General features: G+C 37.8%; 43 protein-coding genes. 35 read left to right on the top strand and 8 right to left on the bottom strand.

Annotation, left to right across the window (positions count from 1 at the left end):
- The 3 genes from CUB63_RS06535 to CUB63_RS17500 form a co-directional block, all read left to right on the top strand.
- A partial coding sequence (locus CUB63_RS06535; RefSeq protein ID WP_157955977.1) for a VENN motif pre-toxin domain-containing protein occupies positions 1-1,461 on the top strand: 1,461 nt, incomplete at its 5' end.
- Positions 1,461-1,664 (top strand): hypothetical protein, encoded by a 204-nt coding sequence (locus tag CUB63_RS06530; RefSeq protein WP_109847711.1) that lies wholly within the window; start codon positions 1,461-1,463, stop codon positions 1,662-1,664. The genes CUB63_RS06535 and CUB63_RS06530, both read left to right, overlap by 1 nt.
- A gap of 595 nt (positions 1,665-2,259) precedes the next feature.
- The gene (locus CUB63_RS17500; RefSeq protein WP_157955976.1) at positions 2,260-2,397 is read left to right on the top strand and encodes a hypothetical protein; all 138 of its coding nucleotides are present in this window, start codon (positions 2,260-2,262) and stop codon (positions 2,395-2,397) included.
- Between the two features lie 12 nt (positions 2,398-2,409).
- Here CUB63_RS17500 and CUB63_RS06520 read toward each other — a convergent pair whose 3' ends face one another.
- Entirely contained in the window at positions 2,410-5,331 is a 2,922-nt protein-coding gene (locus tag CUB63_RS06520) for an autotransporter domain-containing protein (protein WP_232240052.1), read from the bottom strand.
- Positions 5,332-5,579: 248 nt separating this feature from the next.
- Complete coding sequence (locus CUB63_RS06515) at positions 5,580-7,229, bottom strand: alpha-keto acid decarboxylase family protein (protein ID WP_109847709.1); 1,650 nt, start codon at positions 7,227-7,229, stop codon at positions 5,580-5,582.
- A gap of 148 nt (positions 7,230-7,377) precedes the next feature.
- Here CUB63_RS06515 and CUB63_RS06510 point away from each other — a divergent pair, with 148 nt between their 5' ends.
- Both CUB63_RS06510 and dld read left to right on the top strand, forming a co-directional pair.
- Positions 7,378-8,265 carry a LysR family transcriptional regulator gene (locus tag CUB63_RS06510; protein ID WP_072062723.1) on the top strand — a complete coding sequence of 296 codons (888 nt, stop codon included), beginning with the start codon at positions 7,378-7,380 and terminating at the stop codon, positions 8,263-8,265.
- Between the two features lie 232 nt (positions 8,266-8,497).
- Entirely contained in the window at positions 8,498-10,267 is a 1,770-nt protein-coding gene (dld, locus tag CUB63_RS06505) for a D-lactate dehydrogenase (protein ID WP_109847708.1), read from the top strand.
- 67 nt (positions 10,268-10,334) lie between these two features.
- On the opposite strand, the gene sbcB is transcribed toward dld, so the two are convergent.
- Complete coding sequence (gene sbcB / locus CUB63_RS06500; RefSeq protein ID WP_109847707.1) at positions 10,335-11,765, bottom strand: exodeoxyribonuclease I; 1,431 nt, start codon at positions 11,763-11,765, stop codon at positions 10,335-10,337.
- A 357-nt stretch (positions 11,766-12,122) separates the two neighbouring features.
- Here sbcB and CUB63_RS06495 point away from each other — a divergent pair, with 357 nt between their 5' ends.
- Positions 12,123-13,385 (top strand): MFS transporter, encoded by a 1,263-nt coding sequence (locus CUB63_RS06495; protein WP_109847706.1) that lies wholly within the window; start codon positions 12,123-12,125, stop codon positions 13,383-13,385.
- Between the two features lie 253 nt (positions 13,386-13,638).
- Complete coding sequence (gene tmaR / locus CUB63_RS06490; RefSeq protein ID WP_006537261.1) at positions 13,639-13,977, top strand: PTS system regulator TmaR; 339 nt, start codon at positions 13,639-13,641, stop codon at positions 13,975-13,977.
- A gap of 187 nt (positions 13,978-14,164) precedes the next feature.
- Here the strand turns inward: tmaR and rne are convergent, their stop codons facing one another.
- A complete protein-coding gene (gene rne / locus CUB63_RS06485; RefSeq protein ID WP_109847705.1) occupies positions 14,165-17,656 on the bottom strand; it encodes a ribonuclease E in 3,492 nt (1,163 codons plus the stop codon).
- A 531-nt stretch (positions 17,657-18,187) separates the two neighbouring features.
- Here rne and rluC point away from each other — a divergent pair.
- On the top strand, positions 18,188-19,141 hold the full coding sequence (gene rluC / locus CUB63_RS06480) for a 23S rRNA pseudouridine(955/2504/2580) synthase RluC (protein WP_109847704.1): 954 nt from the start codon (positions 18,188-18,190) through the stop codon (positions 19,139-19,141).
- Between the two features lie 104 nt (positions 19,142-19,245).
- On the opposite strand, the gene CUB63_RS06475 is transcribed toward rluC, so the two are convergent.
- Together CUB63_RS06475 and CUB63_RS06470 are read right to left on the bottom strand one after the other, a co-directional pair.
- Entirely contained in the window at positions 19,246-19,647 is a 402-nt protein-coding gene (locus tag CUB63_RS06475) for a hypothetical protein (protein WP_006537255.1), read from the bottom strand.
- Positions 19,648-19,693: 46 nt separating this feature from the next.
- Positions 19,694-20,293, bottom strand: coding sequence for a Maf family protein (locus tag CUB63_RS06470; RefSeq protein ID WP_006537254.1), 600 nt, complete (start codon positions 20,291-20,293; stop codon positions 19,694-19,696).
- A gap of 141 nt (positions 20,294-20,434) precedes the next feature.
- Here CUB63_RS06470 and yceD point away from each other — a divergent pair, with 141 nt between their 5' ends.
- The 21 genes from yceD (at position 20,435) to umoD (ending at position 38,068) form a co-directional block, all read left to right on the top strand.
- On the top strand, positions 20,435-20,968 hold the full coding sequence (gene yceD, locus CUB63_RS06465; RefSeq protein ID WP_006537253.1) for a 23S rRNA accumulation protein YceD: 534 nt from the start codon (positions 20,435-20,437) through the stop codon (positions 20,966-20,968).
- 5 nt (positions 20,969-20,973) lie between these two features.
- Positions 20,974-21,144, top strand: coding sequence for a 50S ribosomal protein L32 (gene rpmF / locus CUB63_RS06460; RefSeq protein WP_006537252.1), 171 nt, complete (start codon positions 20,974-20,976; stop codon positions 21,142-21,144).
- Positions 21,145-21,168: 24 nt separating this feature from the next.
- Positions 21,169-22,206, top strand: a complete 1,038-nt coding sequence (gene plsX / locus CUB63_RS06455) for a phosphate acyltransferase PlsX (protein ID WP_072062717.1) — start codon at positions 21,169-21,171, stop codon at positions 22,204-22,206.
- 4 nt (positions 22,207-22,210) lie between these two features.
- Complete coding sequence (locus CUB63_RS06450; RefSeq protein ID WP_006537250.1) at positions 22,211-23,164, top strand: beta-ketoacyl-ACP synthase III; 954 nt, start codon at positions 22,211-22,213, stop codon at positions 23,162-23,164.
- Between the two features lie 19 nt (positions 23,165-23,183).
- Positions 23,184-24,116 carry an ACP S-malonyltransferase gene (fabD, locus tag CUB63_RS06445; protein WP_006537249.1) on the top strand — a complete coding sequence of 311 codons (933 nt, stop codon included), beginning with the start codon at positions 23,184-23,186 and terminating at the stop codon, positions 24,114-24,116.
- A gap of 8 nt (positions 24,117-24,124) precedes the next feature.
- Positions 24,125-24,859 carry a 3-oxoacyl-ACP reductase FabG gene (gene fabG / locus CUB63_RS06440; RefSeq protein ID WP_006537248.1) on the top strand — a complete coding sequence of 245 codons (735 nt, stop codon included), beginning with the start codon at positions 24,125-24,127 and terminating at the stop codon, positions 24,857-24,859.
- 157 nt (positions 24,860-25,016) lie between these two features.
- Positions 25,017-25,253: an acyl carrier protein gene (gene acpP / locus CUB63_RS06435; protein ID WP_004247087.1), complete on the top strand. Its 237-nt coding sequence runs from the start codon at positions 25,017-25,019 to the stop codon at positions 25,251-25,253.
- A 74-nt stretch (positions 25,254-25,327) separates the two neighbouring features.
- Positions 25,328-26,569 (top strand): beta-ketoacyl-ACP synthase II, encoded by a 1,242-nt coding sequence (gene fabF, locus CUB63_RS06430; RefSeq protein ID WP_072062715.1) that lies wholly within the window; start codon positions 25,328-25,330, stop codon positions 26,567-26,569.
- A 131-nt stretch (positions 26,570-26,700) separates the two neighbouring features.
- A complete protein-coding gene (gene pabC, locus CUB63_RS06425) occupies positions 26,701-27,528 on the top strand; it encodes an aminodeoxychorismate lyase (protein ID WP_109847703.1) in 828 nt (275 codons plus the stop codon).
- A 17-nt stretch (positions 27,529-27,545) separates the two neighbouring features.
- Positions 27,546-28,568 carry an endolytic transglycosylase MltG gene (gene mltG / locus CUB63_RS06420; RefSeq protein WP_109847702.1) on the top strand — a complete coding sequence of 341 codons (1,023 nt, stop codon included), beginning with the start codon at positions 27,546-27,548 and terminating at the stop codon, positions 28,566-28,568.
- Between the two features lie 2 nt (positions 28,569-28,570).
- On the top strand, positions 28,571-29,218 hold the full coding sequence (gene tmk / locus CUB63_RS06415) for a dTMP kinase (protein ID WP_072062712.1): 648 nt from the start codon (positions 28,571-28,573) through the stop codon (positions 29,216-29,218).
- Entirely contained in the window at positions 29,215-30,201 is a 987-nt protein-coding gene (gene holB / locus CUB63_RS06410) for a DNA polymerase III subunit delta' (RefSeq protein ID WP_006537240.1), read from the top strand. The genes tmk and holB overlap by 4 nt, the downstream gene beginning before the upstream one ends.
- Positions 30,202-30,272: 71 nt before the next feature.
- Positions 30,273-31,058 carry a metal-dependent hydrolase gene (locus CUB63_RS06405; RefSeq protein WP_006537239.1) on the top strand — a complete coding sequence of 262 codons (786 nt, stop codon included), beginning with the start codon at positions 30,273-30,275 and terminating at the stop codon, positions 31,056-31,058.
- A 41-nt stretch (positions 31,059-31,099) separates the two neighbouring features.
- Positions 31,100-31,450 carry a purine nucleoside phosphoramidase gene (gene hinT / locus CUB63_RS06400; RefSeq protein ID WP_036913377.1) on the top strand — a complete coding sequence of 117 codons (351 nt, stop codon included), beginning with the start codon at positions 31,100-31,102 and terminating at the stop codon, positions 31,448-31,450.
- 39 nt (positions 31,451-31,489) lie between these two features.
- A complete protein-coding gene (locus CUB63_RS06395) occupies positions 31,490-31,891 on the top strand; it encodes a YcfL family putative periplasmic lipoprotein (protein ID WP_006537237.1) in 402 nt (133 codons plus the stop codon).
- Between the two features lie 17 nt (positions 31,892-31,908).
- On the top strand, positions 31,909-32,490 hold the full coding sequence (locus CUB63_RS06390; RefSeq protein WP_006537236.1) for a penicillin-binding protein activator LpoB: 582 nt from the start codon (positions 31,909-31,911) through the stop codon (positions 32,488-32,490).
- Complete coding sequence (locus CUB63_RS06385; RefSeq protein ID WP_232240051.1) at positions 32,453-33,367, top strand: phosphotransferase; 915 nt, start codon at positions 32,453-32,455, stop codon at positions 33,365-33,367. Before CUB63_RS06390 ends, CUB63_RS06385 begins: the two co-directional genes overlap by 38 nt.
- Positions 33,368-33,405: 38 nt before the next feature.
- Entirely contained in the window at positions 33,406-34,425 is a 1,020-nt protein-coding gene (gene nagZ, locus CUB63_RS06380) for a beta-N-acetylhexosaminidase (protein WP_006537234.1), read from the top strand.
- The gene (gene ycfP, locus CUB63_RS06375; protein WP_006537233.1) at positions 34,422-34,961 is read left to right on the top strand and encodes an alpha/beta hydrolase YcfP; all 540 of its coding nucleotides are present in this window, start codon (positions 34,422-34,424) and stop codon (positions 34,959-34,961) included. Before nagZ ends, ycfP begins: the two co-directional genes overlap by 4 nt.
- Before the next feature lie 450 nt (positions 34,962-35,411).
- Positions 35,412-36,719 carry an NAD(P)/FAD-dependent oxidoreductase gene (locus tag CUB63_RS06370; protein ID WP_006537232.1) on the top strand — a complete coding sequence of 436 codons (1,308 nt, stop codon included), beginning with the start codon at positions 35,412-35,414 and terminating at the stop codon, positions 36,717-36,719.
- Between the two features lie 848 nt (positions 36,720-37,567).
- On the top strand, positions 37,568-38,068 hold the full coding sequence (gene umoD, locus CUB63_RS06365; RefSeq protein WP_006537231.1) for a flagellar biogenesis regulator UmoD: 501 nt from the start codon (positions 37,568-37,570) through the stop codon (positions 38,066-38,068).
- A gap of 69 nt (positions 38,069-38,137) precedes the next feature.
- Here umoD and mfd read toward each other — a convergent pair whose 3' ends face one another.
- Complete coding sequence (gene mfd, locus CUB63_RS06360; protein WP_109847701.1) at positions 38,138-41,587, bottom strand: transcription-repair coupling factor; 3,450 nt, start codon at positions 41,585-41,587, stop codon at positions 38,138-38,140.
- Positions 41,588-41,780: 193 nt separating this feature from the next.
- Here mfd and lolC point away from each other — a divergent pair, with 193 nt between their 5' ends.
- The 6 genes from lolC (at position 41,781) to CUB63_RS06330 (ending at position 47,987) form a co-directional block, all read left to right on the top strand.
- Positions 41,781-42,983, top strand: a complete 1,203-nt coding sequence (gene lolC, locus CUB63_RS06355; protein WP_109847700.1) for a lipoprotein-releasing ABC transporter permease subunit LolC — start codon at positions 41,781-41,783, stop codon at positions 42,981-42,983.
- A 40-nt stretch (positions 42,984-43,023) separates the two neighbouring features.
- Positions 43,024-43,734: a lipoprotein-releasing ABC transporter ATP-binding protein LolD gene (gene lolD / locus CUB63_RS06350; protein ID WP_202608118.1), complete on the top strand. Its 711-nt coding sequence runs from the start codon at positions 43,024-43,026 to the stop codon at positions 43,732-43,734.
- On the top strand, positions 43,734-44,981 hold the full coding sequence (gene lolE / locus CUB63_RS06345) for a lipoprotein-releasing ABC transporter permease subunit LolE (protein WP_006537224.1): 1,248 nt from the start codon (positions 43,734-43,736) through the stop codon (positions 44,979-44,981). Before lolD ends, lolE begins: the two co-directional genes overlap by 1 nt.
- A gap of 88 nt (positions 44,982-45,069) precedes the next feature.
- A complete protein-coding gene (gene cobB / locus CUB63_RS06340; RefSeq protein ID WP_109400925.1) occupies positions 45,070-45,927 on the top strand; it encodes a Sir2 family NAD+-dependent deacetylase in 858 nt (285 codons plus the stop codon).
- A gap of 52 nt (positions 45,928-45,979) precedes the next feature.
- A complete protein-coding gene (gene pepT / locus CUB63_RS06335) occupies positions 45,980-47,224 on the top strand; it encodes a peptidase T (RefSeq protein ID WP_072062702.1) in 1,245 nt (414 codons plus the stop codon).
- Between the two features lie 484 nt (positions 47,225-47,708).
- Positions 47,709-47,987: a hypothetical protein gene (locus tag CUB63_RS06330; RefSeq protein WP_109400926.1), complete on the top strand. Its 279-nt coding sequence runs from the start codon at positions 47,709-47,711 to the stop codon at positions 47,985-47,987.
- 97 nt (positions 47,988-48,084) lie between these two features.
- Here CUB63_RS06330 and CUB63_RS06325 read toward each other — a convergent pair whose 3' ends face one another.
- Complete coding sequence (locus tag CUB63_RS06325) at positions 48,085-49,206, bottom strand: ribosomal protein uL16 3-hydroxylase (protein ID WP_109847699.1); 1,122 nt, start codon at positions 49,204-49,206, stop codon at positions 48,085-48,087.
- Positions 49,207-49,355: the final 149 nt, after the last annotated feature.

Genomic DNA, 49,355 nt, shown 5'->3' with positions numbered 1-49,355 from the left:
CGTGACGTTCAAAATTACCTTTTCCAACAACGTTTACAGGACTATACCAACCAGTCTGAGTTTGGTACGGGCGGTAAATATACCCGAGCCATCCAAGCTATCACGGCATTTACGCAAGGTATGATGGGCAATAACATTGTCACCGCGATTGCTAATGGCTCAGCCCCTTATCTTGCCAATGAAGTAAAAAACCAAATTCAAGGTAACAGTGTTGAAAGTGATATTCAGCGCACGCTTGCCCACGGTTTACTCAATGCCGGTCTTGCATTGGCAAAAGGTGAAAATGTGGCAGCACAAGCCACGGGTGCGATGACCGGTGAAACGGTGGGTATTTTATCGCATTCACTTTATGGCAAAACGCCCGAAGAACTGACTGAGTCTGAAAAGCAAAATATAAGTGCATGGGCAACGTTAGCTTCAGGCATTGCCGGTGGTTTAATTAGCGATAATAGCGCAGGCGTTGCCAATGCCGCCCAAGCCGGGAAAGTGGTGGTTGAGAATAACTATCTGAGTTTTGATGAGGCTCGTGCGTTTGATAAAAAAATAACAATATGTAAAGCAGCTGGTGAGAATTGTCAGCCTATTATTGACAAGTACGCCACAATTCAAGGAAAAAATTCAGAAGAATTTAGAAAGGCATGCCAAAGAAACTCATTAGAATGCACTGCTGGCTATGAAAGGCTCAAGCTGAATGGAGGAATTTCGGCAGCCGAGAGACCAACATGGCTTTATGGTTCTTTAGATAATGAAGATGTCAGAAATGCTGTATTGTATATTAATAATCAGGATGTTGAATTTGCTAATAAACACTCAGATAACTGGGACAGATTTGCCTCCTTTGTTGGAGAGCCAGAAAATGTATTCGGATTGTACCTAGGTGGTAGGGCATTATTTAATTCAGCCGCCTCAGCGGAGGCTAAACTGATAGGAACTGGATTGAGTATGGGCGCAAATGCAGGTGTACAGGTTTACAATGATAATGCTGGAGATAAATTTGATTATCTGAGCTTCGGACTAGCCGGCTTTACCGGTTGGACAGGAACAGGTCGAAATCTACATTCCAATGTTCAATTAAACGCAGGTAGTGCTTATTTAGGGAGTAAGATTGCAGGCGAAAATTCAGAAGCTGCTGTTGTTTCAGCCACTTTTGGGGCCACATCGGGTTATGGTCTAACAACAGTATTAGTTAATCGTTGGGAGGCAAAATTAATAAAAGAACATTTTGGAATGTCTGCAAGTCGTTATGCATTACAGTATGCAGAAAAGTACAAATATTCAAATTTTATGACAGAAAGTTTTAAATTAAGTCCTCTCCCAGGGATTGTAGGTGGGGCTGCTGGTTCATTTGAATTAGAGCTAAGTGGTAGTTTATTAGGACGATATATTATGAAAAATAAGGATATTAAAGAGATTAACAATGAACAGCAATATTATTTAGAATTAGATAAAGGTGCATATTAATGAAACTCTCAATATATTCCTTATTTTTTATGATTTTTATATATGGTTTATTTTTCTCTTTTTTATCATTATCAGGAGAATGGCTTTTAACAGATAAAAGTATAAATCAATTAGATTGGGTGAATTCTATCAAACTAGGTGGCTTGATTGGTAGCAGTGTTGGAACAGTTGTTTGGATTGTTATGCGATATGAAATTGTTTAAATATTTTATTCTACTTTGGATTGCATTCTCTGTTATGGTTTTTTTTACTCTATTAATAATAAAAACTCTAGTAGAATTAATATACAATTACCCAATAGAAGATAGTCTTTTTTCTATTACTAAAGAGAATGTTATAGATTATATATGTTTGGGAATGGGATTTGGTTTTTTCTTTAGTATAGTAGCTTGCTTAGTCAGTTATCTTGAATATAAAAGACACTAATATTTTTACAAAAAAAACTAGCGCCACACTGAGTCTTGTATGACTACCTCATTTTTCAGACAACTGGATTATTAACAGTCTGGCTTGGCATATGAGGGGGAGTAACATTAAACTCATTCAGTTACTCATCTAGAATAGTTAGTTAGATGTTCACAGTTTTGTACTAACCCTCTAGTGCTGGTTTTTCAAATCTAAATTACGACCAATCTCTACCAAGCCCTTTCTGAAACTCACGAGAACGTTACCGAGCGTGACGTTCAAAATTACCTTTTCCAACAACGTTTACAGGACTATACCAATCAGTCTGACTTTGGCACAGGAGGTAAATATACCCGTGCCATCCAAGCCGTTACCGCATTTACGCAAGGTATGATGGGCAATAACATTGTCACCGCGATTGCTAATGGCTCAGCCCCTTATCTTGCCAATGAAGTAAAAAACCAAATTCAAGGCAATAGTGTTGAAAGTGATATTCAGCGCACGCTCATTTTTGCAAATCATCCACTTTAAATACATCATTAGTTAGAAAGCGATAGAGAATTTCATATCAATACTATTATCTTGCTGATTTTTTGCTGTCAATCCACTATATCCGATTGATAATTTTGATATTTCATTTATTTGGATAGTTGTTCCTGCTTTAACTACAAGAGCATCCCGTGCTGTATCAACGCTATTAGCAGTAAATGTTGGTTGGGTATCGGTGAAACGTAAATTGATACCTCGTTCCACATCGTTGTATTGGTGTAACCAACCTAGTTCGCCATACAGAGAAATATTAAATTTATTGTTAATTTTCAATTTGTTATTTAAACGCAATCCTGTGATAGATGTGGTTGAATCTAAACTTTGTGAATGGGCTTGTAAGGCAGCACGATCTCCTTGCTCGTTAATGGCAGCGTTTTTTGTTTTGACGTATTCTAAATTAACAAAAGGCTCTAATTGTGTGTCCGAGAGAGTTATTGGGTAAGCTACTTCGATAAATATCTGGCTGGTATTCCCATTGTAATTCGCTTTATTTTTATCTGATTGCGCGATGTAGTTGACCGTTTTTGACGTATGAACACGATGAAACGTATTCGATACACCTGCACGTAGCTTGATATGGTTAAAATCATAGCCACTATAAAATGATAAAAGGTAATTTTCGCTGTTTGCGTGACTGTTATAGCCAGAGAGCGAGGTTTTGGTGAAACCTGTTGCTATACCAAGCAACATTTTATCGTTATTAAAATGTTGATCTGCACCTAATAGTACGCCATAGGTGGAAGCATCATAGTTATTCGCATTACCATCACTTGAGTTATCATCCCAATTATATAAAGTTTTAGCCCAGACATTACTTTTATTGTCTGCAGTTTCTTTTTCACCATTAAGTGTTTCAGCGTTTTTAACCTGAGAAAGGAGTGTTTCTTTTATTTGTCGGCTACTGTTGAGTTGATTAGATAAAACATCGGCATGAATTTGGCCAGTTAATTCATTAAAGGCATAGTGGACATCATTTTTTAGATCCATTCCGACAATGCTTTCATAAACAGGATGCCCTGAAGGTAATGCATCTATTGCATTCGCGATTGATGCTTGATTTTTTGTTTTTGCCAAGCTGGAGAAAGCAGTATTATTTCTTCCGACATTCAATATTACTGCATTCTGATCGTAAGATAGTGTTGTTCCTACAAAAAGGTAGTTTGGGTTAACATCAGCAAATTTACCACTAATACCTTTATCTGCCATTAAAATAGTATATTTTGTGTTATATAGACTCTGAACATTGTCTTTTGTGAGGAGATTTCTATTATTTTCAAGAGATACATTAACTGTTCCTCCGTTAAGTATCGCTGTGCCGAGGCTCACTATTTTATCGCTATCACCCTGTGAATTTACTTCAACCAGATAGTGACTGCCAGCATTAAAAATCACAGTATCATCTATATTAAGTGTACCAATTGAGTGGCCTGGTGCTACGATGCCTCCTGAATTCACCTCTAGCTTATTAATTTTTCCTTTACCAGCAAGTGTACCCTTGTCATTGATATTGACTTGAGAACTTATGCTCCCATCATTTAATAGCAACGTTCCTTTATTAACATCCAGTAATGAATTTAATTTTCCTTCAAGTAACAATGTGCCACCATTGATGGAAGAATTTTTTGAATAGTGATTTTCGCCTATAAGGAGTAAATTTCCCTGATTAACCTCGACGCCTGCAAAATAGTTATTACCAGATAAGATTAATGCACCATCGCCTTGTTTGATTAATTTACCAGGGCCACTAATATCATTTTTCCATTCATCAAATTTACCAAACTCAGCGAAGTCAAATTCATTAGTTGTTTGATTAACAAGAAAATGATTATAAAAATATGAAGGCCCATTATAGGCTTTAGGAAGATTAATTAATCCCCAATTAGAATCTGGAACATTTTCATTTGAAGCCCAACCCGCTAAAGAATGACTCGGGTAGGCTGTGCTTGCTAAAATAGATTGCCTCTGCTCTTTGGTTAAATATGCAAAACGTAAACGCAGTAAGTTGTTGGACGAACTGGGTATTTGATTGGGAGAAATGAGCGATGAAGTTTCAGGATCTTTTGTTCCATAATAACCTGCATCATCGTTAGTTATTTTTTTAGGTGTGGTTAAACAATTTTGATTTTTACACTGATTAGCGACATTCTGGCGGACTTCTTTGGCAAGCTTAACAAAAGTTCGAGTTGTGTCATCATCTGCAAGCATTTGTGATAACAGGTAATAATTTCCTATTCTCGAAGCGATGGTATCTGTTGCAAAATGTGCCCCTACAATAACTCGGCTTTCACCATATTCTATTGCTCGGGCAAACATTTCACTGCCCTTTTCAGGGAATAATATCGATAAAACAGCAGCTTGTTTGTATCCATTCCATGTATGTCCACTTGGGTAAGATGAACCTGTTATATTGGTGTAATTATTAAAGTAATTACCTTCATTATCAATCACTTGATAAGGTCGGCCACGTAAAAAAAGTTCTTTTAAGATAAAATCTATCGAGCGCACTCTTTTTTTGTTTGGATCATAAGCATATATCCCTGAGTTATGTAATATATTCAGATCTTGGTAAGCTTGAATATCGCTAAAATTAATTGATTTAGCATTATCGCCAAATAAAATATTGGCATAGGTATTAAAAATATAAGAATGTGTCTGTGACTTATCAACTTCTGCTAGTTTTCTTCGTTCGCCAGAGATTGTTTGATAATTATTACTTATTATTCTATCTAGTTCGGCTGTTTTTGACCCTTTTTCAGGGGGAGCTGTGATGATACCATTTTTGATATCTTCCAACCAATTATTGCGTTGATCAATAATATGTTGTTTGGTTTCTAAAATATCTATTTCAGACCATGATGAATTCGAAAAAAATAAAAAAAAGAAACTTAACGAGGTAGGTATTACAATATTTTTCATAAAATAAGCCATAGTTTCCAAAAAACGTTGGAGCTAATTTATATTGTATTTATTAATATCATGCAATAATTTAAATATAATAATGGCTAGATAATGATAGAATATCAGCATGTTCTATATATTTAAAATAAATATTAGTTCATGCTGATTATTTAATTTATTTATAATCTAATTATTATGAATAAAAACTAATCTTTTGTCCGTTTTATTCTGTCTAAAAATTTAATTTATCATTTTATCCATTTATATTAGAATGAATATAATGAGCTTTTAGATTCTTTCAATTTTTTAGCTAATTCAGAAGCTTCATATCGCTCTGTTACTATTTCGATATAAGAGGCACTATCTGTTGATTCTGCCACTTCAAGCGCTTTATTTAATTCATCTATCGTTGTGACTTTCTCACAATGCCAATCTTTTGCACCAAAAGCTTTAGGTAATTGATGATAATTCCATTGAGCAAGATCGTTATAATAAGCTTCAGGGTAATCACATAATAATCGTTCAATTAAGTAACCATCGTTATTTAAAATAAGGATGATCGGCTTTAATCCAAAACGAACAAATTGACTAATCTCTTGTACGGTTAATTGATGTGAGCCTTCGCCTGTAATTAAAATAACTCGTTTGTTAGGTGCGGCAAGTGCGGCACCAAATGATGCGGGTGTTGCCCAACCAATAGAACCCCATAATGTTTGGTTATGGAACTGAGCACCTTCTGGTAATAGAGCAAAACCTAATCCCATTGATGACGTACCTGTCTCAGCAATAATAATATCGTTAGGTTTAAAGAATTTCTCTAATCGAGGGTAGAGGTATTGAGCTGTAATTTCACCGTTATCAGATAAAATAGCGTCTTCTAATCCCTTAGCTTTTATCTGATGATAAGTTTTATTCGGTAGTCGTTTTGTCAGCTCAAAGAGAATATCTTCCATATAAATAGAAGAGTAGATAACAGAATCAATTTCTACATATTCTGGCATGATGTTGATAAATTGTTCTGGTTTAATATTGGCTGTGAAACTTCCCGTATTAAAGTCGGTCATCATTGCTCCGATCCCTAATACATATTCACTATTTTCGACAAACTCTCTGACATCAGGTGTCATTAATTGTCCATCATACATCCCAATATATTGAGTATTAGATTCACTTAATATGCTTTTATCCATAAACATAGTGGCATAAGGTAAACCTGTTTTATCAATAAAGGCTTGGACATTATCTGATAACCCTAAACGTGCGGATAAAATACCGGGTAATACGCAGATATTATTGCTTTGTGTAAGCTTATCAATAATGAGTGATACTACTTTTTCTAGTATTTCTTTATCACTTATTGGTTTTTTCGGTGTGGTAACAAGTGTATTTTCTATCACTGGCATAACAGCATAATCAGATGGTAAGCCAATATAAACAGGACGACGTTCTTTTAATGCTGTCGCAATTAAGCGCTCCATTTCAGTAATACAATTTTCAGGCGTTAATATTGCATGAGCACAAGCAAGACGTTGGGCTAGTTGATAGAAAATATCAAAATCGCCATTACCTAATGTGTGATGAACAAGGCGCTTACTTTTTTGTACACCACTTGCTGGCATACCAACTAAATGAAAAATAGGTAGATTTTCTGCATAAGAGCCTGCAATAGCATTAATCGCACTTAATTCACCAACACCAAATGTTGTCGATAACGCTGCCATACCTTTAATTCGGGCATAACCATCAGCGGCGTAAGCTGCATTTAATTCGTTGCAGTTACCAATCCAACGCAGATGATTGCTATTACAAATCGTGTCTTCTATAGGAAAGGCATAATCGCCAGCGACACCAAAGACATCACTTATACCTAAGTTATATAGTCGGTTTAGCATATATTCAACAACAGTCTTATTCATATTATCTCCAGAATATCAGAATAATAATCTGTAAAAACAGGGTTATTCATTTATATTATGTTTAATGTTTTACCGCAGATATAAATCAATATGAAATGGTTTATTATTATTGGTGGTATAACTAAATGTAATAAGGTAAATGTGACTAATGGATATTCGTGCATTACGTTATTTTGTTGAAGTCGTCCAATTAAATGGCTTTAGCCGAGCTGCTGATGCTCTATTTATTACTCAGCCTGCAATTAGTCGTAGTATTAAAAAATTAGAAAATGAATTAGGTGTTATTTTATTAGTAAGAGAAGTCGATGGCGTAAGGTTAACGGATGATGGCGCGATACTTTTTGAACATGCAAAAAAAATACTCGCACAATTTAATAGTATGAATAAAGCGATACAAGACAAGTCAGGGCCATTGACAGGGACATTAAATGTGGGATTACCTCCGGTAATAGCTTCGACGTATTTTGCCGATATTATTATGGCATTTAGTTCTCTACACCCTCAGGTTGAACTAAAAATATTTGAATTGGGAACTAAACAAATGGCAGAAGCAATGATAGAGGGAAAAGTGGAAACAGCGGCCGTAGTATTACCTTTTAATAATGACATATTTGAATTAACACCTTTTTCAGAAGAAAGCTTGATGCTATTAGTCTCTCCATCACATCCTTTGGCCATCAAAAAAGAAGTACATTTTAAAGAGTTGATTAATGAACCGTTTATTTTTTTCTCTGAAGATTTTCGTATTAATGATTTAGTTTATAGTGCCTGCGGTATTTATAATACAAAGCCTATTATTGCAGGACGTAGTAATCATTTAGATTTAATTATAGCGATGGTAAAAGCGGGTGTAGGTGTAACGCTACTGCCTGGAAGTATGTGTAATAAAAATCCCATTGATGATTTAGTGGTACTTCCTGTTATTAAACCTACATTGTCATATCAATTGGCATTAGCAAATAATAAAAATAGTTATAAAAGTCGAAGTTGCCGAGCATGGGAGCGGCTAGCAAGAGAAAAGCTAATAATAGAATAAAATAGCAAATTGAGGCTTATCTATATTCTATTTAAGAAATAAATATCAAAAATTTTTTTAAATAACAAAAATGGCTGGACATAAAATATGTTGTTTTTTGAGGAAATATGAATAGCTGTATAAAAGCAGTTATATAAATGATAAGTTTATATTTTGCACGTAGCCTTATGAGTAATAATAAAAGCGAGCAAAATACAAATTAATCAGACAAGACAGGAATAGGATAGGGAAAATGAATGAGAGTAATAGCTCTGTAAATCAACATTTTATTCGTAAACTTGAAAGTATTGTTGGTAAAAAACAGGTATTAACACAAGCACATAAAACAGAACGTTATCGTAAAGGCTTTCGTTCAGGACAAGGCAAGGCATTAGCAGTTGTATTTCCTGCCAACTTATTAGAACAATGGCGTGTTTTTAAAACCTGTGTTGAAGCTGATAAAATTATTATTATGCAAGCGGCGAATACGGGATTAACCGAAGGTTCGACACCTAATGGTGATGATTATGATAGAGATATCGTGATTATTAGTACATTGCGCCAAGATAAAATACAGGTTCTTTCAGAGCATAATCAAGTTATTGCCTTTCCTGGTAGTACGCTGTGGCATTTAGAAAAAGTATTGAAGCCATTGGGGCGTGAACCACACTCTGTTATTGGCTCGTCTTGTATTGGTGCTTCTGTTATTGGCGGGATCTGTAATAACTCCGGCGGAGCTTTAGTTCGTCGAGGGCCTGCTTATACCGAATTATCACTATATGCTCGTGTGAATGAAGAGGGCGAAGCTGAATTAGTTAACCATTTAGGTATTGATTTAGGCGAGACTCCAGAAGAAATATTAACCAATTTAGATAATCGCCATTATCACGAGGATCAGATACAAATGACAGAGAAATTAGCCTCTGATCATGAATATCATGAACGTGTGCGTGATGTAGATGCCAATACGCCTTCTCGATTTAATAATGATGAACGCCGTTTATATGAGGCTGCGGGTAGTGCGGGTAAATTATCTGTATTTGCTGTGCGATTAGATACATTCCCTGCGGATCATCGTACTCAAGTCTTTTATATTGGTACTAATAATCCGGACGAACTAGAAGATATTCGTCGTCATATCTTAAGTCATTTTAAAAAATTACCTGTTGCTGGGGAATATATGCATAGAAGCTATTATAAAATGGCTGAAGTGTATGGAAAAGATACGTTTTTGGTGATTGATAAATTAGGCACAGATAAAATGCCAATATTATTTGCCGTAAAAGGGCGAGTAGATGCGGTATTAAATAAAGTTCCTTTTTTACCTAAAAATCTGGTGGATAGAACCATGCAGTTTATGAGCAAATTATGGCCTGCTCATTTACCAGAGCGCATGACAGACTTTCGTGATAAATATGAACATCATCTCATGTTAAGAATGGCAGATGATGGAATTGAAGAAGCTGCAACTTATTTAAAAGAATACTTTAAACAAGCTTCAGGTGATTATTTCGAATGTACTGAAGAAGAGGGAAATAAAGCCTTTTTGCATCGTTTTGCCGCTGCCGGTGCTGCTGTCCGTTATCACGCTGTACATGTGAATGACGTAGAAGATGTATTGCCATTAGATATTGCATTGCGCCGTAATGACAGAGATTGGTTTGAAAAATTACCACCAGAAATAGAAAGCAAATTACTTTATAAACTCTATTGTGGACATTTTATGTGTCACGTTATGCATCAAGACTACATTATTAAAAAAGGTGTTGATGCGAAGGCGCTAAAAGCAGAAATGTTAGCGTTATTAGATAAACGTGGGGCAGAGTATCCCGCAGAGCATAATGTAGGTCATATGTATTATGCCAAGCCTCAATTAAAAGCGTTCTATAAACATAACGATCCAACCAATAGTATGAACCCAGGTATAGGTAAAACCTCGAAATTGAAATATTGGGGAGAAGAGTGTGGATGTGGGCAGGCTCACTCTGAGGTTAAAACTGAAAGTATTGAAACCAAAAAATAATCGCTTTGTGTCGTGTTTATTAAGTTAAAAAGAAAGGCAGGATAAAACCTGCCTTTTATCTTATTGTCTAACTTGCAATATCTTGAGCATATAGATAAAGCTCTTGTAGTTGTTTTAGTTTCTCTTCGTTATCGCTATATTTTTCTGCTAATAGCTGGATTGTATTGATATATTCATTCAGCTTCTCTGGTGTTAACATCTCTTTTCTATGTGCTAACCAACGTTGTTGCTCATCATAATTGAGAGTAGAAGGATAATTTCTCGCACGATAACGGAAAAATAGCGGCTCCATTCTCGCATCTTCAAATGTTAAATCTAAAGCAGGTAAATTTTGTGGTTGCGTTGAGCGAATAATTTCCATCGCACTACGATCATTTTCACTGAAAAAGCCATTATAAATTTGAGAATCAACATCGTCAGAGACAACAAAAGGAGTTTGTTGAGCGAAGAGTTCTACGACTTTATTACGTATTTCAGGATGTGAAAATAAAATGGCTTGATTGTTTAAACAAGTATCAACATCTAAACCAATTCTATCTGCATCTTGTGGTCTTAATGTATTTTGTGGAGCCACAATAGGGCATTTATTAATATGCAGCAATTTAATTGGAACAGGGGGTTCATCAACTGCCAATTCACTGCGTGGCGTATATAAACGCTCTCGTAATTGGTCTGATGTTAAGGTTAATAGCGGGGATATATCCGCAGATAAATCGCACACAATAACAGCATTACGATTATCAGGGTGCCATGCCAATGGTGCTACAAGACTTAAATTAGAACGAGCCGCACCAAACATACCTGAAACATGTACAATTGGCGTCATGGCGGGAATATCAATTAACGCCTGAACTTTACGTTTATCGCGCAAATTGAAGAAATAATCAAACATACGCGGTTGAGCTTGTTTCAATTTTTTTGCCATCGCAATGGTGGCGTAGACATCAGACATTGCATCATGTGCATTCTCATGAGAGATGCCATTGGCTTTGGTTAATAGCTCTAGACGAAAGCTTGGGAAACCGTCTTCATTTTCAGGCCAAACAATACCTTCTGGACGCAGTGCATAACAGGCTCGTAAAACATCGAGCAAATCCCACCGAGAATTTCCTTTTTGCCAACTATAGGCATAAGGATCATAAAAATTACGATAAAGGATATTACGGGTTACTTCGTCATCAAATCGAAGGTTGTTATAACCCATAATACAGCTATTAGGTTGACTAAAAGCTTGATGAATTTGACGCGTAAACTCAGCTTCAATTAACCCATTTTTTGCCGCAATTTGTGGGGTGATCCCCGTGATCATTACCGCTTCGGGATGGGGTAAATAATCGTCATTAGGTTTGCAATAAATAACGAGAGGATCTTCAATTATGTTGAAATCCATATCAGTTCTTATACCCGCAAATTGAGCAGGGCGATCTAGCGCTGGGTGTGTACCAAAGGTCTCGTAGTCATGGATGTAAAATGTGGACGTTTTCGCTGAATTAGACAAGGTTTCCTACCGTAAATTTACTGATGATTTTTTCAATCATTACTCAATGAGTTGTATTGGGTTTAATTGAAACCATGGTAAACCATAATGTGGTAAACGTGAAATATCCTATGCAAATGGTTTTATTTGAAAGTGATAGAATATAAATGTAGGCTTTTTTTCTAAAAAGAGTACTTATTTGTATCTTTAACACTAAGCCACTAAGATAAAAGAAGAAAGTAGATCCAGAACACATAACTTAAATTGTTAACGTTAACTTATGTGCTTCATATCACATTAAAGCGACATAATTGTTTGTGAATCCAAAAGTTAACGTTAACATTTAAAGGTGAAATGACTTTATAAGGCGCTCAACAAATGAACAAAGACTCAAAAAAATACTATGCGATCTTAAGCGCGTTGTTATTTTTCTTCTTTTTTACCTGGTCTTCATCATTTTCATTAGTTTCCATTTGGTTAAATCAGTATGTAGGATTAAAAGCGACTGATACGGGATTAATATTCTCTGCTATTTCTTTGATTGCATTATGTGCTCAACCTTTATATGGCTTTATTCAAGATAAATTAGGGCTAAGAAAGAATTTATTATTAGTGATTGCAGTATTACTTATTCTTTCTGGACCATTTTTTCTAGGTTTCGCATCAATATTACGTTGGAATATTTTTGTTGGATCGATTTTAGGGGGCTTATATGTAGGTATGACTTTTAACGCAGGTATTGGCGTATTAGAGTCATATACAGAGCGTGTTAGTCGTATTCGCGGTTTTGAATACGGTAGGGCAAGAATGTGGGGATCATTGGGTTGGGCATCTGCAACATTTATTGCAGGACACAATATAAATATCGATCCTAATTACAATTTTGTGATGGCTTCTATTTCTGGTGTTGTGTTCTTAATTCTTTTAGCGCTGTTAAAAACTGATAAATCAGACGCATTTAATCAATTAGAGCATGGAAAAACATCGGCTATCACTATAAAAGATGCACTGAATTTACTTTCATTACCTCGTTTTTGGGCACTTATTTTGTTTGTTATTGGCACTTGTGTTTATGGGGTTTATGACCAACAGTTTCCCGTCTTCTTCTCATCGCAATTTGCGACCTTACAGCAGGGGAATGAGATGTACGGATATCTGAATTCATTGCAGGTATTCTTAGAAGCTGGTGGTATGTTTATCGCGCCTTTCCTTGTAAATAGAATAGGTGCTAAAAACGGCTTATTACTGGCAAGCAGTGTTATGGCTGCACGTATTATTGGCTCAGGACTAGTCGAAGGGCCTGTCTTGATCTCTTGTATGAAATTATTACATGCTGTTGAACTGCCGATTTTATTAATTTCAATTTTTAAATATAACAGCCAACATTTTGATAAACGTTTATCTTCAACACTTTATTTAGTCGGTTTTCAATGTGTGAGCTCTATTGTTGCGACATTATTATCTCCATTGGCTGGTTATGGGTATGATCATTTTGGGTTTGCACCAACTTATATGGTGATGGGATGTATTGTGATAGGGACAACACTTCTCTCAGCTGTATTTTTGCGTTCAGATGCGAAAGCGTTACAGCAACTTGATGGCTTACAACATGAAGATAAAAATAAAGCACAACTTATTTAGTTGCTCATTAATTTATCCTTTGTTGTGTCGATTAGGCTACCAGTAAAAATGTGTAGCCATTTTCTTATCATTAATTAAGTGAACATTTACGGGTTAAAGAATGTTGACTATATTTATTAATATATCATCCTAATTAATTGTTAATTAAGTAAAATCAATTAAATTTGTAAACTTTGCTTGTTTATTGACACGATTAAGCGATAATCTTAAACAGAACTATTTATCTTAAATATCAATTGTAAAGGTGTAGGAAATGGATAACGCAAACAAGCCGTCTTTCCAAAACGTACTGGAGTTTGTGCGTATGTATCGTCGTAAAAACAAAATCCGTCGTGAGATCACTGACAATGAGAAAAAGATCCGTGATAACCAAAAACGTGTTCTTTTGTTAGACAACTTAAGTGAATACATTAAACCGGGTATGTCAATTGAAGATGTACTGGGTATTATTGCGAACATGCGCAGTGACTATGATGATCGTGTTGACGATTACATTATTAAAAATGCAGACCTGTCTAAAGAACGCCGTGAGCTTTCTAAACAGTTAAAAGCGATGGGTGAAATTAAAAATATTCCTGATCTAAAAGACTGATTGCTTTACTAAGAATAAAAGATTGAAGGCCTCTGAATTGAATATTTAGAGGTCTTTTTTATTTTTACCTTAACCTTAATAAGTACTAAGTTAATTTACTAATAGTTATCTCCAAAAAAAAGAACCCACTCAAAGTGGGTTCTTAATTTAGAAGTATTATCAAGATATTCTTAATAACACCTTATTATCAGTTTTGACTTTCAGCTTTTGCCATTTCTGAAGAAGCGTGATTAGTAGAACAATGTCCACCGGCACCTGTGCGGCCTTTCTTATCAAAAGCAGGACGTGCTTCCCACGCTTTGATCTCAATTGCGACAGTAGGTTCATCAGATGCTGGCGCTTTTGTCATTGGTGCACTTGCATGAAGTTGGCGTACTACCGGCTCTTGACGAATAATCACGGCTGTAGGTTTGCTTTCTTTTACTGGTACCGACTCTGCTTCTACTGTAGGTGTCGCACTCTCATTTTCTTCAGGCTGACTTTCAATAACCGTTTTAACGATAGGCTCAGCAACTGTTTCAACAATAGCTTCAACATCACTTTCTTTATGTTGCTCAGTTGTTTCTTCGGTTGTAACTGAAGTAGCAACAACTTGAGGCTCAGAAGTAGATGTTTCAGTCACTTCGCGTTCTACTGGTGCAATGACTTCTTGTGTCACGTTTTCAGTCACTGCATCTGTTTCTGCTTGTTGTGAAGCTTCATGCATATAAGCCTCGGTTGTGTTTAATACCGCAGAAATATTTTCTTTACGAGTAACATGCTCTTCGGTATTCACATCATCGATAACGTTGTTGACAACACTTTCTTCAACTTGGTTCTCAATGTTATTTGCTTCTGCAGGTGCTAATTGTGGCTCTACTGCAATAATTTCAGCAACAGCTTCAGTGGTTGATTCAGAGCTAACAGTCACAGTGTAGGTGGATTCTGTGGTATCCGCTTGTTCCACTTTTGCCACAATGGCTTCTGAAACCGCTGGTGTGATAGCTACCATTTGTGGATCTTTATGAGTAATAATGTGGTTTCCAACAGAAACGTCATTGTTGTTTTCAACATTATTTTCAATAAATGGTGCATCACTTATTGGTGTGATTGGATAGTGAATGAAGACTTTACCTGAAGCAAGTTCAGGAGAAGCAACCGCCATTGCCAAAGGCATTGGTGATACGGTTAAAGTTCGTTCATCACGATAGCGACGACGACGTTGACCACTTACACGTAAATGACGAGGTGAACGGCGAGAACGACGAGGCATAACATTATCCTGTCCGTTATTATCTTCGTTCTTATTCTCATCTTGTGATTTAGTTGCATCAGGTAATGCTTTTACAGCTTGAGCTTCATTAGTTTCAACGTTTGCAACAGTGACTGCTTTAGGTGCTGATTTTTCAGTTGGTGCAACTTTCGTTTGTGTTGTTGCAACTGGTGGTTCAGAAACTGCTTTTTCCGTCGTAGCTGGCACAACTGTTGATGCATTATCATTGTCAGTCACACGTACAGATTGTGTTAATTGACGACGATTACGGCGTTGCATAACAGGGCGACGAGGTTCTTCTTTCTTCTCATTAGCACTGTCTTTTGCAACGGTATCATTTTCAGCCAGAGCAGCTTGAGCTTTAGCCGCTTCTTGTTGTTGACGTTTTTCTTCTTGACGACGACGTTGTTCAGCACGTTGTTCACGACGCTGCTGACGACGTGCTTCGCGTTCTGCAATCTCTTGTTCACTGCTAACTTCAGTTGTTGGTGTCGCTTGTGTTTTTTGATTGCGATTCTTGCGATTGTCTTCGCTATTTGCATTATCACGATTACGATCGTTATCACGGTCACGGCGATTATTGTTGTTACGTCGATTATTGTTATTACGACGTTCACGACGATTTTCGTTATTCTCTTTCTTATTTTCCTGTGGTTTTTCTTGTGTTACCACAGGCTCTGGTTCGCTACTAAATAAGTTAGAGAAGAATTTGGCGATAGAGCTAAAGAAACCTGTAGCTTGAGCTTGTTCTGTTTTAGCAGCTTTAGCTTGGGGTTGAGGGGCTTTTTTATTTTTCGTCGTCGTTTCTGGCGTGTCTTCTTCTTGCAATCCAAAAGCTGAAATAGCAGGTTGTTCAGGCGCTTTACGCTCTGTAACAACATCGTCATCAGCTTCATTTAACTGACTTTCATGGAATTGGGCTAAGTTGTAGCTTAGAGAGGTAATTTCTTCGCCCTTACGCACACGAATAACAGAGAAATGAGGCGTTTGCATTTGGTCATTAGGAACAATAACCACTTTGACATTAGATTGACGTAATTCAATATCAGTTACAGCTTTTCGTTTTTCGTTAAGCAAATAAGAGGCGATTTGAACAGGTACAATCGCATGCACTTCATGGGTATTTTCTTTAAGTGCTTCTTCTTCGATAAGACGTAACACAGAAAGTGACAGTGATTCGTTATCACGAATAGTACCAGTGCCTAAGCAACGAGGACAAACGTGATGGCTTGATTCACCTAATGAAGGGCTTAAACGTTGACGAGACATCTCTAATAAGCCAAAGCGAGAGATACGTCCAATTTGAATGCGAGCACGATCTTGGCGAACAGCTTCGCGCATTCTGTTTTCAACTTCACGCTGATGGCGCACCGGCGTCATGTCGATAAAGTCGATAACAATTAAACCACCGAGGTCGCGTAAACGTAATTGGCGTGCAATTTCGTCAGCAGCTTCTAAGTTAGTATTGAATGCTGTTTCTTCAATATCACCACCACGCGTTGAACGAGAGGAGTTAATATCAATCGCCGTTAATGCTTCAGTTGTATCAATAACTAAAGCGCCACCAGAAGGTAGGCGAACTTCACGCTGAAACGCAGATTCAATCTGTGATTCAATTTGATAATGGCTAAATAGAGGAACTGCACCTGTGTAATGGCGAATTTTGCTAGCAAAATCACCACGACCAATCGCTTCAATATGGCTACGCGCCATTTCAACGATTTTTGCGTTATCAATTAAAATCTCACCAATATCAGGACGTAAGTAGTCGCGGAATGCACGAACGATTACGTTACTTTCCTGATGGATTAAGAATGGAGCAGGGCGATTCTCTGCTGCTTTCTTAATAGCATCCCAATGTCTTAGACGATAGCTTAAGTCTTGTTGTAGTGCTTCAGCCGATTTACCGACACCAGCAGTGCGTACAATCAGACCCATGCCATCTGGGATTTCAAGGCTTGATAAAGCTTCTTTGAGTTCAGTACGGTCTTCACCTTCGATACGGCGAGAAATACCACCTGCACGAGGATTATTTGGCATTAAGACCAAATAACTTCCTGCTAGGCTGATAAAAGTGGTTAATGCTGCACCTTTATTACCACGCTCCTCTTTATCAACTTGAACAATAACTTCCTGGCCTTCTTTTAAGGCATCTTTGATGTTAGGACGACCATGAGAGTGATAATTACTAGGAAAGTATTCGCGGGCTATTTCTTTGATAGGAAGGAAACCGTGGCGTTCCGCACCATAATCAACAAAAGCGGCTTCTAGGCTGGGTTCAATTCTAGTAATTTTACCTTTATAGATATTTGCTTTTTTCTGTTCATGACCGGGGCTTTCGATATCCAGATCGTACAAACGTTGCCCATCGACAAGGGCAACACGCAACTCTTCCTGCTGAGTTGCGTTAATTAACATTCTTTTCATATTGTGACTTACTCGTTATTTTCACGTTTTATAATGTGCCACTAACATACGTAATTACACTATTGATAACCGATGACCTCGTGTCTTTTACAGATGCGTCAACCTCACGGTTGTCGATTGTATAGAGATGCAATATGTCGGTGAGTCTGATTTTCAGTTCAAAAATTCAGCACTGTTTAATTGAAAACGATGTTTCAACTCAATAAGCGATGTATTTGTGGCATACTAAATTGTTTGATTTTCGACTATGTCTTACGCCATTGCTGCATTTTGAAAATCAAACAAACAAAATTTTCATAAATATACCTGATAAACATAATCAGGAGAGTCTGCATTATTCCATTGGTGTTAGGGTTATAGCAAGATGACTTTTCTGCTTTGGTGACTTTTTCTGTATAAATATGAGAGATTAGCTAATGTTTCGTCTTTTTCCCATTATTCAGGTTAAAATAGACGACAGATTTGATGTTATTTTGTACACCACAAAGTAGTTTGTTATTTTTATTTTAAGAGAGCCAAAGAATCGCCACTATGAAATCATTTAATCAAGTTCAGTTCGTCACCATTGATGGCGATGAAGCAGGCCAGCGTATCGACAATTTTTTACTGGCACGCTTAAAAGGTGTACCAAAAAGTATGATTTACCGAATTATTCGTAAAGGGGAAGTTAGAGTTAACAAAGGGCGAATTAAACCTGAATATAAACTCAATGCGGGTGATAGCATCCGTATTCCTCCTGTGCGAGTGTCGGAAAAAGAAGAAGTCGCTGTATCACCAAAACTTGATAAAGTCTCAGCGTTGGCAAATTGTATTTTATATGAAGATGACCACTTAATGCTTATCAATAAGCCTTCTGGCACGGCTGTTCATGGGGGAAGTGGGTTAAGCTTTGGTGTGATTGAAGGCTTACGAGCATTGCGTCCAGAAGCCCGTTTTTTAGAGCTTGTACATCGTCTTGATAGAGATACATCGGGTGTGTTGTTAATTGCAAAAAAACGTTCAGCATTGCGTGCTTTGCATGAGCAATTACGCTTAAAACAGATGCAAAAAGATTATTTAGCCTTAGTGCGTGGTCAATGGCAATCCCACACTAAAGTTGTTCAGGCTCCGTTATTGAAGAATATTCTTCAAAGCGGTGAGCGAGTGGTTAAAGTGAGCAATGAAGGAAAACCTTCAGAGACACGTTTTAAGGTTGAAGAGCGTTTTGAATTTGCCACACTTGTGAAAGCAAGTCCTGTAACAGGCAGAACTCACCAAATTCGTGTACATACATTACATGCAGGTCATCCTATTGCATTTGATGATCGTTATGGTGATCGTGATTTTGATTCACAATTGGTAGGAACAAAACTTAATCGCTTATTTTTACATGCAAGCTCTTTGACATTTACTCATCCTTCAACAGGTGACCAAATGCGAATTGAAGCGCCAATGGATAATCAGTTACGCTGTTGTTTACAAGTATTACGCAGTCAAAAATCTTAAATCGAAAATTTTTATTTCGACAGAAAATCTGAATACCCAATGCGCCCAGTTAGCTGGGCGTATTGCTTTTCTTAAACCACTAAAAAAGTGAATAGAAAATAGGGTTAACCTTCCACTTTTGTCATACATTGCTCAACAATTTTATCAATGTTCCACTCTTTAGGCATTGATGTTGAACCGTTTTTGCGCATTTCCATATCTACACGGATAAATTCAGTAATTCCGTAATCTTTAATAATGCCGTCGTAAGTACATTCACATACTTCAGCAATTTGAGGAATTAACGCATCATCGGTAATACCAGAACCCAATATGCAACTACTGACAAAATTCTTTTTAAATAAGGATGTGCTGTCATCTTTTTTGTCTGAAATCACACTGTCTTGGATAGTATTTGTTGTGTTAGTTGTTTTTGTTGTCGAAATTTCAGTGTCTTTTTCATCAGAACAACCCACTAATGCTATTGCCACCACTAAAGCTGTTAAGACTGATGTTAATTTATTCATAATACGCTTTATCGCTACATAAGATTAAAAATGAAGATGATCAGGTTTATTTTTGATCATCAGAGAAAAATAATGGGTTTATTCTTTGTGAGAGTAACATTTTATTCAATCGGATAAGTGGTAAACCAATTAAAGAATTTGGATCGTCACCGACAAACTTATCAAATAGAGTAATGCCTAGCCCTTCAGATTTAAAACTGCCAGCACAATTAAAAGGCATTTCTTTATTTAAATAGCAGATAATTTCTTCATCAGTTAAATGACGAAAGTAAACTTGGAATAATTCACAATGCGTTTGATGTTCTAAAGTTAGGCTATTATATACAGTTAATCCGGTGTAGAACGAGATACACTGTCCTGAAGCTTGTTTTAGTTGTGCAAAGGCATTATCAAAATTATGGGGTTTTCCCGTGATCTTTTCATTCAACACACAAACTTGATCAGAACCAATTATAAGGTGTTGTGGAAATTTTGCTTGTAAAGCGCTGGCTTTTTCATAGGATAAGCGGTTGACAAGATCTTGAGCACATTCAGTGGGCTTCGGGGTTTCGTCAATATCGGGAGATGCCTGTATAAAGGGCATTCCAAGCTTTTTCAGCAACTGAGCTCGAAAGGGTGAAGTAGACGCAAGAACGAGTGGCAACATATTTTTTTTAAAATCCGTAGCAAAATGATGCCTGACATTCTAAACTATGCGCCGCTGATAAAGCGAATTTTGGTGGAAAGGTGTAGATAACCCGCCTTTTTCTTTGACTATATTCCATTACAAAGATAATATGCGCGCCTTATGCAAAAGGTAAAATTACCCCTGACCATTGATGCGCTGCGAGCAGCTCAAAAGAATTTAGACTATGACGGTCATTATTCTCCAGAGCAAGTAAGCCGCTTAGCTGAATCGGTGGTCAGTGTGGACAGTGATATTGATGTGGTTTTATCATTTGATATTGACCATCAACGTCTTGCCGTGATTAAAGGACATTCCGATGTGGATGTGACTTTAGAATGTCAACGTTGTGGTGGCCATTTTCCGTATCATGTTCACGCAACATATTGTTTTAGCCCTGTTGTCAGTGATGAACGGGCCGAGGCATTACCGGAAGAATATGAACCAGTCGATGTAAACGAATTTGGTGAAATAGATTTACTGGCGATGATTGAAGATGAAATAATCCTCAACTTGCCGGTGGTTCCGGTACATGATTTTGAACACTGTGAAGTGTCCGACGCGGATATGGTGTTTGGTGAACTCCCTGAAGAATTATCAGAGAAACCAAATCCATTTGCCGTATTAGCCAGTTTAAAGAAAAGTACTAAGGAGTAAGGTCAATGGCCGTACAACAAAACAAACCAACTCGTTCTAAACGTGGTATGCGTCGCTCTCATGACGCACTGACAGTAACTCAGGTTTCTGTTGACAAAACTTCTGGTGAAACTCACCTGCGTCACCATGTAACTGCTGACGGTTACTACCGTGGCCGCAAGGTTATCAACAAGTAATTAGCTTTATAGCTCGTTGATACCTTGACAAATCTAACCATAGCGTTAGATGCGATGGGCGGGGACTTCGGTCCTCGCATCACAGTGCCTGCTTGTTTGCGGGCGCTGGCATCTAATCCTCATTTAAAAATATTGCTGGTAGGTCAACCAGACTCTATCTCCCCTCTGCTTGCAAATCAAAATGCTGAGCTAATCACCCGTTTACAAGTTATACCCGCAGAACATATTGTCGCCAATGATGCCAAACCTTCACAAGCCATTAGAGCAAGTAAAGGTACATCAATGCGAGTGGCTCTTGATCTGGTGAAAACAGGTGAAGCACAGGCTTGTGTAAGTGCAGGGAATACTGGCGTATTGATGGGATTAGCAAAACTTCGACTTAATGCTATCGATGGAATTGAACGTCCTGCACTGGTTTCGGTATTACCTAATCAGAAAAAAGGTAAGACGGTTGTTCTAGATTTAGGCGCTAACGTTAATTGTGATAGCAAAATGCTAGTGCAGTTTGCGGTAATGGGCGCAGTGATGGCCGAAGAGATAGCAGGGATTGATTCACCAAAAGTGGCACTTTTAAATATTGGTGAAGAAGAGAGTAAGGGATTAGATAATATCCGCGAAGCTGCTACGGTATTAAAATCGACATCTAATATCAATTATATTGGTTATGTTGAAGGTAATGAATTACTGACAGGCAAAACAGATGTATTGGTGTGTGACGGCTTCGCAGGTAATGTCTCTCTTAAAACGATGGAAGGAGTGATTCGAGTTTTCCTTTCATTGATTAAATCTTCTACTACCGAAAATAAAAAAACGTCGTGGTGGATGAAAATATTGAAGAAGTGGTTACAAAAACGGCTAATTAAGCGTTTTGGACACATGAACCCCGACCAGTATAACGGTGCTTCTCTGTTAGGATTACGCGGTATCGTCATTAAGAGCCATGGTGGCGCAAATGAAAGCGCGTTTACAGCAGCAATAGAACAGGCTGTTCATGCCGTTGAGCGAAAAATCCCAGAACGGATCGCTTCTCGACTGACAACAGTATTACCCAAGAGCGATTGATAGAATGTATACAAAAATCTTAGGTACTGGTAGTTACTTGCCTGTACAAGTGCGAACTAATGCCGATTTAGAAAAAATGGTTGAAACATCTGACGAATGGATTGTTACCCGAACAGGTATTAATGAACGTCGGATTGCAACAGAAGAAGAATCTGTTGCTGTGATGGGCGCGGGTGCGGCTGAAAAAGCACTAGAAATGTCTGGTATTGATAAGCAAGACATTGGATTGATTGTTGTTGCTACAACATCAGGCTCACATGCATTTCCAAGCGCAGCATGTCAGATTCAAAATGCGTTAGGTATCAATGATTGCATCGCTTTTGACGTTGCAGCTGCATGTTCTGGCTTTGTTTATGCATTAAGCATTGCTGATCAATTTATTAAAGCTGGTTCTGTTAAGCATGCTCTTGTGATTGGTGCTGATAGATTATCCCATGCGTTAGATCCTAACGATCGTGGCACCATTATTTTATTTGGTGATGCAGCAGGTGCAGCAGTCGTGGGGGCGTCAGAAGACGAAGGTATTATTTCTACCCATTTACATTCAGATGGGCGTTTTGGTGATTTATTAGCATTACCTTATCAGCGTAAAGAAAATGAAGATTTACCTGCTTACGTTACCATGGCAGGAAATGAAGTCTTTAAAGTCGCAGTTCGTGAACTTGCCCACATTGTGGATGAGACACTAGAAGCTAACAAAATTGATAAATCTGAACTGGACTGGCTTGTGCCTCATCAGGCAAATTTAAGAATTATTTCAGCGACAGCGAAAAAGCTGGATATGACAATGGATAAAGTAGTGGTGACATTAGATCGCCACGGCAATACGTCAGCAGCATCAGTCCCAACAGCATTAGATGAAGCTGTAAGAGATAATCGCATTCAACGTGGTCAGTTAATCTTACTGGAAGCGTTTGGTGGCGGTTTTACTTGGGGTTCTGCACTTATCCGTTTTTAATATTATCAGGAAAATAAATATGACTGATTTTGCAATGGTTTTTCCCGGACAGGGATCACAATCTGTTGGAATGCTTGCAGAACTTGCAGAGCAATATCCAATTGTGACTGAAACATTCGCTCAAGCATCTGATGTATTGGGTTACTCTCTTTGGGACTTAGTTCAGAATGGTCCAGAAGAAGAGTTAAACAAAACATGGAAAACACAGCCAGCGTTATTAGCCGCTTCTGTTGCAATCTGGCGTGTATGGCAAGAAAAACAAGGCAAAATGCCACAAATGATGGCAGGTCACAGTCTTGGTGAGTATTCTGCTTTAGTGTGTGCGGGAGTTATTGATTTCGCTGCTGCAATTAAATTAGTAGAATTACGTGGTCAACTGATGCAAGAAGCCGTGCCAGCAGGCACTGGTGCAATGTATGCGATTATCGGTTTAGATAATGACGCTATTGCAAAAGCTTGTGAAGAAGCTGCGCAAGGACAAGTTGTTTCACCAGTAAACTTTAATTCACCAGGCCAAGTTGTTATCGCAGGTAACAAAGAAGCCGTAGAACGCGCTGGTGTGTTATGTAAAGAAGCGGGTGCTAAACGTGCTTTACCATTAGCAGTAAGCGTGCCTTCGCATTGTGCTTTAATGAAGCCAGCTGCTGATAAGCTTGCGGTTGCATTACAAGAAATTGAATTTAAACAACCTGAAATTCAGGTCGTTAATAACGTTGATGTGAAAGCGCAAACTGATGCGAATGCTATCCGTGATGCGTTAGTTCGTCAGCTTTATAACCCAGTTCGTTGGACTGAAACGGTTGAATTTATCGCTGAAAAAGGCATCACACAACTATTAGAAATCGGTCCAGGAAAAGTATTAACTGGTTTAACCAAACGTATTTCTAAAGAAATGAACGCTGCAGCAGTTAATGATATTGCATCATTAGATGCTGCATTAGGAAATGACTGAGGGATCTCATGGGATTTGACGGAAAAATAGCGCTAGTTACTGGTGCAAGCCGTGGTATTGGCCGTGCGATTGCAGAAGATTTAGTTGCACGCGGTGCAACAGTAATTGGTACAGCAACGAGTGAAAACGGTGCACAAGCTATTAGCGAATATTTAGACGGTAAGGGTAAGGGTTTTGTGTTAAACGTCACAGAAAACGACTCTATCGAAAAATTTTTAGCAGATGTGCGTGCTGAATTTGGCGAAATTGATATTTTAGTCAATAATGCAGGTATTACTCGTGATAACCTGTTGATGCGCATGAAAGATGATGAATGGCAAGATATCATTGACACTAATCTTTCATCAGTCTTCCGTCTGTCTAAAGCAGTTATGCGTGCTATGATGAAAAAACGTTATGGTCGTATAATTACCATTGGTTCTGTTGTTGGAACCATGGGTAACGCAGGGCAGGCAAACTACGCGGCGGCAAAAGCGGGTGTGATTGGTTTTAGTAAATCATTAGCACGCGAAGTTGCTTCCCGTGGCATTACGGTGAATGTTGTTGCTCCAGGCTTTATCGAAACTGATATGACTAGAGCATTAACAGACGACCAAAGAGCAGGTATTTTATCTCAAGTTCCTGCTAACCGTTTAGGTGATGCCAAAGAGATTGCCAGTGCTGTAGCCTTCTTAGCTTCTGATGAAGCGAGCTATATCACGGGTGAAACATTGCATGTCAATGGTGGCATGTACATGATCTAATTATGGGGACGTCTTTATATTTGCTTTTTGCGTACAATATAATGCAAAATATAGCGAATAAAGTAGTCCACACAGTCGGGATTGGTTAGATCTTTTCCTGTATTTATAAACTAAGAAAATCATCGCGCAAGCGAGTTTTGATAGGAAATTTAATAGTATGAGCACTATCGACGAACGCGTTAAGAAAATCATTGTTGAACAACTGGGTGTTAAAGAGGAAGAAGTTGTAAATTCAGCTTCATTTGTTGATGACTTAGGCGCTGATTCTCTTGACACAGTTGAGCTGGTAATGGCTCTGGAAGAAGAATTCGATATCGAAATCCCAGACGAAGAAGCAGAAAAAATTACTACAGTTCAAGCTGCTATTGATTACGTTGAAAACGCAGGTAAATAAGCTTGCTAATCTAGGCGGTCACTCGACCGCCTATATTTTTAATCCTAAACTTTTTCCCTCCTTGGAGGATAAGCGTGTCTAAGCGTCGTGTAGTTGTGACCGGACTAGGCATGTTATCTCCTGTCGGTAATAACGCAGAAGCTTCTTGGAAAGCTGTGTGTGCTGGACAGAGTGGTATCGGCCTTATCGAAGATTTTGACACCAGTCATCATGCGACTAAATTCGCTGGATTGGTAAAAGATTTCAATCATGAAGATTATAATCTTTCGCGTAAAGATGCGCGTAAGATGGATCTTTTTATTCAATATGGTATTGCAGCAGGTGTGCAGGCCATTGCGGACTCAGGTCTTGAAGTAACAGAAGCCAATGCAAGTCGTATCGGAGCTGCTATTGGTTCTGGTATTGGTGGCTTAGGCCTTATCGAAGAAAATCATACATCTATGATGAATGGTGGCCCTCGTAAAATTAGCCCATTCTTTGTACCTTCAACCATTATTAATATGGTTGCGGGGCATTTAAGCATTATGTATGGCCTTCGTGGCCCTACAATCTCTATCGCAACAGCGTGTACTTCAGGTGTTCATAATATTGGACATGCTGCACGTATTATCGCTTATGGTGATGCAGATGCAATGCTGGCAGGCGGTGCCGAAAAAGCGACTACACCATTAGGTTTGGGTGGCTTTGGTGCTGTTCGTGCATTATCAACACGTAACGACAATCCTCAAGCGGCTAGCCGTCCATGGGATAAAGAGCGTGATGGTTTTGTATTAGGTGATGGTGCGGGTGTTCTTGTTCTTGAAGAATACGAACACGCTAAAAACCGTGGTGCTAAAATTTATGCTGAAGTGGTTGGTTTTGGTATGAGCAGCGATGCTTATCACATGACTTCACCGGCAGAAAATGGCGAAGGCGGTGCGTTAGCAATGACAAATGCACTGAAAGATGCAGGTATTGCCTCATCAGAAGTGGGTTATATCAATGCACACGGTACATCAACGAATGCAGGCGACGTTGCTGAAGCACAAGCGGTAGAAAATGTATTTGGTAAAGGTACTGATGTATTAGTTAGCTCAACAAAATCTATGACAGGTCACTTATTAGGTGCTGCGGGTGCTATTGAGTCTATCTTTACAATCCTTTCACTGCGTGATCAAATCGTACCTCCAACAATTAACCTAGATAATCAAGACGAAAATTGTCATCTTGATTTTGTTCCTCATAAAGCCCGTAAAGTTGAGAACATGGACTATGCTCTGTGTAACTCATTTGGCTTTGGTGGTACGAACGGTTCAATTCTCTTTAAACGCGTATAAGCTGTTTTTTGTAGAAAGTTGAAATAATAAAAGACCCAGGATTATTCTGGGTCTTTTATTTTGTCCTTTTACTGCCAGTTGTTTTATCATGTGCAGATTGATATCAATAACATAGATGTAAGGTGTGTTAGATGTATTGGGTAAATGGACAACAGCAACAAAATGTAGATGCCAGTGATCGAGCAGTGCAATTTGGGGATGGCTGTTTTACAACACTTGCTGTTGAGCAGGGTGATCCCATTTTATTATCTGCACACATAAATCGTTTAAAACAAGGCTGTAACGCTCTCTTTTTACCGCATCCTAATTGGTTTGAACTTAAAAAGCAGATCATAGATATCGCCTCACAGGTTCAAACAAAAAGTGTGATTAAAATTATTATTAGTCGTGGTTATGGTGGACGAGGATATTCTTCCAATGGATTTATAACACCGACGGTAATAATGTCACTGTCATCTTATCCTACCCATTATCTCCACCAGCAACGTGCAGGTGTATCGCTTGGTATAAGTCCTGTTACTTTAGGGCAAAATCCTTTATTGGCTGGGATCAAACATCTCAATCGTCTTGAACAAGTCCTTATCAAATATCATTTAGAAAAAACAGAATTTGATGATGTTTTAGTGTGTGATAATGAAGGATATTTAGTGGAAGCGAATGCGGCGAATCTTTTTTGGCGCAAAGGAGATAGGCTTTTTACACCAAACCTGGCTAATTCAGGGGTAAATGGCATTATGCGTCAATCTATTTTTCAATTAGCTCAGAAAAATCATTGGCAAATTGATATTGTGAGAGAAAAAACAGAAACACTTTATCAGGCTGATGAAATATGGTTAACAAATGCGTTGATGCCAGTGATCCCTGTTTCACAAATCACTTTTTCAGATGATAAGTGCTATCAATATCCTAGTAGGGATTATTATCATGTTGTTTTACAACACAGCTTGTCACTTAAATAGAATTTAATGAGTTATAAATGAAGATAAAAAAAATAGTCTGGATAGTTTTTTTTGCCTTATTAATTAGTATCGGTGCAATAGCGTTGTATATGATGCAACATATTCGTGGTTTAGAAGAAAATGTTGTTGTAAAGCAAGATGAAATGCTACTCACAGTGCCAGCAGGAACAGGGCGCGTAGCCATGGAACAACTGCTAATAAAAAATAATCTACTTAACCAAGACGATTATTTTCAAATTTTACTAAAAGTAAAACCAGAGCTTAGCCAATTTAAAGCAGGAACCTATCGCTTAACAAAAGGGATGACATTGCGTGATGTTTTATTGTTGATCAAAAGTGGTAAAGAAGCTCAATTTACGATCCGTTTTATTGAAGGTAGCCGTTTACAAGACTGGCAATCTATTTTTGAACAAGCTCCGCAACTTACGACTGTCGCACACACAATGGATAGCGATAAATTACGTGAAGAAATAGGGATAAAACCTGAATTTGTTAACCTAGAAGGTTGGTTTGCCCCAGATACATACCATTACACCGCAGGTACGACCGATGTCGCAATTTTAAAGCGCGCCTACCAACAAATGGAAAAAACATTAGAAGAAGAGTGGATTAAACGCGATAGTGATCTACCGTATAAATCGGCTTATGAAATGCTTATCATGGCATCAATCATTGAAAAAGAGACGGGTATTGATGCTGAAAGAACAAAGGTGGCATCTGTTTTTGTCAATCGATTAAAAACTAATATGCGATTACAGACTGATCCAACGGTCATTTATGGTTTAGGTGATAAATATAGAGGCACGATTTATCGTAGTGATTTAAATGGCTATACACCTTATAACACCTATCAGATTGATGGCTTACCACCTACACCAATAGCAATGCCGGGCGTTGCTTCAATTAGGGCGGCTGCACATCCAGCAGATACTCGTTATCTCTATTTTGTTGCAGATGGAACGGGTGGCCATAAGTTTTCAACCACACTCAATGAACATAATAAAGCCGTCGCACAATATCGACGCTTACAACAAAGATAATTATGAACAACAGTAAATTTATTGTAATTGAAGGACTTGAAGGTGCTGGAAAAACCAGCGCAATCCAAACGGTTATCGATACACTTAAAGATAAAGGTATCACCAATCTGGCATTTACCCGAGAACCCGGTGGTACACCTCTTGCCGAAAAATTACGTGAGCTTATCAAACAAGGTATTGAGGGTGAAAAAGTTACGGATAAAGCCGAATTATTGATGCTATATGCAGCACGTGTTCAGCTGATAGAAAATGTGATAAAACCCGCGCTAGCAGAAGGTAAATGGGTGATTGGTGATAGACACGATCTCTCTTCACAAGCTTATCAAGGTGGCGGACGTGGCTTAGATAAAGATCTTATGTTGTCACTTCGTAATACGGTGCTTGGTAATTTTCGCCCTGATTTAACCTTATATCTTGATTTAGATCCGGCTATTGGGCTTACCAGAGCCCGTGCTAGAGGTGAATTAGACCGGATTGAAAAAGAATCAATGGATTTCTTTTATCGTACTCGTGAACGTTATCAAGCATTGGCTAAAGATGATGACACGATTATCACGATAGATGCATCTCAAGCAATTGATAAAGTACAAGCAGATATCCGTCAAATACTAACAGCGTGGTTAGTTCAGCAGGAAAATAAATCATTATGAATTGGTATCCTTGGCTAAATCAGGCATATCGACAACTTATTAGCATATATCAAGAAGGGCGTGGTCATCATGCTCTGCTTTTACATGCGATAGAAGGCATGGGAGGAGAAGCACTCTCTTATGGGTTAAGTCGTTGGTTAATGTGCCAGAATAGGCAGGGATTAAAAAGTTGTAACGAATGCCATAGTTGTCGCTTGATGCTTGCTGAAACACATCCAGATTGGCATATTTTGCAGAGTGAAAAGGGTAAGTCTTCGATTGGTATTGAAGCAGTAAGAAAAGTCACTGAAAAGCTGGAGCATCATGCTCAGCAAAGTGGTTTTAGAGTTGTTTGGATAAAAGACGTTGAAGCATTAACAGAAGCGGCAGCAAATGCATTGCTCAAAACGTTGGAAGAACCCCCTAAAGACACCTATTTTTTACTGAATTGTCAGCATCCAGAGGTTTTATTAGCGACATTGCGTAGTCGTTGTTTTTATTACCATTTAGCAACGCCTAATCTTCAACATGCAACGCACTGGTTACAGCAACAATTACCAAACATACCTTATGCAAATAGTGTAACGGCATTAAATTTATCGCAGAACGCTCCAGTTTTAGCGCTTTCCTTATTGAAAGATGAGTGGAAAGAAAGAGAGATTTTTTGCCAAGCTTTATATACAAGCATACAACAGCATGATTTATATTCATTTTTACCACAATTAAATCAAGATAATGCCGAGCGTCGCTTATACTGGCTATTATCATTACTGCTTGATGCATTAAAATACCAAACCAATGCACAAGTGTATTGTGTTAATCAGGATCAGCAAGCATTGATTATGGCGTTATCACAATGGTCTTCGGATATTTTGTTATCCACTATTGATGGATGGAAACAGTGTCGTTATCAGTTAATGACCATCCCCGCGTTAAATAGAGAATTATTACTAGTAGAACAGCTACTAGATTGGGAAAATCAGCTAACCACAAAAATTAATTAACTATATATTAATTATAATTTAGCTGTAATAAAAAACACCTATAAGTCGTACCAGATAAATGAGAGTAAGTTATGTTTTTAGTTGATTCACACTGCCATCTCGACTGCTTAGATTATGAAAAATTACATGAAAATATTGATGATGTTGTCGAAAAAGCACAGCAGCGTGATGTTCAATATATGTTAGCAGTGGCAACCACATTACCGGGTTTTAATAGAATGCGTGAGCTAATCGGTAAACGTGACAACATCGCCTTTTCTTGTGGGATCCACCCTTTAAATTTAGATGAAGGTTATGATGTTGAAGAATTAGCACGTTTAGCTACCGCACCTGATGTTGTGGCTTTAGGTGAAACAGGGCTAGATTACTATTACCAACAAGAAAATGCGGCTCTGCAACGTGAAATTTTCCGTGAGCATATTCGAATTGGACGCCAAGTTAATAAACCCGTTATTGTGCATACACGCAGTGCTCGCGAAGATACCTTATCTATTTTAAAAGAAGAGAAAGTTCAAGATTGTGGCGGTGTTCTGCATTGCTTTACTGAAGATAAAGAGACAGCAACAACATTACTTGATCTTGGAATGTATATCTCTTTTTCTGGTATCGTGACATTTAGAAATGCGGAACAAATTAGAGAGGCTGCTCGTATTGTTCCTCTTGATCGAATTTTAATTGAAACAGACTCCCCTTATCTAGCGCCAGTACCTCATCGCGGAAAAGAAAACCAACCCGCTTATGTTCGTGATGTTGCAGAGTATATGGCTGTCTTAAAAGGGGTAAGTGTTGAAGAGTTAGCGCAACAAACAACGCGTAATTTTGCTAAGCTCTTTCATATTCAAAACTTGCCTGCTTAATAGATTAATCAGGAATTAAAATAAACAATAAGGTGATGGAAATGGCAGAAGAAACAATTTTCAGTAAAATTATTCGTGGTGAAATTCCAGCCAATATCGTTTTTCAAGATGATACAGTGACTGCATTTCGTGATATTTCACCTCAAGCACCCACTCATATTTTGATTATTCCTAATAAACTTATTCCTACTGTAAATGATGTTACTGCAGAAGATGAGCAAGTATTAGGACACCTTTTTGTTGTTGCGGCAAAAATAGCTCAACAAGAAGGTATTGCTGAAGACGGCTATCGCCTAGTGATGAACTGCAATAAACATGGTGGACAAGAAGTTTTCCATATTCATATGCATTTGCTTGGTGGAAAACCATTAGGGCCATTATTAAGTCAATGATCGGTATGATGCTAAAAGCGAGATAACAGGAAGTAATACATGATAAGACAAAGTAAGGCTATTTACTCATTACTTATCGCTATGTGTATGACGACATTGCTCTCTGGGTGTTTATCATCTCATTCAGATAATAAACTCTATTTTAATCGTCAGCAGGCTATTATTATGGAGTCATCGGTCTTAGCTGTGGGAATTGTGGCGGGACAACCCGCCCTTGAACACCATACTAACGGCACAAGAGCGACAGTTATGCTGTCAAATACACAATCTTACCCTGTTTCAATTCGCTATCGCTTTTATTGGTATAACGAGCAAGGGCTTGAAGTATCTCCTGCTGGACATGTAAATGATGTGACTATTCTTGGTGATGGTGATACCGAAATTAGCGGTGATATACCAGATAAAACCATTAGTTATGTCAGAGTTTATCTCTTTATTTAGGATAAGGTAACACGAGCATGAAAAGAGTTCTATTTGTGGCGATGTCTGTGTTTTTATTAGCAGGTTGTCCGTCTATGTTGCCACAACAACCGCCTGTACCTGTAGAGCCTGTGACACCTACAGAGCCAGTAGAGCCACCTAAACCGATAGAGCCACCAATTGAAGTTGTGCCGACACCACCTAAAATCACAAGTATTAATTGGAATGCAGCCGTCACTCCTTTAATTAGAGAAATGGCAGTTACTGGTGACTTAGAAGTGGGTAAGCTTATCGTTGTTGATAATGTTAAAAATAATTCAGGTGGGAACATCCAAGCAGTAAATGCAACCAATACAATTATTGAATCAGTTAATAGTATTAGTGCATTGCAAACTGTGCCTTATACGCAAATGATGTCTGCACGGAAGGCGCTTGGTTTATCTGGTGAAGATAGCCTAGGTCTTCGTAGTGCCGCTATTGGCTTAGCCCGCTATTTGAAAGCTGATTATATTTTATTCTCAACTGTTGATGGTAAAAAAGATAATCGTGTGATCAGTATGCAGTTAATGTCGGTTTCTTCTGGTGAAATTCTTTGGAATGGGCGCCATAAGGTTGAATGATCCGCATTACTCCAGTTTGCTTAATGCCTTGCAAGCACTTTTCCCTGCAACGGCATTAAGTAAATGGAAAATCATTGCATTAGAAGGATCTGGCGGTGGCGCTTTTCGTGTGCAATGTGCAGATATTGACTGGGTTGCCCGCTATTATGGTGATGAAAAAAAAGCGCTTTATGTACATGGAAGAAAAGAATACGCCATTTTAAAACAGCTATCAGGCTCTAATTTATCGCCAAAAGTTGCTACACGCTATAAAGAGTGGTTTTTTCTTTATTGGTTACAGGGTGAACATCTTACTCATCAATCACTTTTTAGTACTTATTTAAAGCCATTGGCTGAAAAAATAGCCATACTTCATCAATACACACCGTTAGGCTTCCCTCTTAACTTAAATCATGAATTATTAATTTATTGGCAGTGTATTGATAGAAAACGTTTATCTGCTAAATGGTTACGTTTACAACAACATTTTTTACGCCAACCGCGATGCAATCTCATAAAATACGCGCCTGCTCACATGGATTTACATGTTGAGAATATTCTTCTTAGTGATTCCGGTATAAAATTTATTGATTGGGAATATGCAGCCGATATTGATACAGCAGATTCGTTGATGACGTTTTTTGCGACAAATCAACTCAATGAAGTGCAACAAAATATGTTTTTGGATTATTACTGTTCGTATCATTGTCATTATACTCAATCCAAAGAAACAGACATTTATTCTGTGAAGGAGCTGAGAACGCGTATTTTTTCAAGAGAACCATTCATTTTTTATATGATGCTAATGTGGTATGAAGTCCGTTGGCAACAAACAAAAGATGAGTCATTTTTAATAATGTCTGAACCTTTACGTCGTTATTTTAGTCTGATGAATTAAAGACATTATCTTGTCACAATTACAAAGAGAGGAATGTTATGGGTCCAGTAATGCTTGATGTTGAAGGGTATGAACTCGATAGTGAAGAGCGTGAAATTTTAAAGCATCCTCTTGTCGGTGGATTAATCCTTTTTACCCGCAACTTCCACGATGCTGAACAATTAAATGAATTAGTCCGTCAAATTCGTGATGCATCTCATGAACGTCTAGTGATTGCAGTAGACCAAGAAGGGGGACGAGTACAACGTTTCCGTGATGGTTTTACTCGCATACCCGCGGCACAATCCTACGCAGCATTAAATGAAAGTTATCAAGCGAGTCATTTAGCACAAGAAGCAGGATGGTTAATGGCATCAGAAATGATTGCCATGGATATTGATATCAGTTTTGCTCCTGTGCTCGACTTAGGTCATAACTGTATTGCCATTGGTGAGCGTTCTTTCCATGATTCGCCTGAAATCGCCATGACAATGGCAGAGAGCTTTATTAAAGGTATGCGTTCTGCAGGTATGAAATCAACAGGTAAACATTTCCCAGGTCATGGTGCAGTCAGGGCTGATTCTCATAAAGAAACACCTCGTGATGACCGCTCTTTAAATGATATTCGCCAACGTGATATGTCTATTTTCAAAGACTTTATTCAACGCCAGCTATTAGATGCCATTATGCCGGCTCATGTTATTTATTCTCAGGTTGATGAGCGTCCTGCAAGCGGTTCATCATATTGGTTGAAATCGATTTTACGTGAACAACTAGGCTTCCAAGGCGTTATCTTTTCTGATGATTTATCGATGGAAGGTGCTGCCATTATGGGAAGTTATGCAGAAAGAGCACAACGTTCACTAGATGCTGGTTGTGATATGCTGTTAGTGTGTAATAACCGAAAAGGGGCAGTGAGTGTGTTAGATAACCTGTCCTCTGTCAAAGCAGAACGCATTGCCACATTGTACCATCACCGAGGTCGTTACACATTGAGTGAGCTACAAACCTCTGATCGTTGGAAAAAAGCGAATCAGTTGCTGACCCAATTACAGGAGCAATGGCAGGAGCGAGCATGATTATATATTTACATGGTTTTGATTCCACAAGTCCTGGAAATCATGAGAAAGTTTTACAGCTACAGTTTATTGATCCTGATGTCCGTTTTTTAAGCTACAGTACGTTGCATCCTCGTCATGACATGCAACACTTACTGAAAGAAACGGATAAAGTGATTAAATCCACAAAAGAGCCCGTATTAATTTGTGGCGTAGGATTAGGTGGATATTGGGCAGAGCGTATTGGTTTCTTATGTAATATTCGTCAGGTAATGATTAATCCTAATCTTTTTCCTTACGAAAACATGACAGACAAAATCGACAGACCTGAAGAATATTTAGATATTGCAACGAAATGTATTAAAGATTTTCGTTCTAAAAACAAAGATAGCGCTTTAGTGATTTTATCTCGTAATGATGAGATTTTAGATAACCAGCGTTCTGCTGATGAATTATCGCCTTATTACTCTGTCATTTGGGATGAAGTGCAAACGCATAAATTTAAGAGCCTTTCTGAGCATCTATTTAAAATTAAAGCGTTTTATAGTAAAAAGTAAGACTAAAGTAATGTGTTTAAAATGGATGGTGTTTGTTCCATCCATTTTTCTATCTAACATAGCTAAAATGTGCATACTCTTCTGCTATCTATCTCTTTTCAACATTTGTTTTGATCCTTTATTTTTATCATCTCAATATCGCGATTGATTTTAATGATCCTCTCTATGCTTATTTTCTAGTTGATTGTATTAATTGATTAAAAAATATCCTTATGTTTTTAATGGTGATTGATTTATCACTGAATAGCAAAAAATGACTCTTTTCTTCAAAAAAGAGATATGAATATTCAAATATTTTTGATATAAATCAACTTTGGTATGACCATCTTCCCAGCTAACTTATTTAAGAACAAAAATAACAGCCGAAACGATTTAACTGTCGTTATTTAAGTAGATTTCACTAAGGTTATTTAAATAACAACAGTAAATATCTTTATGGAGTGACGTTAAATGTCATTAAAAAAAATTGTTATTGTCGGTGGTGGCGCTGGTGGGTTAGAGCTGGCGACTAAATTAGGCAATAAATTAGGCCGCAGCAAAAAAGCAGAAATCACCTTAGTTGATCGTAATAATAGCCATTTATGGAAACCGTTATTACATGAAGTAGCGACAGGCTCTTTAGACGATGGAGTTGATGCACTAAGTTATTTAGCTCATGGTTATAATCATCACTTCAATTTCCAATTAGGCTCATTAATAGGGCTTGATCGTGAGCAAAAAAATATCACACTGGCTGCTATTTATAATGAAGAGCAAGAGCTACTCGTACCTGAACGCATATTAGACTACGATATTTTAGTGATGGCGTTAGGCAGTAAATCGAATGATTTTGGTACTCCAGGCATTAAAGAAAACTGCATTTTCTTAGATAGCCCACAGCAAGCCCATCGTTTCCATAACGAAATGTTGAATTTGTTTTTAAAATACTCAGCAGATGCCAATGCACAAGAAGAAAATCGTAAGGTAAATATTGCGATCGTGGGTGGTGGTGCAACGGGGGTTGAGCTTTCAGCTGAATTGCATAACGCAGTACGCCAATTAAATAGTTATGGATTAAAAAAATTAGCACCTTCAGCATTAAATATCACTTTGGTTGAAGCTGGAGAACGCATTTTACCTGCATTACCGGTACGTATTTCGAGTGCGGCACATCAAGAGTTAACAAAATTAGGTGTGCGAGTGATGACTAAAACTATGGTCACAAGTGCAGATGAAGGCGGATTAAACACCAAAGAAGGCGAGCATATCGATGCCGACTTAATGGTGTGGGCTGCAGGTATTAAAGCACCTGATTTTATGAAAGAGATTGCGGGTCTAGAGACTAACCGTATTAATCAGCTGGTTGTTAAACCGACCTTACAAACAACCTTAGATGAGTCTATCTTTGCTATTGGCGACTGTTCTTCTTGCCCAAGAAAAGATGGCGGTTTTGTTCCACCAAGAGCACAATCTGCACATCAAATGGCAAGTCGTTGTTATGGCAATATATTAGCAATGTTAAAAGACAAACCGCTCAAAGATTATGTGTTTACCGATCACGGCTCATTAGTTTCACTCTCAAAATTTAGTACTGTGGGGAGTTTGATGGGGAATTTAATGAAGGGTGATATGATGATAGAAGGGCGTATCGCGCGGATTGTTTATATCTCTTTATATCGAATGCATCAAATAGCTTTGCATGGTTATATCAAAACAGGGCTTATGATGTTAGTCGGATCAATCAACCGAGTGATTAGACCTAAACTAAAACTCCATTAATTTATCTTTTGCTTTACAGAGAAGACAAAAGTCACCTTTTAAAACCCTTATATTGTATGAGGGTTTTTTATCTATCTTTTCTTTTAAATTAAATAATTAAATGAGAATATCTAAATAAGATAAATAATCTCAGCATAAAGCACTAGAAGATTTATCTGTCGATACCAAAAATAACCAATAACTCTAAAACAAAATATAACAATGATAAATATAATTTTATTATCAAGATCAAACCGTAATATCAAAGATAACGTTAACTTTATTTATCATGTTAAATTATTTAAGACTTTTCTTAAATAAAAAATGATGTTTAATTCATTAATTCATCAAATAAAATGTTATGGTATTTCATAGGATTGTATTAGAAAGATAATAAGTGAAGATTATAAAGGTTAAGCTTAACTTGTTATTTTTATTCGTATTTAATTAGATGAAATGGTTTTACAAATCTTAAAATCAAACTTTATAATATAAGTTAAATATAGAAGACTCCCTATTTTTTGGCAACATTTGTTAATCTGGTGTTATCATAATGATGTATTATAAATAGCATAATGATTTCTATTTTTTCAGCTTAATAAATTAAGATCTATCTTAATATAATGTGTAAGTCTTGAGAATATAGTCAGTATTTAATTAAGTAATTAAAACAGAAATAAGTGGTGTATTTAACATGTCATAAATACGTAGTTTACTTATTATGTTAATCAGCATGGATGTTGAATTAAGCTATCAGATTAGAAAATTCATTTATTGAATACTAAATATATTAGCCAGTTAGAGTGAAACAGTGGCTTTTATTCTATATCTGTGGCAATTAAGGATAAAACAAATAAAAAGGGGTAAAAGTGGGTGTTAATGTCAGAAAGTACACACTAATAGGACTAATCATTGCATTAGCTATTCTTTCATTTATTGCATGGAGGTGGGTCTTTCCTCAACCTCAATATGCTCATGTCGTTTCGGCTACACCTATTAAATCAACCGTTTTTGTGACAGAAGAGTATTGTCATCGAATTGGCTTACCAACACCTTTTACACCAGAAAATTTGTCACGATTTCATCCCGCAGAGCAAGAGTGTCGAGTGTTCTATATGATTGAAGCACTCAATAACAGCAATATTGCTAATTTCCCTTATCCTCAATTTAAAGAGTGCATCCCGATTTATCGTCAAGAGCGTAGAATTGTTGGTTATGATGTGCTCTATACTATTGATGGAACACCCGGCAAAGTACGTACCACGTTTAAACCCGGTGAAGTTATTGCATTAGATTCTGATGGTAGGCTGATTTTAGAACAAGAACCTTATTGTTCTATGAATGAAAAAGTACCTTGTCGTAAAGAGTAAACCTAACAATATAAAAGAGAGGCGTAATGAAATTATTTCAATTACGCCTTTTTGTCGATTCGATAACCGCTAAAGTGAGGTTATTTTGTGTTCATTAAATGCACTTAACATATCATCAATAAAAGTGAGTCGTTTTTCACGCTCAGTTAAATCTGTAATAAACTTCAGTTTTGATGGGCCATCTAAACGGAAAATAGCAGGTTGCTCTTGAAGTAAGCTGATTAAATATCCCGGATCAACCTTGTTCTTTTCACCAAACTCAACAAATCCACCTTTATCATGGGCTTCAATTCGAGTAATCCCCAAGTTCACTGCACTTAAGCGAATAGCTGCATTACGTAGTAGATAACGCCCTGCATCAGGTAGTTTACCAAATCTATCGATTAACTCTGCTCTTAGATCATTAAGCTCTGTTAAGTTGATCGCACTGGCAATTCGTTTATAGAATGAAAGTCTGACATTTACATCAGGGATGTAATCATCAGGCAATAAAACAGGCATTCTTAATTCAATTTCAGTTTGTTGATTGGTGAGATCTTCAAGTGATGGTTCTCTCCCCTCTTTAAGCGCTTCTACTGCACTTTCTAGCAATTCCATATAAAGCGAGAAACCGACGGTATTCATTTGACCGCTCTGTTCTTCACCTAATAATTCACCGGCGCCTCGAATTTCTAGATCATGAGTTGCTAATGCAAAACCTGCACCTAGATCTTCCAGTGAAGCAATCGCTTCTAAACGCTTATGAGCATCCTTTGTCATCGCTTTAGGATGTGGTGTCAACAAATAAGCATAAGCTTGATGATGAGAACGGCCTACACGACCACGTAACTGATGTAATTGCGCTAAACCAAAGTGATCTGCACGTTCAATAATAATGGTGTTTGCGCTGGGTATATCGATACCTGTTTCAATAATTGTGGTGCAAAGTAACACATTAAAACGTTGATGGTGGAAATCATTCATCACACGCTCAAGTTCTCGTTCACGCATTTGTCCGTGACCAATACCAATACGCGCTTCAGGAACGAGCGCAGCCAATCTCTCTCGGGCTTTTTCGATATTCTCAACATCGTTATACAAGTAATAAACTTGTCCGCCACGCAATGTTTCACGCAAGATAGCTTCACGTACCACTAAGTCATCATATTCCCGTACAAAGGTTTTTACGGATAAGCGACGTGCTGGTGGTGTTGCAATGATAGAAAGATCACGCATACCACTCATTGCCATATTTAACGTACGAGGAATAGGTGTTGCTGTTAGCGTTAAAATATCGACATTTGCGCGCATGGCTTTTATTCGTTCTTTGTGACGAACACCAAAACGGTGTTCTTCATCGACAATTAATAGCCCTAAATCTTTCCATTGAATATTAGGCTGAAGGAGTTTATGTGTACCAATGACAATATCAATCGTTCCTTCAGCCAGTTTTTCTGTGATTTGCTGTTGCTCTTTTGCACTACGAAAGCGTGAGATCATCTCAATGTTAACGGGCCAATTAGCAAAACGATCACGGAAATTATCAAAATGTTGCTGAGCCAATAAGGTGGTCGGCACTAAAATGGCGACTTGTTTATTGTTGTTAACTGCAAGAAATGCAGCACGCATTGCCACTTCTGTTTTACCAAATCCGACATCGCCACAGACGAGTCTATCCATTGAAATAGCTTGGCACATATCGCTAAGGACAGCATTGATCGCCATTTCTTGATCAGGTGTTGTTTCAAAAGGAAAGCTTTGGCGGAATGTTTGGTACTGCTCTTTATCCATTTTAAAGGCAAAGCCTGTTTTTACTTCACGCTGAGCATAAACATCTAATAACTCTGCTGCGACATCACGCACTTTTTCAGCGGCTTTTTGGCGCGCTCTTACCCATGCATCGCCACCCAATTTGTGTAGTGGCGCATTTTCATCTGCGCCACCAGAATAACGACTGATTAAATGCAAGGATGAAACAGGGACATAAAGCTTGTCATTACCTGCGTAACTTAACATCAAGTATTCAGCTTTAACGCCACCGGCTTCTAGTGTTGTCATGCCTTGATAGCGACCAACACCATGCTGAAGATGAACAACCGGTTGACCTATGCTTAATTCAGCAAGGTTGCGAATTAAGGTATCAGTATTAATTGTTCGGCGATTGTCTTGACGACGACGATTAATTCGCTCGCCTAACATATCGCTTTCACAGATCATAGCTAATTGACGATGACTATCAATAAAACCGTGCTCAGCTGCACCAATAATAAAATAGGCTCCTTTTTCTTGGGCATCTGATAACTCAATGATCTGTTTAGGGGCAATTTTTATCCGTGATAACAGTTCTTGTACGGTTTCGCGTCGTCCTTCACTTTCAACAGAGAAAATAATACTGCCAGAAAATTGTTCTTGGAATCGACGTAGATTGTCTAAAGGGGATTTGCTTTGCGCGTTGATCGATAAATCAGGAAGTGGTTGATAACCTAAATTAGTTTGTCCTGCTTTTTCTGGCAATGTTTCTGTTTTAAGTTGAATTCGTGGCCACTGTTTAAGTTCTTTATTAAATTTATCAACACTGAGCCAAATATCATCAGGCGGTAACAGCGGTCGCATAGGATCAACGCGACGGCTTTCAAAACGCTGGTTGATGTCTTGCCAAAACTTTTCTGCAAAATCTTGTAGATCTTGCGTCACTATCAATGTGTTTTTAGGGAAATAAGCAAATAAGTTAGATAAAGGCTGTTCAAAAAACAGCGATTGCCAATATTCAATTCCCGTTGGCAATATGTGTTTACTGACTTGCTGATAAATATGTTCAGGATCACGTCTTACATCAAATCGTTCACGCCATTGGCTACGGAAAAGTTCTATCGCATTTGCATCTGTTGGGAATTCATGGGCAGGCAGTAAATTAATTTGATCAACTTCTGCTAATGTCCGCTGTGTATCGACATCAAAAGTGCGCAGGCTATCTATTTCGTCATCGAAAAAATCAATACGATAAGGAAATTCACTTCCCATAGGAAATAAGTCTAATAATGCACCGCGTGTTGCATATTCACCGTGTTCTAATACTTGCTCTACATGGCGATATCCTGCTTCATCTAATGTTTTACGTAAATTATCACGAGAAAGTATCTCTCCTTTTTGCATTATCAACGCATGACTTGCGAGATAATCCGTAGGGCAGACTTTCTGCATTAACGTATTGACGGGTAAGATTAAAATTCCCTTGAGAAGTGATGGAATACGGTATAGCGTAGAAAGGCGGTTTGAGATAATTTCTTGGTGAGGTGAAAAACTGTCGTATGGCAGCGTTTCCCAATCCGATAATGTCTCTACTGGAAAATCACAAAACTGACGGATTTCATCTTGTAAACGCAATGCATTTTGCATATCACGAGTAACAAGAACGACTAATCCAGAGTGACGTTTGATGATCTCTGCACATTCTAGAGCGCAAGCGGCACCAGTCAGTTGACCTAGCTGACGAGTATCCCCTTGTTTTATAGGAAGTTGATAACGATATTCTGAGGACATAAGCGTGTAATGTGAACTCTTTGTTGTAGTTAACTCCCAACACATCTTTAGCTTAATGGCTAAAGCTTAAACTGGCGGGCAGGTTAAGATAAAAGAAAAACCACAGTTTGGGAATAGAGTGGTTCCATTCAGTAAGACTACCCTTTATTATCCCTGAACACTTCGCATTAGCAACAGGAACAGCACAGATTTCATGTACAATTCTGTCTCATTTTATATAGGGCTCCGTTATATGCGGGGTCGTGCGGTCGATAAATTCGGTCGCTTCGTCTCATGGCTATCCGCTTTAGGGATTATGTTAGGTGTAGCTGCACTGATCACAGTAACTTCTGTCATGAATGGTTTCGAACGTTCATTGCAAGAAAGCATTCTTGCTTATATTCCACAAGCAATCGTGACATCACCTAACGGACAATTACCCCGAGATTCAAATATAGCTGAAAGATTACTGACGCGTGAAGGTATCATAAACGTTACCCCTTTAGTAGAAGGCGATGTTGTTTTACAGAGTAAAGACAATATCAGCGTTGGTGTCATGCTAGGTATAGAAAAAGAGCAAGATGAGCCTTTAACGAAATATATTCGTTATGGCGATTTTTCTATGCTGAAAGCAGGTGACTATGGCGTGATCTTAGGAAGTGGCCTTGCTAAACAGTTAAAAGTAAAAGAGGGGGATAACATTCGCCTTATTGTGCCAAGTGTAAGCCAATTAACACCAATGGGAAGATTACCTAGCCAACGCTTATTTACCGTTAAAGGTATTTTCCAAAGTGGTGGCGATGCAGATGCCTCACAAATTTTAGTTAATCAGCAAGATGCAGCACGTTTAATGCGTTATCAGCCGGGTAATATTACAGGATGGCGTCTTTTCTTTACTGATCCTCTCAATATTGAAAAATACAGTGCACAATCTTTAGATAAAAATCTTAGTTGGAGAGATTGGCGCGAACGTAAAGGTGAATTTTTCCAGGCTGTTAAAATGGAAAAAAATATGATGGGATTATTATTAAGCTTAATTATAGCTGTGGCGGCTTTTAATATCATTACCTCACTTTCTTTGTTGGTGATGGAAAAACAAGGTGAAGTTGCTATTTTGCAAACTATGGGTTTAAAACGCTCTCAGATTATGTCCATCTTTATGCTACAAGGTGCTGGTGCAGGTATTTTAGGTGCTGTTGCTGGTGGTCTGTTGGGGGCATTACTCTCAAGTCAATTAAACGTCATCATGCCAGCGGTAGGACTTATTCCTCAAGGTGTGGAATTGCCTGCAACACTTGATTGGGGACGCGTCTTTATGATCGGTTTCTCCGCTATTGTCATTTCACTTTTATCCACTTTATACCCGTCTTGGCGGGCCGCGGCTATTCAGCCAGCAGAGGCGCTACGTTATGAGTAATTCTTCTTTGAATAAACAATCAATGGCATCAGAAAAACAAATGCAAATTAACAAAGAGGGTTTATTGGATTGCCACGCCCTATGTAAACAATACCAAGATGGTTCGATTTCTACTCAAGTGCTGAAATCCGTCTCTTTTAAAATGGATAAGGGGGATTTTCTTGCCATAGTAGGCAGTTCCGGCTCAGGAAAAAGTACTTTATTACATTTACTGGGGGGATTGGATTCTCCAACATCAGGCGAAGTCTTTTTTAAAGGGCAATCACTTAATAAGTTATCTTCGTCTGAAAAGGCTGATTTACGTAATAGCCAATTGGGATTTATCTATCAATTTCACCATCTATTACCTGATTTTACAGCACTTGAAAATGTGGCTATGCCGCTGATGATTGGTGGGGCTAGTGTTGTAAAGGCGAAAGAAAAAGCGATGTCTTTACTTGAAGCGGTGGGGTTAAAAGATCGCGCTCATCATCGTCCTTCAGAGCTTTCTGGTGGTGAGAGACAACGTGTTGCGATTGCGAGAGCATTAGTGAACGATCCTTCATTAGTCCTTGCTGATGAGCCAACAGGTAATCTTGATCAGAAAAATGCTGAAGGGATTTTCGAATTGTTGATTAAGTTAAACAAAGAAAAACAAACTGCTTTTCTAGTGGTGACGCATGATTTGTCATTGGCTGCTCGTTTTCAGCGCCAACTTGAAATGAAAGATGGTCAACTACAGTCACAAAACGCAATTTCAGGAGTGAAATAATGGCACAATTGCCACTTGCATTAGTGACCGCTTTACGTTTTTCAAGAGGGCGAAAACGTGCGGGAATGGTTTCTTTAATTTCAGTTATTTCAACACTGGGCATTATGCTTGGTGTTGCTGTCTTGATTATTGGTCTAAGTGCCATGAATGGGTTTGAACGTGAATTAAAAAATCGCATTTTATCAGTGGTGCCTCACGGACAAATTTATTCAGTAGAACAGCCATTTGTACAATGGCAATCAGCATTACCTCGTATTGAAAATACCCAAGGTGTTGTCGCTGCTGCGCCATATATCTTATTAACAGGATTGTTAGAGAAAGGAACTGAACTAAAAGCAGTGCAAGTTATGGGTGTATCACCTGAAAAACAGAGTGATATCAGCTTATTACCTCGCTATGTACAAAATAATGCATGGCAAGATTTTCGGGCGGGTAAGCAACAAATTATTATTGGGCAAGGTGTTGCAGACGCATTGAAAATTAAACAAGGTGATTGGCTCACCGTATTAATTCCTAATAATGATGATCCAACTAAGCTTTTACAGCCTAAGCGTATTCGCTTACAAGTAAGTGGTATTTTTAAACTTAGTGGTATGCTTGATCATCAATTAGCGTTAATTCCTTTAGCCGATGCTCAACAATATATGGATTATGGACAAGGAATAACTGGGATTGAAGTGAAAACGGTAGATCCTTTTTTCGCGAATGAAATTATTCATGATGCCGGTTTAAACAGCAAAGAATATGTTTATGCCAAAAGTTGGATAAGCGATTATGGCTATATGTATAGTGATATTCAAATGATCCGTAGCATTATGTATTTATCGATGATCCTAGTGATTGGTGTCGCTTGTTTTAATATTGTCTCAACGCTGATTATGGCAGTAAGAGATAAAAGTAGTGATATTGCTATCTTACGAACATTAGGCGCACGAGATAGTCATATTCGTAATATCTTTTTATGGTACGGCTTATTATCAGGCATGATTGGCTGTGTTGCTGGTGTGATATTGGGTGTATTGATTGCTTATAATTTAACACCATTAGTGTCTGTTATTGAATCATTAACGGGACATAGTGTGTTGTCTGGTGATGTTTATTTCGTCGATTTTTTACCTTCAGAAGTTCATTTAATTGACGTTTTCTCTGTATTTATTACCACTGTAATTTTAAGCCTAGTTGCAAGTTGGTATCCTGCACGTCGAGCGACTAAACTAGATCCTGCTAGAATTTTAAGTGGACAATAAGGTTATTATTGACAGACAAAGAAGAAAAAACGCTTAAACTAGTAAAGATAAGAAACGCGCTATTTAAATTTGAAAACCAAGGATTGTCATGATGAAACTTAAACTTCGTCATCGTCGGCTTAGGAAGTTTCGTAAGATCAAAAGTTTACGCAGACAACATTCACGTTGTCGTTATTTTCATCTAACCCATAAAACGGAACATGAAATGAATTTACCCAAAGTTGTCGTATTAACAGGGGCTGGCATTTCGGCTGAATCAGGAATTAAAACATTCCGATCAGAAGATGGATTGTGGGAAGAACATCGTGTTGAAGATGTTGCTACACCTGAAGGTTATCAACGCAACCCACAATTGGTTCAGCAGTTTTATAATGAACGCCGTCGTCAATTGCAACATCCCTCTATTCAACCGAATGAAGCGCATTATGCATTAGCGAAACTTGAGCAGCGCTTAGGTAAAGATAACTTCCTTCTTGTAACGCAAAATATTGATAATTTACATGAAAAAGCAGGTAGTAAACATATTTTGCATATGCATGGTGAATTGCTAAAAGTACGTTGCCCACAATCTCGCCAAGTTTTTGAATGGAAAGGGGACTTAGAAACAACCGATCGCTGTCATTGTTGCCAATTCCCATCGCCACTACGACCACATATTGTCTGGTTTGGTGAAATGCCCATTGGTATGGAAGAGATTTATCGCGCCTTGGCTGAGGCTGATATTTTTATCTCTATCGGTACATCTGGAAATGTCTACCCTGCTGCGGGTTTTGTCCATGAAGCTCGATTAACAGGTGCTCATACCGTTGAGTTAAATCTTGAACCCAGTTTGGTTGAAAGCCAGTTTGAAGAGAAACATTATGGTCAAGCAAGTCAGATAGTTGATGAATATGTTCATAAATTGTTTGAATTAATTAATGATCCTAAAGCTGATTTGACGCAATAATTATTTTATAGAGTTCCCTATTATTGTTCTTAGAGAGATCTTAGGGGGCAAAATGGATAAATTATTAGAACGTTTTTTTGAATATATTAATTTTGATACACAATCAAAACCATCTTCAAAAATGTCACCAAGCAGTGATGGACAATTAAAACTTGCCAAGGCATTGACTCACGAATTAAAAAAACTGGGTTTTTCCGATGTAACGCTCAGTGACAAGGGATGTGTGATGGCAAGTTTACCATCCAATGTCTCTTGGCCAGTGCCTGTGATTGGTTTTATTTCGCATCTTGATACAGCGCCGGATTTTTCTGGTAAGCATGTCAAACCACAAGTGCTTGAAGATTATCGTGGCGGTGATATTGCATTGGGTATTGGTGATGAAGTGTTATCACCAGTTATGTTTCCAATCTTACACTCCATGATTGGTAAAACATTAATTACCACAGACGGTAAAACCTTATTAGGTGCTGATGATAAAGCAGGCATTGCTGAAATTATTACCGCCATGGTACGTTTAAAAGAAACCAATCGACCTCATGGTGATATTCGTATTGCGTTCACACCTGACGAAGAAATTGGTCGTGGTGCGCATTATGTCGATTTAAATGCATTCGGTGCAAGTTGGGCTTATACCGTTGATGGTGGTGGTGTTGGCGAATTGGAATATGAAAACTTCAACGCAGCATCAGTGAATATCAAAATTGTTGGTAACAATGTTCACCCTGGTAGTGCAAAAGGGGTGATGGTAAACGCATTAGGATTAGCAACGCGCATTCATCAAGAGTTACCTATTGAAGAAACACCAGAAAATACCGATGGTTATGAAGGTTTCTACCATCTGCAAAGTATTAAAGGCACGGTAGAAAGGGCGGAAATGCATTATATTATCCGTGATTTTAATCGTAACTTATTTGAAAAACGCAAACAGAATATGATTGCGATTGCAGAAAAAGTAGGTAAAGGCTTACATCCAGATTGTTATATTGAACTGACTATTGATGATAGTTATTACAATATGCATGATAAAGTTGTTCAATTCCCGCACATTATTGAAATAGCAAAACAAGCAATGATTGATTGTGATATTGAGCCTAATATCAAGCCTATTCGTGGTGGTACAGATGGTGCTCAGCTTTCTTATCGTGGATTACCTTGCCCTAATATTTTTACTGGTGGTTATAATTTCCATGGTAAGCACGAATTTATCTCTTTAGAAGGTATGGAAGCGGCGGTGAGTGTAATTATGCGTATCGCTGAAATTACAGCTGAAAGAGAGAAAGCTAACGTGATTAGCTAATCACTAATTGAACCTTGAAAGTAAAAATAATAGCCGATATTTCGGCTATTATTTTTTTAACCAGTTTAATTCTACTAAGTAGTTAATGATTTCATTTTTTCTCGCTTTATTTAATATAAACTGATATCTGTTTGTGCTGGTGGTGTTTTCATATTTGTTATTTTATTATTTCTGCAAATATCATGGTCAGTAAAATAAAAGTAATGATTAACACAATAAATTTTTATAGACGATTTTATTGTTGAAAAAAGAAGTAAAATCTAATTTTCTCCTAGGTAAAATAGGAGAAACAGCAAGGTATTGATAGGGTATTAATAGGGATGTTTACTTAATTAAAAATAGAATAATTTTATAATAATGGGCTTACATATTATTTACTATTAAACTTTTAATATAGGCACAATAGTCATCACTCTTTGCTAAATTGGGTTCAATAAATTTATCTTATAATTACAGAAAACTGAATGCAATATAAGGATATTGAATGGAAAACATGACAGGAAGATCATTAAAACCTGTAATAGAAGAGCAACTAAGCTTTCATAAAGAGAAAATAATTAAAAAATCTGAGCAGCAATCATTTTTTATTATTTTAAGCTATTTTTTGATAACTTATTTTATCTCCTTTTCTCTGTATGCAACAAATAGCAAACATACATTATTGCTTTTTTTCTTACAAAGTACTTTTTTTGTTGTTATTCCTTTTTTCTTTCATAATACGAGAGTACTTTTAAAAGAATCAATAAATTATTTAATTCGTTAGATTTTTAAATATAATATATTTATTAAATAGCTAATGATAAAAAGCCCTGCAATAATATGACAGGGCTTTATAACTTATAGTTGAAAATTAGTGATAATTAATCTTCAAAATACCAATAACCTTGGTTAACTAAGTGTGTTAATAAACGCACAAATTTCGGATCAGCTAACGCATCACCTAAGTGTTGTTTATCAATATAATCATATTGGCAAAGCGCATCCACAGCTTCTATATGATCAGTATCCATCAATTCACCATTTACGAAACAATTATCGCCAACACGTAGTGCACGAAGACCATTTAAACGATGAAGTTGCTCGCCTTGTTGCAGCAGATCATGAATTTCCGCATTTTCATATAAAGGTTCTGGAACCGCGAGATCAAGCTCATGACGAGATTGAGAAATAAATTCACCAAACCAATGCCGGAATACTTCTGGTTGAGCAAGTAAATCCTCCATCATGGCATGAAGTTTATTTAACTCTTGGTGTTGCACTAATGCTGGGTTTTCACGCTGTGTTAGATCAGGATCGCTATAACGATAGCTACCTAAATCATTTGCTAATATATAGTCAGCGAACCCACTGAAAAGTTCACGAGCATTAGGCGATCTGAAACCAACAGAGTAGTTTAGTGACTCTTCAATCGCATAGCCTTCATGCGGGAATCCAGGTGGGATATAAAGAATATCTCCCGGCTCTAATTCTTCATCAATAATTGCTTCAAAAGGATCTACTTGAAGTAGATCCGGGTGAGGGCAATGTTGTTTCATTGGGAATTTTTCACCCACCCGCCAACGGCGACGGCCTTGTCCCTGAATGATAAAGACATCATATTGATCAAGATGTGGGCCAACACCACCCCCAGGAACAGAATAAGAGATCATTAAATCATCAATGCGCCAATCGGGTAACACACGAAATGGTTTCATTAATGCCGCACTAGGAAAATGCCAGTGATCGACGGCTTGTACAAGTAAAGACCAATCTTTATCACCAAGTCCTTCAAAGTGCTCAAAAGGCCCGTGTTTGACTCCCCACTGTCCGTCTTGACAACTAACAAGACGGCTATCTACTTCATCTTCCATTGCAAGACCAGCAAGTTCATCAGGAGATAAAGGATCAACAAAACGAGAGAAGCCGTTTTTAATTAATAAAGGGCGTTTTTGCCAATGGCTTTCGAGGAATGATTGCCAATCTAAATTAAGTTTATAGTCCATTGTGTATATCCTGAGTTCGGGAAGCCTAGAGCCATAGTATAATGAATTCTAACTTCCTGCTAAACATTCCTTTGAGCAATGTGAGTAACACGATAATAAGTGAACAGATATCATACATAACGTCGTAGACTTAACGGTAATTTAAAAGT

This window comes from Proteus penneri, from assembly GCF_003144535.1.
GTDB lineage: Bacteria > Pseudomonadota > Gammaproteobacteria > Enterobacterales > Enterobacteriaceae > Proteus > Proteus penneri.
The sequence above is the reverse complement of the archived record's forward strand: the minus strand, read 5'-3'. Positions and strand labels throughout refer to the sequence as shown.

What these genes read in the sequence shown, in the direction of transcription:
- CUB63_RS06510 (WP_072062723.1), top strand. Translation starts at nt 7,378, where the DNA reads ATGGATATTCGTGCATTACGTTATTTTGTTGAAGTCGTCCAATTAAAT.
- lolE (WP_006537224.1), top strand. Translation starts at nt 43,734, where the DNA reads ATGGCACAATTGCCACTTGCATTAGTGACCGCTTTACGTTTTTCAAGA.
- CUB63_RS06520 (WP_232240052.1), bottom strand. Translation starts at nt 5,331, where the DNA reads ATGAAAAATATTGTAATACCTACCTCGTTAAGTTTCTTTTTTTTATTT.
- CUB63_RS06470 (WP_006537254.1), bottom strand. Translation starts at nt 20,293, where the DNA reads ATGTTGCCACTCGTTCTTGCGTCTACTTCACCCTTTCGAGCTCAGTTG.
- acpP (WP_004247087.1), top strand. Translation starts at nt 25,017, where the DNA reads ATGAGCACTATCGACGAACGCGTTAAGAAAATCATTGTTGAACAACTG.
- rpmF (WP_006537252.1), top strand. Translation starts at nt 20,974, where the DNA reads ATGGCCGTACAACAAAACAAACCAACTCGTTCTAAACGTGGTATGCGT.
- yceD (WP_006537253.1), top strand. Translation starts at nt 20,435, where the DNA reads ATGCAAAAGGTAAAATTACCCCTGACCATTGATGCGCTGCGAGCAGCT.
- fabG (WP_006537248.1), top strand. Translation starts at nt 24,125, where the DNA reads ATGGGATTTGACGGAAAAATAGCGCTAGTTACTGGTGCAAGCCGTGGT.
- CUB63_RS06515 (WP_109847709.1), bottom strand. Translation starts at nt 7,229, where the DNA reads ATGAATAAGACTGTTGTTGAATATATGCTAAACCGACTATATAACTTA.
- CUB63_RS06370 (WP_006537232.1), top strand. Translation starts at nt 35,412, where the DNA reads ATGTCATTAAAAAAAATTGTTATTGTCGGTGGTGGCGCTGGTGGGTTA.
- CUB63_RS06395 (WP_006537237.1), top strand. Translation starts at nt 31,490, where the DNA reads ATGATAAGACAAAGTAAGGCTATTTACTCATTACTTATCGCTATGTGT.
- cobB (WP_109400925.1), top strand. Translation starts at nt 45,070, where the DNA reads ATGATGAAACTTAAACTTCGTCATCGTCGGCTTAGGAAGTTTCGTAAG.
- tmaR (WP_006537261.1), top strand. Translation starts at nt 13,639, where the DNA reads ATGGATAACGCAAACAAGCCGTCTTTCCAAAACGTACTGGAGTTTGTG.
- holB (WP_006537240.1), top strand. Translation starts at nt 29,215, where the DNA reads ATGAATTGGTATCCTTGGCTAAATCAGGCATATCGACAACTTATTAGC.
- CUB63_RS06530 (WP_109847711.1), top strand. Translation starts at nt 1,461, where the DNA reads ATGAAACTCTCAATATATTCCTTATTTTTTATGATTTTTATATATGGT.
- CUB63_RS06405 (WP_006537239.1), top strand. Translation starts at nt 30,273, where the DNA reads ATGTTTTTAGTTGATTCACACTGCCATCTCGACTGCTTAGATTATGAA.
- rne (WP_109847705.1), bottom strand. Translation starts at nt 17,656, where the DNA reads ATGAAAAGAATGTTAATTAACGCAACTCAGCAGGAAGAGTTGCGTGTT.
- CUB63_RS06330 (WP_109400926.1), top strand. Translation starts at nt 47,709, where the DNA reads ATGGAAAACATGACAGGAAGATCATTAAAACCTGTAATAGAAGAGCAA.
- pabC (WP_109847703.1), top strand. Translation starts at nt 26,701, where the DNA reads ATGTATTGGGTAAATGGACAACAGCAACAAAATGTAGATGCCAGTGAT.
- ycfP (WP_006537233.1), top strand. Translation starts at nt 34,422, where the DNA reads ATGATTATATATTTACATGGTTTTGATTCCACAAGTCCTGGAAATCAT.
- CUB63_RS06475 (WP_006537255.1), bottom strand. Translation starts at nt 19,647, where the DNA reads ATGAATAAATTAACATCAGTCTTAACAGCTTTAGTGGTGGCAATAGCA.
- rluC (WP_109847704.1), top strand. Translation starts at nt 18,188, where the DNA reads ATGAAATCATTTAATCAAGTTCAGTTCGTCACCATTGATGGCGATGAA.
- mltG (WP_109847702.1), top strand. Translation starts at nt 27,546, where the DNA reads ATGAAGATAAAAAAAATAGTCTGGATAGTTTTTTTTGCCTTATTAATT.
- mfd (WP_109847701.1), bottom strand. Translation starts at nt 41,587, where the DNA reads ATGTCCTCAGAATATCGTTATCAACTTCCTATAAAACAAGGGGATACT.
- pepT (WP_072062702.1), top strand. Translation starts at nt 45,980, where the DNA reads ATGGATAAATTATTAGAACGTTTTTTTGAATATATTAATTTTGATACA.
- CUB63_RS06390 (WP_006537236.1), top strand. Translation starts at nt 31,909, where the DNA reads ATGAAAAGAGTTCTATTTGTGGCGATGTCTGTGTTTTTATTAGCAGGT.
- lolD (WP_202608118.1), top strand. Translation starts at nt 43,024, where the DNA reads ATGCAAATTAACAAAGAGGGTTTATTGGATTGCCACGCCCTATGTAAA.
- tmk (WP_072062712.1), top strand. Translation starts at nt 28,571, where the DNA reads ATGAACAACAGTAAATTTATTGTAATTGAAGGACTTGAAGGTGCTGGA.
- dld (WP_109847708.1), top strand. Translation starts at nt 8,498, where the DNA reads ATGAATGAGAGTAATAGCTCTGTAAATCAACATTTTATTCGTAAACTT.
- CUB63_RS06495 (WP_109847706.1), top strand. Translation starts at nt 12,123, where the DNA reads ATGAACAAAGACTCAAAAAAATACTATGCGATCTTAAGCGCGTTGTTA.
- nagZ (WP_006537234.1), top strand. Translation starts at nt 33,406, where the DNA reads ATGGGTCCAGTAATGCTTGATGTTGAAGGGTATGAACTCGATAGTGAA.
- CUB63_RS06450 (WP_006537250.1), top strand. Translation starts at nt 22,211, where the DNA reads ATGTATACAAAAATCTTAGGTACTGGTAGTTACTTGCCTGTACAAGTG.
- hinT (WP_036913377.1), top strand. Translation starts at nt 31,100, where the DNA reads ATGGCAGAAGAAACAATTTTCAGTAAAATTATTCGTGGTGAAATTCCA.
- CUB63_RS17500 (WP_157955976.1), top strand. Translation starts at nt 2,260, where the DNA reads ATGGGCAATAACATTGTCACCGCGATTGCTAATGGCTCAGCCCCTTAT.
- fabD (WP_006537249.1), top strand. Translation starts at nt 23,184, where the DNA reads ATGACTGATTTTGCAATGGTTTTTCCCGGACAGGGATCACAATCTGTT.
- lolC (WP_109847700.1), top strand. Translation starts at nt 41,781, where the DNA reads ATGTACAATTCTGTCTCATTTTATATAGGGCTCCGTTATATGCGGGGT.
- CUB63_RS06325 (WP_109847699.1), bottom strand. Translation starts at nt 49,206, where the DNA reads ATGGACTATAAACTTAATTTAGATTGGCAATCATTCCTCGAAAGCCAT.